The 57,671-nt window shown below is 36.1% G+C and carries 51 protein-coding genes (1 of these 51 running past the window's edge); 31 read left to right on the top strand and 20 right to left on the bottom strand.

Going from position 1 to position 57,671, the window contains the following annotated elements:
- The 4 genes in view from murC to M0Q20_RS03370 are tightly spaced (each overlapping or abutting the next) and all read left to right on the top strand, a layout consistent with a single transcriptional unit that may run on beyond the window.
- On the top strand, positions 1–994 hold the 3' portion of the coding sequence (gene murC, locus M0Q20_RS03385; RefSeq protein ID WP_295058754.1) for a UDP-N-acetylmuramate--L-alanine ligase. It extends 320 nt beyond the left edge of the window; 994 of the gene's 1,314 nt are visible here — the last part of the coding sequence; its start codon lies off the left edge, out of view; its stop codon occupies positions 992–994.
- Positions 994–1,323, top strand: a complete 330-nt coding sequence (locus tag M0Q20_RS03380) for a hypothetical protein (RefSeq protein ID WP_295058753.1) — start codon at positions 994–996, stop codon at positions 1,321–1,323. The genes murC and M0Q20_RS03380 overlap by 1 nt, the downstream gene beginning before the upstream one ends.
- Entirely contained in the window at positions 1,314–3,533 is a 2,220-nt protein-coding gene (locus M0Q20_RS03375; protein ID WP_295058752.1) for an endonuclease MutS2, read from the top strand. The genes M0Q20_RS03380 and M0Q20_RS03375 overlap by 10 nt, the downstream gene beginning before the upstream one ends.
- The gene (locus M0Q20_RS03370) at positions 3,533–4,723 is read left to right on the top strand and encodes an NAD(P)/FAD-dependent oxidoreductase (protein WP_295058751.1); all 1,191 of its coding nucleotides are present in this window, start codon (positions 3,533–3,535) and stop codon (positions 4,721–4,723) included. Before M0Q20_RS03375 ends, M0Q20_RS03370 begins: the two co-directional genes overlap by 1 nt.
- 4 nt (positions 4,724–4,727) lie before the next feature.
- Here the strand turns inward: M0Q20_RS03370 and M0Q20_RS03365 are convergent, their stop codons facing one another.
- Positions 4,728–6,065 (bottom strand): deoxyguanosinetriphosphate triphosphohydrolase, encoded by a 1,338-nt coding sequence (locus M0Q20_RS03365; RefSeq protein ID WP_295058750.1) that lies wholly within the window; start codon positions 6,063–6,065, stop codon positions 4,728–4,730.
- 128 nt (positions 6,066–6,193) lie between these two features.
- Here M0Q20_RS03365 and M0Q20_RS03360 point away from each other — a divergent pair, with 128 nt between their 5' ends.
- From M0Q20_RS03360 to M0Q20_RS03345, 4 genes are read left to right on the top strand one after another with little or no spacing between them, the layout of a single operon-like run.
- Entirely contained in the window at positions 6,194–6,748 is a 555-nt protein-coding gene (locus tag M0Q20_RS03360; RefSeq protein WP_295058749.1) for a LemA family protein, read from the top strand.
- 12 nt (positions 6,749–6,760) lie between these two features.
- Complete coding sequence (locus M0Q20_RS03355; RefSeq protein ID WP_295058748.1) at positions 6,761–7,702, top strand: DUF3137 domain-containing protein; 942 nt, start codon at positions 6,761–6,763, stop codon at positions 7,700–7,702.
- Entirely contained in the window at positions 7,699–8,223 is a 525-nt protein-coding gene (locus tag M0Q20_RS03350) for a YtfJ family protein (RefSeq protein WP_295058747.1), read from the top strand. Before M0Q20_RS03355 ends, M0Q20_RS03350 begins: the two co-directional genes overlap by 4 nt.
- A complete protein-coding gene (locus M0Q20_RS03345; protein ID WP_295058746.1) occupies positions 8,220–8,999 on the top strand; it encodes an EI24 domain-containing protein in 780 nt (259 codons plus the stop codon). The genes M0Q20_RS03350 and M0Q20_RS03345 overlap by 4 nt, the downstream gene beginning before the upstream one ends.
- Before the next feature lie 10 nt (positions 9,000–9,009).
- On the opposite strand, the gene M0Q20_RS03340 is transcribed toward M0Q20_RS03345, so the two are convergent.
- On the bottom strand, positions 9,010–9,477 hold the full coding sequence (locus M0Q20_RS03340) for a hypothetical protein (protein WP_295058745.1): 468 nt from the start codon (positions 9,475–9,477) through the stop codon (positions 9,010–9,012).
- Complete coding sequence (locus tag M0Q20_RS03335; protein WP_295058744.1) at positions 9,452–9,997, bottom strand: c-type cytochrome; 546 nt, start codon at positions 9,995–9,997, stop codon at positions 9,452–9,454. Before M0Q20_RS03335 ends, M0Q20_RS03340 begins: the two co-directional genes overlap by 26 nt.
- A 157-nt stretch (positions 9,998–10,154) precedes the next feature.
- On the opposite strand from M0Q20_RS03335, the gene M0Q20_RS03330 reads away from it, so the two are divergent.
- Positions 10,155–11,693 (top strand): GGDEF domain-containing protein, encoded by a 1,539-nt coding sequence (locus tag M0Q20_RS03330; RefSeq protein WP_295058743.1) that lies wholly within the window; start codon positions 10,155–10,157, stop codon positions 11,691–11,693.
- A gap of 2 nt (positions 11,694–11,695) precedes the next feature.
- Here the strand turns inward: M0Q20_RS03330 and M0Q20_RS03325 are convergent, their stop codons facing one another.
- Positions 11,696–13,774, bottom strand: a complete 2,079-nt coding sequence (locus M0Q20_RS03325; RefSeq protein ID WP_295058742.1) for an ATP-dependent helicase — start codon at positions 13,772–13,774, stop codon at positions 11,696–11,698.
- Between the two features lie 129 nt (positions 13,775–13,903).
- Between M0Q20_RS03325 and M0Q20_RS03320 the strand changes: the two genes are divergently transcribed.
- Complete coding sequence (locus M0Q20_RS03320; protein WP_295058741.1) at positions 13,904–16,579, top strand: valine--tRNA ligase; 2,676 nt, start codon at positions 13,904–13,906, stop codon at positions 16,577–16,579.
- Positions 16,580–16,584: 5 nt separating this feature from the next.
- Positions 16,585–18,249 carry a SulP family inorganic anion transporter gene (locus tag M0Q20_RS03315; protein WP_295058740.1) on the top strand — a complete coding sequence of 555 codons (1,665 nt, stop codon included), beginning with the start codon at positions 16,585–16,587 and terminating at the stop codon, positions 18,247–18,249.
- On the opposite strand, the gene M0Q20_RS03310 is transcribed toward M0Q20_RS03315, so the two are convergent.
- From M0Q20_RS03310 to flgH, 3 genes are read right to left on the bottom strand one after another with little or no spacing between them, the layout of a single operon-like run.
- On the bottom strand, positions 18,230–19,447 hold the full coding sequence (locus M0Q20_RS03310) for an EAL domain-containing protein (RefSeq protein ID WP_295058739.1): 1,218 nt from the start codon (positions 19,445–19,447) through the stop codon (positions 18,230–18,232). The two genes, M0Q20_RS03315 and M0Q20_RS03310, sit on opposite strands and share 20 nt — an antisense overlap.
- Before the next feature lies 1 nt (position 19,448).
- Complete coding sequence (locus tag M0Q20_RS03305; RefSeq protein ID WP_295058738.1) at positions 19,449–20,912, bottom strand: hypothetical protein; 1,464 nt, start codon at positions 20,910–20,912, stop codon at positions 19,449–19,451.
- Complete coding sequence (gene flgH, locus M0Q20_RS03300; RefSeq protein ID WP_295058763.1) at positions 20,848–21,543, bottom strand: flagellar basal body L-ring protein FlgH; 696 nt, start codon at positions 21,541–21,543, stop codon at positions 20,848–20,850. Before flgH ends, M0Q20_RS03305 begins: the two co-directional genes overlap by 65 nt.
- A 97-nt stretch (positions 21,544–21,640) precedes the next feature.
- On the opposite strand from flgH, the gene M0Q20_RS03295 reads away from it, so the two are divergent.
- A complete protein-coding gene (locus M0Q20_RS03295; protein WP_295058737.1) occupies positions 21,641–22,084 on the top strand; it encodes a GatB/YqeY domain-containing protein in 444 nt (147 codons plus the stop codon).
- A 27-nt stretch (positions 22,085–22,111) separates the two neighbouring features.
- On the opposite strand, the gene trpC is transcribed toward M0Q20_RS03295, so the two are convergent.
- The 4 genes from trpC to M0Q20_RS03275 are packed head-to-tail and all read right to left on the bottom strand — an operon-like array spanning position 22,112 to position 25,247.
- Positions 22,112–22,897, bottom strand: a complete 786-nt coding sequence (trpC, locus tag M0Q20_RS03290) for an indole-3-glycerol phosphate synthase TrpC (RefSeq protein ID WP_295058736.1) — start codon at positions 22,895–22,897, stop codon at positions 22,112–22,114.
- A 1-nt stretch (position 22,898) separates the two neighbouring features.
- Positions 22,899–24,188 (bottom strand): hypothetical protein, encoded by a 1,290-nt coding sequence (locus tag M0Q20_RS03285; protein ID WP_295058735.1) that lies wholly within the window; start codon positions 24,186–24,188, stop codon positions 22,899–22,901.
- Positions 24,181–24,564 (bottom strand): YkgJ family cysteine cluster protein, encoded by a 384-nt coding sequence (locus M0Q20_RS03280; RefSeq protein WP_295058734.1) that lies wholly within the window; start codon positions 24,562–24,564, stop codon positions 24,181–24,183. Before M0Q20_RS03280 ends, M0Q20_RS03285 begins: the two co-directional genes overlap by 8 nt.
- Positions 24,552–25,247, bottom strand: a complete 696-nt coding sequence (locus M0Q20_RS03275; RefSeq protein ID WP_295058733.1) for a methyltransferase — start codon at positions 25,245–25,247, stop codon at positions 24,552–24,554. The genes M0Q20_RS03280 and M0Q20_RS03275 overlap by 13 nt, the downstream gene beginning before the upstream one ends.
- A gap of 49 nt (positions 25,248–25,296) precedes the next feature.
- On the opposite strand from M0Q20_RS03275, the gene kdsB reads away from it, so the two are divergent.
- Entirely contained in the window at positions 25,297–26,013 is a 717-nt protein-coding gene (gene kdsB / locus M0Q20_RS03270) for a 3-deoxy-manno-octulosonate cytidylyltransferase (protein ID WP_295058732.1), read from the top strand.
- Between the two features lie 38 nt (positions 26,014–26,051).
- Here the strand turns inward: kdsB and rpsO are convergent, their stop codons facing one another.
- A complete protein-coding gene (rpsO, locus tag M0Q20_RS03265) occupies positions 26,052–26,327 on the bottom strand; it encodes a 30S ribosomal protein S15 (RefSeq protein WP_295058731.1) in 276 nt (91 codons plus the stop codon).
- A gap of 137 nt (positions 26,328–26,464) precedes the next feature.
- On the opposite strand from rpsO, the gene M0Q20_RS03260 reads away from it, so the two are divergent.
- From M0Q20_RS03260 to M0Q20_RS03250, 3 genes are read left to right on the top strand one after another with little or no spacing between them, the layout of a single operon-like run.
- On the top strand, positions 26,465–26,866 hold the full coding sequence (locus tag M0Q20_RS03260) for an Rrf2 family transcriptional regulator (protein WP_295058730.1): 402 nt from the start codon (positions 26,465–26,467) through the stop codon (positions 26,864–26,866).
- Between the two features lie 4 nt (positions 26,867–26,870).
- On the top strand, positions 26,871–29,045 hold the full coding sequence (flhA, locus tag M0Q20_RS03255) for a flagellar biosynthesis protein FlhA (RefSeq protein ID WP_295058729.1): 2,175 nt from the start codon (positions 26,871–26,873) through the stop codon (positions 29,043–29,045).
- 12 nt (positions 29,046–29,057) lie between these two features.
- A complete protein-coding gene (locus tag M0Q20_RS03250; protein WP_295058728.1) occupies positions 29,058–30,140 on the top strand; it encodes a phosphoesterase in 1,083 nt (360 codons plus the stop codon).
- Positions 30,141–30,144: 4 nt separating this feature from the next.
- On the opposite strand, the gene M0Q20_RS03245 is transcribed toward M0Q20_RS03250, so the two are convergent.
- From M0Q20_RS03245 to pyrH, 6 genes are read right to left on the bottom strand one after another with little or no spacing between them, the layout of a single operon-like run.
- Complete coding sequence (locus tag M0Q20_RS03245; protein WP_295058727.1) at positions 30,145–31,542, bottom strand: N-acetylmuramoyl-L-alanine amidase; 1,398 nt, start codon at positions 31,540–31,542, stop codon at positions 30,145–30,147.
- On the bottom strand, positions 31,535–32,626 hold the full coding sequence (locus tag M0Q20_RS03240) for a nitronate monooxygenase family protein (RefSeq protein ID WP_295058726.1): 1,092 nt from the start codon (positions 32,624–32,626) through the stop codon (positions 31,535–31,537). Before M0Q20_RS03240 ends, M0Q20_RS03245 begins: the two co-directional genes overlap by 8 nt.
- The gene (gene tyrS, locus M0Q20_RS03235; RefSeq protein ID WP_295058725.1) at positions 32,626–33,825 is read right to left on the bottom strand and encodes a tyrosine--tRNA ligase; all 1,200 of its coding nucleotides are present in this window, start codon (positions 33,823–33,825) and stop codon (positions 32,626–32,628) included. The genes M0Q20_RS03240 and tyrS overlap by 1 nt, the downstream gene beginning before the upstream one ends.
- Before the next feature lie 29 nt (positions 33,826–33,854).
- On the bottom strand, positions 33,855–35,993 hold the full coding sequence (locus M0Q20_RS03230) for a RelA/SpoT family protein (RefSeq protein ID WP_295058724.1): 2,139 nt from the start codon (positions 35,991–35,993) through the stop codon (positions 33,855–33,857).
- A 19-nt stretch (positions 35,994–36,012) separates the two neighbouring features.
- Complete coding sequence (locus M0Q20_RS03225) at positions 36,013–36,231, bottom strand: DNA-directed RNA polymerase subunit omega (RefSeq protein ID WP_295058723.1); 219 nt, start codon at positions 36,229–36,231, stop codon at positions 36,013–36,015.
- A gap of 21 nt (positions 36,232–36,252) precedes the next feature.
- Positions 36,253–36,966 (bottom strand): UMP kinase, encoded by a 714-nt coding sequence (gene pyrH, locus M0Q20_RS03220; RefSeq protein ID WP_295058722.1) that lies wholly within the window; start codon positions 36,964–36,966, stop codon positions 36,253–36,255.
- Between the two features lie 151 nt (positions 36,967–37,117).
- Between pyrH and M0Q20_RS03215 the strand changes: the two genes are divergently transcribed.
- From M0Q20_RS03215 to M0Q20_RS03165, 11 genes are all read left to right on the top strand, one after another.
- Entirely contained in the window at positions 37,118–39,337 is a 2,220-nt protein-coding gene (locus tag M0Q20_RS03215) for a TIGR03545 family protein (protein ID WP_295058721.1), read from the top strand.
- A 104-nt stretch (positions 39,338–39,441) separates the two neighbouring features.
- The gene (locus M0Q20_RS03210; RefSeq protein WP_295058720.1) at positions 39,442–40,233 is read left to right on the top strand and encodes a TOBE domain-containing protein; all 792 of its coding nucleotides are present in this window, start codon (positions 39,442–39,444) and stop codon (positions 40,231–40,233) included.
- A gap of 134 nt (positions 40,234–40,367) precedes the next feature.
- Positions 40,368–41,840 (top strand): hypothetical protein, encoded by a 1,473-nt coding sequence (locus M0Q20_RS03205; RefSeq protein WP_295058719.1) that lies wholly within the window; start codon positions 40,368–40,370, stop codon positions 41,838–41,840.
- A gap of 9 nt (positions 41,841–41,849) precedes the next feature.
- Positions 41,850–42,593, top strand: coding sequence for a molybdate ABC transporter substrate-binding protein (gene modA / locus M0Q20_RS03200; RefSeq protein ID WP_295058718.1), 744 nt, complete (start codon positions 41,850–41,852; stop codon positions 42,591–42,593).
- Positions 42,590–42,994, top strand: coding sequence for a TOBE domain-containing protein (locus M0Q20_RS03195; RefSeq protein ID WP_295058717.1), 405 nt, complete (start codon positions 42,590–42,592; stop codon positions 42,992–42,994). Before modA ends, M0Q20_RS03195 begins: the two co-directional genes overlap by 4 nt.
- Positions 42,988–43,680 (top strand): molybdate ABC transporter permease subunit, encoded by a 693-nt coding sequence (gene modB, locus M0Q20_RS03190; RefSeq protein WP_295058716.1) that lies wholly within the window; start codon positions 42,988–42,990, stop codon positions 43,678–43,680. Before M0Q20_RS03195 ends, modB begins: the two co-directional genes overlap by 7 nt.
- Positions 43,677–44,534 (top strand): ATP-binding cassette domain-containing protein, encoded by an 858-nt coding sequence (locus M0Q20_RS03185; RefSeq protein ID WP_295058715.1) that lies wholly within the window; start codon positions 43,677–43,679, stop codon positions 44,532–44,534. Before modB ends, M0Q20_RS03185 begins: the two co-directional genes overlap by 4 nt.
- A gap of 85 nt (positions 44,535–44,619) precedes the next feature.
- Positions 44,620–45,618, top strand: a complete 999-nt coding sequence (locus tag M0Q20_RS03180; protein ID WP_295058714.1) for an HD domain-containing phosphohydrolase — start codon at positions 44,620–44,622, stop codon at positions 45,616–45,618.
- Positions 45,611–46,951: an HD domain-containing phosphohydrolase gene (locus tag M0Q20_RS03175; RefSeq protein ID WP_295058713.1), complete on the top strand. Its 1,341-nt coding sequence runs from the start codon at positions 45,611–45,613 to the stop codon at positions 46,949–46,951. Before M0Q20_RS03180 ends, M0Q20_RS03175 begins: the two co-directional genes overlap by 8 nt.
- A gap of 88 nt (positions 46,952–47,039) precedes the next feature.
- Positions 47,040–48,584 carry a SagB/ThcOx family dehydrogenase gene (locus M0Q20_RS03170; RefSeq protein ID WP_295058712.1) on the top strand — a complete coding sequence of 515 codons (1,545 nt, stop codon included), beginning with the start codon at positions 47,040–47,042 and terminating at the stop codon, positions 48,582–48,584.
- A gap of 141 nt (positions 48,585–48,725) precedes the next feature.
- Positions 48,726–49,802, top strand: coding sequence for an alkene reductase (locus M0Q20_RS03165; RefSeq protein ID WP_295058711.1), 1,077 nt, complete (start codon positions 48,726–48,728; stop codon positions 49,800–49,802).
- Positions 49,803–49,810: 8 nt separating this feature from the next.
- Here M0Q20_RS03165 and M0Q20_RS03160 read toward each other — a convergent pair whose 3' ends face one another.
- Positions 49,811–50,512 carry a pirin family protein gene (locus M0Q20_RS03160; protein ID WP_295058710.1) on the bottom strand — a complete coding sequence of 234 codons (702 nt, stop codon included), beginning with the start codon at positions 50,510–50,512 and terminating at the stop codon, positions 49,811–49,813.
- A gap of 42 nt (positions 50,513–50,554) precedes the next feature.
- Positions 50,555–52,045, bottom strand: coding sequence for a GGDEF domain-containing protein (locus M0Q20_RS03155; protein WP_295058709.1), 1,491 nt, complete (start codon positions 52,043–52,045; stop codon positions 50,555–50,557).
- 139 nt (positions 52,046–52,184) lie between these two features.
- Between M0Q20_RS03155 and M0Q20_RS03150 the strand changes: the two genes are divergently transcribed.
- Genes M0Q20_RS03150 through M0Q20_RS03135 form a run of 4 tightly spaced genes read left to right on the top strand, consistent with a single transcriptional unit; the run spans position 52,185 to position 57,551 of the window.
- Positions 52,185–53,498 (top strand): hypothetical protein, encoded by a 1,314-nt coding sequence (locus M0Q20_RS03150; RefSeq protein WP_295058708.1) that lies wholly within the window; start codon positions 52,185–52,187, stop codon positions 53,496–53,498.
- A 2-nt stretch (positions 53,499–53,500) separates the two neighbouring features.
- Entirely contained in the window at positions 53,501–54,592 is a 1,092-nt protein-coding gene (locus tag M0Q20_RS03145) for a trypsin-like peptidase domain-containing protein (protein WP_295058707.1), read from the top strand.
- A gap of 5 nt (positions 54,593–54,597) precedes the next feature.
- Positions 54,598–56,547 carry a M3 family metallopeptidase gene (locus M0Q20_RS03140; RefSeq protein WP_295058706.1) on the top strand — a complete coding sequence of 650 codons (1,950 nt, stop codon included), beginning with the start codon at positions 54,598–54,600 and terminating at the stop codon, positions 56,545–56,547.
- Positions 56,547–57,551, top strand: coding sequence for an endonuclease/exonuclease/phosphatase family protein (locus M0Q20_RS03135; RefSeq protein WP_295058705.1), 1,005 nt, complete (start codon positions 56,547–56,549; stop codon positions 57,549–57,551). The genes M0Q20_RS03140 and M0Q20_RS03135 overlap by 1 nt, the downstream gene beginning before the upstream one ends.
- Positions 57,552–57,671 lie beyond the last annotated feature (120 nt).

The raw sequence follows: 57,671 nt of genomic DNA, 5'->3' as shown, positions 1-57,671 counted from the left end.
CGCACATGGCAAAAGTACTACAACTGCAATACTAACGGCTATCATGGAGGGCTCTGCAATCATAGGTGCAGAGTCAAAAGCATTTGGCTCAAATGTACGATATAACCCGCAAAGCGATGTAATGCTCTTTGAAGCAGATGAGAGTGATGGCAGTTTTATAAACTCAATCCCACACTGTGCAATTGTTATAAACGCCGAGCCTGAGCATATGGAGTATTATGACTATAATTACGAGCTTTTTTACGACTCTTACAAAACATTTATAAAATCTGCACCTTGCCGTGTCTTAAATGCAGAAGACCCATTTTTAAGCAAACTTATTGATGAAGTTGATGCTAAGTGGCTCTACCCAAGCAAAGATATCACAGATATAAAATTTGTACTGATTGATAATGAGCCTCATACGAGATTTACCCTTAAAGATTTGGGCAGTTTTGATGTTTGGGGATTTGGAAAACACATTGCACTTGATGCCTCTTTGGCTATTTTAGCAGCAAATGAGTCCATGGATATTGAGATAATTAGAGAGAAGATACTTACTTTTAAGGGTATTAAAAAACGCTTTGATATTGTCGGATCTGAAAAAGGAAGCGTAATAATAGACGATTACGGTCATCACCCTACAGAGATAAAAGCTACCTTTGAGTCGGTCAAAGAGTATGCTCTTTTAAAAGGATTTGATAAGATTACGGCAATCTGGCAACCGCATAAATACTCAAGGACTATAGACAATCTTGAAGAGTTTATAAAGTGTTTTGAAGGGGCAGAGGAGCTTATAATACTTCCTGTTTGGTCTGCAGGCGAGTCGATAAAAGAGATTGACTTCAAAGAGAAATTTAAAAGGTACAACTTAATTATGGCTGACAATATAACAAGAGCAAACAACACTATTACTATCATGAAAGATAAAGAAGTGTTAAAAATATTAGACAAAGGTCTTATCATCGGTTTTGGTGCCGGTGACTTAACTTACCAGATAAGAGGAACTGCATAATGGCATATATAGCTGGGCTAGTAGTTGTAGCTCTCTTCTTTTTAGCACTGCACTACTTTACTGAACTAACCCGTTCTCAAAAAACAGTAGTAACCGGAATAGTTTTATCTATCGTTTTATTTGCTATAGCATACAATAAATATAATGACAAAAGAACTCAAATGATGCTTGATGCTGTTTTAAGATATAACCAAAATAGTACAATCATTTGCCAAGGCGTAGAGGTAAACAAAGAGAACTTTACACTTAGTATAGGCACATACACTTTCATAGGTAAAGAGAACACTCCATACTATGGTCAGATGATTAGTGCATCTAAATGCGAGTAGAGAGTGATTCAAGGATTGATTTACTAATCAATCAGCTAGATTTAGGCGAGCATATTGCCCTATTTAGACAATTTTTCTCACGAGATGACTCTCTTTACATGGAGGGTGACCAAGAACTTCACTACCGCTTTATTATGGCACTTGATGCCATAGAGTTTAAAGCTCCCCCAAAAGTAGCTGACTTTACAAATATAAAACTTCATCTAAAAAAACATGGCGTACTACAATTTGAACAGATTTTTGAAATTATTAAAGTCGTACGCTATTTTAGATATTTTAAAAATAAAAATCTCCAAGGCATTATCGGCGAATGGATGGATAGATTTGTAGTTGAGCAAAAATTTTTAGATGTTGAGCAGTACTTTACTAATGAGGGCAAATTTGATGAGAATCTAGATGAGACTCTTTTTGCTTTAAGTGCCAGAATAAAAGAGCATAAAGCCAACATGAGCGGCTCTTTAAAAAGGCTTACCTCCACTCAAAAAATATCGCCCTACCTTATTGATACCCAAATTCATCTCATCAATGACGAGGAGTGTCTCCTTGTTCGCGGTGGATTTAATCATGTGCTAAAAGGCGCAGTAGTAGGCAGAAGTGCAAGCGGTGGTTTTTATGTCTCTCCCGATAGCATACTAAAGACAAAAGAGCAGATACGCTACATAAACCAAGAGAGAGAAGCTATCTTTTACACTTATGCAAAAGAGTTCTCATCAAAACTCTCGGAGCTCTTACCTTTTATAAACTTTGTCGATAAAGAGTTTACAAAGTTTGATAACTATCAAGCCAGAGTCCTGTTTGCAAAGAGTAAAAATCTCCAACTCATTAAGTCAAAAAAAGATTCAAAAATTATTTTAGATAGTTTCATTCACCCTGCACTTCACAATGCAAAGCCTATACATGTGGACTTTTCCAAAAATATACTTATGGTCACAGGTGTAAATGCCGGTGGTAAGACTATGCTCTTAAAATCAATTTTAAGTGCGGCTTTTATGGCAAAATATATCATACCCATGAAGCTAAATGAACATAAGTCTCACATAGGAAGCTTTAAAAATATATTGGCAGTCATTGATGATCCGCAAAATGTAAAAAACGATATCTCTACTTTTGCAGGACGAATGCAGCAGTTCTCAAAAATATTTGAGTACAGAGATGCACTTATCGGAGTCGATGAGATAGAGCTGGGAACGGATAGTGATGAGGCTGCCGCACTATTTAAAGTAATACTTGATGAGTTAATTTTACGCGGACAAAAAATCGTAGTAACAACCCATCACAAGCGACTAGCTGCTCTTATGGCAGATCGTGATGATGTTGAGCTTATGGCAGCTATTTATGATGAGCAAAATAGAGCTCCGACCTATGAGTTTATGCAAGGGATTATAGGTAAGAGTTACGCATTTGAGACCGCACAGAGATACGGCATCTCAAACAAAATCGTTCAAGAAGCAAAAGCTCTCTACGGTGACAACAGCGAAAAGCTAAACATGCTTATAGAGAGAGGCTCACAACTAGAGCGCGAGCTTAAACAAAAGCACAAAAAAGTTGATGAAAAAATAGAAGAGCTGCAGATAAAAGAGCGGACTCTAAAAGAGCAGGAAATCAAGCTTTTTGAGGAGCTCCAACGTGAGAAAAATTTGCTCAAAGAGAGTTATAAAACTGCTATAGATGAGGCAAAGCAAGCAGCTCGCGCTGGAGATATGAAGGCTATTCACAGAGCGATGAATGAAGCCAATAAAAAGCTCCCCCTTGAAAAAAAAGAGAAAATAACTCCACATATAGAGTTTAAAGTCGGCGATAATGTTAAATATCATAGCAAAAAAGGCGTTATAGTCGCCATGAAAGATAAAAAAGAGGCGATTGTAGAACTTGATGGAATGCGAGTACGCGTTAAGACATCGCAACTAAAACACACTCAGCTCATAAAACAGAAGCCAACTACCGATGTAAAATTAAATGTTGAAAAAAAAGCGGGCTTAAAGTGTGATCTTCACGGTATGAGAGCCGAAGAAGCAAATGAGGTTTTGGACAAATTTATCTCCGACGCACTCATAAACGGATGGGATGAAGTTGTAGTCTATCACGGCATAGGAACGGGAAAACTCTCCTACGCCGTCAAAGAGTTCCTAAAAGCTCATCCAAAAGTCAAGAAATTTGAAGATGCACCACAGTATCTGGGTGGATTCGGTGCAAAAGTAGTGACACTATAGTGAAAAAAGCAGCAATTATCGGCGGCGGTGCATCTGGACTTTTGTGTGCTATATTTTGTGCCAAAGAGAATATAGATGTAGATATTTTTGAACAAAATTCTAAATGTGCTAAGAAGATTCTGGTCTCCGGAAACGGGCGCTGCAACATTACAAATACAAACCTCACTTATCATGATTACTTCTCACAAAATCCTCTATTTGTAGAGTTTGCACTTAAAGAGTTTGGCTTTGTTAAGTTTGAGAAGTTCTGCCATAGCATTGGGCTTTTACTTGACATAAAAGATGACGGACGAGTCTATCCTCTTAGCAACGAAGCAAAAAGCGTTGCATCTCTGCTGATTAATTATGCCAAAAACCTAGGCGTTACTTTTCATACGGATACAAAAATAACGGACATTAAAAAGCTCTTATATGAGCATGACGCAGTTGTCGTAGCAACAGGTTCTGAGGCTGCTTCACATCTTGGTGGAAACAGTGACGGAGTTGAGTTTGCAAAAGCCTTTGGACACAATATAATCCCGACCTATCCTTCACTTGTGCAACTTCATCTTGATTCAAAAATTGTAAAAAAGATGAGCGGAGCCAAGGCTAGTGGGGAGGTTACACTTCTTATAAATAGTAAAAAAGAGCTTACATGTAAGGGAGATATTCTTTTTACAGACTACGGTGCCTCAGGATTTGCGATATTAGATATCTCTCAAGGAGCAAGTGTCGCTTTGATGGAGCATTCACATGTAAGCATCTCAGTAAATCTGCTTCCCGCCTTTACTGCGCAAAAGCTCTCATCTCATATAAGCACTCTTGCTCAAAATATGCCTCATTTTTCTATTTTAGATATCTTAGCAGGGCTTGTTCCGCTAAAAATTGCTCAAGCTATTTTAGAAGATTTAGATATTCTAGCTTCTACATGTAATAATGAAATCAATATGAAACTAGCCAAAAAAATAGCAAACCAGCTCTTAAACTGGCGCTTTGAGGTAAGTGACACACATGGTTTTCGTCACGCAGAAGTAGCAGGCGGTGGAGTCGATACCACAGAGATAAATCCAAAAACTTTTGAGTCATTAAAACAGAAAAATCTATACTTCTGCGGAGAGGTGTTGGATGTTGTAGGCAAAAGAGGCGGATATAACTTTGCCTTTGCTTGGGCAAGTGGATATTTGGCGGCAAAAGATATCACTAAAGTTTAAATATTTAAATCCCCATCCCATTTAGCTGATTTGCAACATACTTTGCATGATTATCCGTCATTCCAACTATATAGTCAACAACTCTTTGATACATGTTATATAGACTCTCTCCCTTTTGAGGTCTATCTTCTTGCATAAGTTCTAAAGCACGTTTATATCTAAAAGATAGCTTCTCCTCATCACCCTTTTTGTAAAAATCGTATGTTGCATGTATGAGGTTATCTAATAGCGTCTCAATGATATTGTACGCTCCAAGTTCAAGCTCTATCTTTCTTTTTTCGTTAAATATCTCTTTGCTAGCAAGACTTTTTGCCTCTTCTATGGCTCTTTTGTACTCTTTGTTTGTAAAAAGCTCTATCAAATTCTTTGGTTGCTTTTCACTCATAATTGCATCAAAATTATCTTCAAACACTTCCATTGTATGCACGGCCAAGTTATGAATCGAGATAGCAACAAGTCTTGAGATTTTTTTAATATCAGAGTATCTATCATCCTTATATATCTTACTAACCTCTTCTTTTGAGCATAGAAGAGTAAAGATAGTTTTTGTATCTTGAAGCGTTATGATTTTTAACTCAACTGCATCTTGCAGATCCAAAAGCCCGTAGCAGATGTCATCAGCTGCTTCCATAAGGTATGAGAGTGGATGCCTTTTATATGAGCCGTCTCTCTCAACAAGTCCTAACTCTAAAAATAGAGTCTTAAAGAACTCCGCTTCGCTTTGAAAAAAGTTGAACTTTGATTTGCCCAGATGTTCACATCTGCTTGAGTCGTGAGGATACTTTACCAAAGCACCCAGTGTTGCAAAAGTAAGCCTCATTCCACCGTTAAAAAGGTTGTTCTCTATCTGACTCACGACTCTAAAGCTTTGAGCATTTCCGTCAATATGGATAAAATCTTCAAGCTCATCTACTCGTAGTTCCTTTAAAAAACTCTTCTCTTTGTTGCTCTTAAACCACTCTTTTATAACCTCCTCTCCCGCATGTCCAAAAGGCGGATTTCCGATGTCATGAGCCAAACATGCCGTCTGGATAATATACGCCACATCATAAGGGTCTATCTCCATTTGTGGGTATCTTTTACTTAAAAATTCCCCTGCTCTAAGCCCGAGACTTCGCCCTACACTTGCGACTTCCAAGCTGTGTGTAAGTCTGTTGTGTACATGGTCGTTTTTTGAGAGCGGGTGAACCTGCGTCTTTTTTGAGAGTCTTCTAAAGGAGTTGCAAAATATTACTCTGTCGTAATCTTTATGAAAACTGCTTCTGTAATACTTCTGCTCATCATCCTCTCTAATATCATCTTTTGCATAATATCTTTTGCTTGAGAGTAGCTTTTTAAACATCGTTTATCTCCTAATACAAAAATCATATACCGTTATAGCATATTTTATGTAATATCGCCACATTAACAAAAACAAAATCTTAACTCTTTTTGGATAAACTACTTTTATATAAACAGAAGGATTCCTACATGTCAACACCGCTTATAATTCTTATAGTAATTGCTCTTATCCTAATTTTAATGTACAACTCACTCGTTGCAAAGAAGAATCAGGTTACAAATATATTTGCAAGTGTTGATACTGTTCTTAAAAAACGCTACGACCTCATCCCAAACCTTGTCGCATCGGTGAACAAATATATGGAGCATGAGAAGTCGCTTCTAGAGGAGGTCACAAAACTTCGCGCAGAAGCAAACAGGCCAAATATCAGCGATGAGCAAAAAATAACTCTAGATGCAAAAGTAAGCTCCGCTCTTGGCTCTATAATGGTAGCTGTTGAGAACTATCCTGAATTAAAAGCAAATGAAAACGTAATGCATCTTCAGCGTACTCTAAATGAAGTTGAAGAGCAGATTTCAGCCGCAAGACGTGCATATAATCAAGCCGTAACAGACTATAACAATGCAATTGAGATGATACCTACAAACTATATGGCTTCGCTTATGAGCTACAAGCAAAAAGAGGTATTTGAGATAGTTGAGAGCCAACGCAAAAACATAAATGTTAAAGAGCTTTTTAATTAAAGGCTTACTTAGATGAAAAGTGTAAGCGAGCTTACGGATTTTTATTATAAGAATCTATTTCCTACTCTGAAAAATCTTGAAGATAAGAGAAAAAAAGTAAAAGAGAGAATGATTCTTATCTCGATTATCTATACTCTTTTATTTGCTCTAATTGCTTATGCGATAGGAGATTTTTATGAATTTATCTTAGTTGCATATATAGTTCTAGGGACAATTATATATAAGTTTTTGATAAAAGATTATACCCATGAATTTAAACTAAACGTAATAAAACCGCTCATTCATGCAATCGACAACTCCTTGCTCTACTCATCTACAACGCACGTCTCAGACTACTTATTTGAGCACTCAAACCTTTTCTCAAAGCCCGACAGACTAAGTGGAAACGACTATGTAAAGGGAAAAATAGATAACATTAACATACAGTTTTCAGACATTCATGCCCAAAAAAGGCATAAAAACTCAAGAGGCAAAGAGAGTTGGAGCACTTTATTTCAGGGTCTTTTTTTAGTTGCAGATTTTAACAAACATTTTTACGGCGAGACGGTAGTTCTGCCCGATACTGCTCAAAACAGTTTTGGATCTCTTATAGGTCACTGGCTACAATCAAATAACATCTCAAGAGATGAGCTTGTAAAAATGGATGACACCGAGTTTGAAAAAGAGTTTGTAGTTTACTCTAGCGATCAAGTCGAAGCAAGGTACATACTATCTAATGCACTAATGAAAAAGCTTCTTTTCTTTAAAGAAAAATCAAAACATGATATCTATATCTCCTTTATCGGTGCAAATATATATATGGCAATAAGCTATGAAAAAGATCTCTTTGAGCCCTCTATTTTTAGCTCTTTATTGGAGTATAAGGTGGCCATGGAGTATATAAAGACTCTGCATCTAGCCATAAGCGTTGTAAAAGAGTTAAAACTAAATCAAAGATTGTGGAGCAAAACATGACAACAAAAACAGCAATTCTCTTCTTGGCTATATTTACCATAAACGTATGGGCAGTTACTATAAACGATACTCTAAAAAATGTAGTTATCGACGCAGAAAATGGAGGTCTTGCAAGTGACGGCACTGCTTGGAACTCATCAATAATTAAAGATAAAGTATATGTAATGTTCTACATAGACCCTGATGAGAAAGACACAAACGAGCATTTTTCAAAAAAGTTAAATGAGAAGAGCTATGATAAAACCAACTATGGGGAGATTGCAATCGTCAATCTTGCAGCAACTTGGAAACCAAATGTTGTAATAGAGTCCCTTTTAAAGAGTAAACAAGAAGAGTTTCCCGACACCATATATGTCAAAGACAAAAAGAGTGTTTTAGTAAAAGAGTGGGGATTAGAAGATGATGCATCAAACATACTTATCTTCTCTAAAGACTCAAAGCTTCTATTTTACAAATCCGGAAAAATCAGCCAAGATGAGATGCAAAAAGCGTTTAGTATCATAGAAGAGAATCTACAATGAACGAACAAAAGATATTTCTTCTTAGCATAAAAGATTTTTTAACCCCTAAAATGCTCAAATATGCTCTTTTGCCTTTTATTATTAGTTTAATTGTTATGTATATTCTCTTTTTTGTAATAGCCGGCATCGGGATTGAGCAACTTGGTTCATTAGATGTTCAAAGCTCACAAACAACTATACAAGACGGTATTCCTCACACAGAGACTATAGAGGCAAAGCTTGAAGGCTCGGCAATTATGAAATTTTTTATGAGCTATGCCGTGACCTCTTGGCTGGCAACATTTTTCATCTACGCCATTGGCGGATTTTTAACAATATACGCCTCCATATTTGTTGCAATAATTATCATCGGTTTTTTAACACCGTTAGTCTTAAAGGAGCTTCAAAAAAGACACTACATGGATATAGAGATGATAGGTTACTCAAACCCTATCTCTGCAATCTTTTTAGCTCTGAAGTGGACAGCGACCATGGTTTTGCTCTTTGTTTTGCTTATACCTTTTTACTTTATACCGCTTGTAAACATTGTGGCAATCAATATACCGCTATACTACTTTTTTCACAAGATGCTCACTTTTGATGTCTCATCAAACATCTGCACTAAAGAAGAGAGCAAGCAGATAAGCTACTTTAACGCAAATAGATTAAGAGTAAAGACGCTGCTTCTGTATCTTTTCTCCCTAGTTCCTTTTGCAATATTTTTTGGGGCTATATTTTTTGTGATTTATTTGGGACATACCTATTTTCTAGAGGTTAAAAAAATTAGAGAAAATTAGAACTAAACTGTTAATTGATTTTTTCTATTTTCATATCATCAAACATTTTTTGAATTAAAGAGGCAAAGAGTTTCTCGCTTTTCTCCCCTTTGTAGTCCATATATGCGGTGTAGATTTTTTTATCTTCATAAAAAAGCTCTGCTACAACCAGACCGTCATAACTATAATCTGAAGATGTTTTTGAGAGTGGATTTGTACATGCTTTTGTGTAATCTCTATGTTCGACTCTTAGTTTGTAACTCGATTTCTCGATGTTAAAACCTTTTTTTTGAATTATAGCCGTTGCACTATCTTTAGAAAACTTATCATTTGCAATAATTTCTAACTTTTTAAACGAGAGACCTATTTTATTTTTATCATGGATGTTTGTATAGATTTTAGAATCGCATCCGGTAAAGGCAAAAATTAAAAGAAGTAAAAAGAGCCTAGCATAAAAAGCTAGGCCAAATAGTTTATAGTTTTGAGATATACTCTGCAAGTGCTTCTATCTCATCTTCGCTGAGTTTAGATACCTGACCTACCATTATGCCTTTCATAGCACCACCATATGTTCCATCTTTATACCCGTGAAGTGAATCTGCTATTTTCTTAGCATCCCAACCTTTAATAATCTGAGATTTTCCAAGAGCCGGCTTTGAAGCATCTGGACCATGACATGCTGCACATACCTGATACATCTTCGCAGCATCTACCTTAGGTGCTGTAACTGCTTCTTCTATCTCCTTAGTTTTAGCTACAACAGCCTCTTTTACCTCTTGTGTCTTTTGGGAAACAGCCTCTTTTGCTTCTTGTGTCTTTTGGGAAACAGCCTCTTTTGCTTCTTGTGCTTTTTCAACTACTTCCTCTTTTGGCTCTTGTGCCTCTTGCTCTGCTTCACTCTTAAGCTCTTTAGCACTTTGAGTTATGCTTTGAGTTGATGTGTCTTGAGTCTCCTCTTTACTCTCACTGCTACAACCGACTAAAAATAACGCTAAGATCGCTGATATTAATATTTTCATTAATAATCTCCTTTTTTTCGCATTATACTCTAATTTTTAAACTCTAAAATAAAATTTTTATTAACATTTTATATCTAATTTTTTTAAAATTATTCTTTTTAGATAATTAGAGATAGAATAGTTAAAAATTGTTATACAACCAATGGAAAAAACGGATATGAATAAGATAAACTCTCTTAAAAGAAAAAATAACTTTAAATATTTTATTCTAATAACTATAATGCCTATATTAGGTGTTGTCGTAATATTTACATATGCCTTTTTACAGGTGCAAAAAGATTTAAAATTTATAACAGAAGAGATAACAGGCTTAGAGACAATAAAAGAGATTCAAAATAGTGTTTTTAATATTCAAAAACTAAGAGGTTTGGCATGTATTCAAACTCCAACAGCAGACTCAACAAAAGAGCTAGAGCTTATAAAAGAGAAAGTCTCAAAAAACTTTATGTTGCTACAGCAAAAAATTGGCGCTCAAAATGAAAAGACACCGCTTAAAGCCGAGCTACTTGGCTTTATTGATTCTATTGAGAAAGATTTTTTAAAGACTGCTGGCTTTAACTATTTATCTGAAATAATAGAGGAGCTGATGAACTACTCCAGTAAAATCTCTTATGAATGCAATCTTGTACTTGACTCAGAGTTAAACTCCTATGTTATGGTTGATAATGTACTCTACCTTTTACCACAACTTATAGAGTATAGTGGACAAATAAGAGCAATTGCTACAAGCACAAAAGATAGAAAATTAACAAAGCAACAAAAAGAGTACTTTGCTATACAACTAAACAAAATCAAAGAGAATTTAAAAAAATTGGAATTTAATCTCGCTATTTTATATAAAACAGAGCAAAACATTGACATGAGAGAGCCTCATTTAAAGATGAAAAAGGCGCAAAGTAATATTATAGAATTTACAGAAAAACATCTGCTTAATATTAAGAGTGTGCCTCCTGATCCAAATAAAATTTTTGAACTAACTACCAAAAACATTAATTCTATAATTGCTCTTTATGATATCAATATAGCGCTGTTAGAAAAAAGTCTTGACAACAGACTCAAAGAGGCAAATAAACTCTCAATTTATGTAATCTTAACAGGGCTTATCGCTATTTTATTTATTATATACATAAATGGAATTTTTTATCGCAAAAATAGAAGTTTTATAGAGGAGATACACAGGATGACCATTACTGACTCTATGACCTCTTTATATAATAGACGATACTTTGATGAAGTTTTTGGGAGTAATCTAAAGATACAAAGCAGAACAAAACAGCCGCTAGCATTTATTATTTTAGATATAGATTTTTTCAAACAGTATAACGATACGTATGGACATCATGAAGGAGATAATGTTATAAAAATAGTAGCAGAAAAACTAAAAGAGTCTCTTAAAAGAGCCGGTGATATGGCTTTTAGGCTTGGAGGTGAAGAGTTTGGGATTTTATGTATCGGTATCAATCATGCAGAAGCACTCTCTTTTTCTAACACTATAAAAGAAAATATTGAAGATGAAAAAATAGAACATGAAAAAAATAGAGCAAGCAGATACTTAACAGTCTCCATGGGGGTTATTATTATCGAACCTAATCTACTCTTTACTACTAATGAAATATATAAGTTTGCAGATGAAGCACTATATGAAGCTAAGCAAAAAGGGCGTAATCAAGTTGTAGTCTATAAGCACAAATCTTAAGCTTACTCCTCTTTCTCCTCCTCTTTTAATACCATTGCCCTATAGGCTTCATCTTTTGGAACTAGTCCGGCTTCATATAGAAACTGAGAGGGTAAAAAGTTGATTTTTTTTATCTTGTCATACTTTGCATAAGCGAGATAAAGTATATCTTTTGCGCGAGTGACTGCTACATAAAAAAGCCTTCTCTCCTCATCTAGTGAGCCGCCGCGCTGCATCAGTTTTCTATTTGGAAAACGACCGTCCATTAAGTCAACTATATAGACCTCTTTATACTCCAACCCTTTTGAAGCATGCACGCTAAGAAGATTGACACCCTCACCCTGTGTTAAATCTGATGAACCCAAAATCATTGCATTTAAAAATCTCTCATGCTCACTATATGGCTTTGATAGCTCCTCTAAAAGAACCATCTTTCTGGCTATTTTAGAGAGTGAGTCAGCTTTTTGTTTCTCATCGACAGTGCCGTCTTTTAACATGGCTCTTTTGCTTGAGAGTATCTCTCCTATATATTTATAAATAGCAGAAGATGTTATCTTAGTGACAATTATACGGGGCTGTTTAATACCTTTTAAATCACGAAACAGAAGATAAAAATCATGCAAAAATGTGGCACTATCTTTTGTTAGTTTTGGATGTTTTAAAATAGGGTTACGCATAAACTTATCTTCAAAACCAAGTTTTGCAAACTTACCCACGCTTCCAAGCTCTAAAAAATCATCAAATAACCCAAGCTGCTGGTTTAGTTTTCGTTTTTCAAATGGATTTTTAATAGATTCATCAGGTGCATAAAGCCCGTAAAATATACTTCCATGCCCCAAAGTTTTAAGTGCTATAAATATCTCTTTTGCCATGGCACTGCCTATACCTCTTACAAACTCAAAAAGGTGTATAAAAGACATCATATCCGACTCATTTACCAAAAGAGTATAAAAGTCAAGAACTGCTTTTACTTCACGCGAATCAAAAAAGCTAGTGCCTCCTTTTCGCTTACATGTTATTCCAAGCTCACGAAGCCCTACTTCTATGCCGTCAGCCGAGGAGTTGTTTCTAAAGATGACTGCTATCTCCTCTTTTGGAGTTTGCGTGTTGTTTATCTTGTACGCTATGTCATGATACTGATCAAAGAGCTCATCATAAGCGAGGAGTCTTGGAGGGTGTGCATCGTAAGTACGTGTGACTTCAAGTTTTTTAGGGTAAATTCTTTCATTATGCTCTATTACTTTTGTTGCAAGAGATAAAATCGGTACGGTTGAGCGATAATTTTTTGTCAGGGTATGAACTTTTGCATCAGGAAATTTTGTAGAAAATGTACCTATAATTGAGATATCTGCCCCGTTAAAAGCATAAATGCTCTGGTCATAATCGCCGACACAAAATAGTGAAGGAGGATTAATGGCATCAATTAGCGTGCCTTGAAGCGCGTTTGTATCTTGGTACTCATCTATAAGCACCTCCTTATATCCAAGCTCTCTTGTTTTGCACATGCTCCTAAAGTTTAAAAGCAAATCATTAAAGTTTACAAATCCATACTCTTTTTTAAGAGCCTCAAACTCATCTACAATATCAGCATAAATCATCGCAAAAAGTTCATGTTCGGGATACTTATTTTCAACCCACTCTTCAAAATTACTATTTAACTCTGTGTTTTGATAAAAAGAGTAAACATCATAAAGATAATTTCCGCCATATGGGGAAATTTCTGCTCCTATATGACCAAAGGAGCGCTTTTCATAAACACTTCTAAAGAGCGTCTTTAGTTCTCTTTGCTGCTTTAAGACAACCCTTTTATCATCTTTTTTAAGCCACCTATAACTTACCGCATGAAAAGTTCCGGCATCTATCTTAGAAGCCACCTCTTTACCAAAAAAATCTGCAACTCTTTGAACCATCTCTGCGGCTGATTTATTTGTAAAAGTAAGAAGTAAAATCTCTGCAGGTTTTATGCCTTTGTTTAATAAATATGCAATTCTTCCGACAATTGTCGAAGTCTTACCTGTTCCGGCAGAGGCTATAATAAGATTTTGCTCACTTGAGGATGTGGCTGCTAGATATTGTTCTTCATTTAAACGCGAAAGTGGCAAAAAAACTCCTATAAAACTAAAAGTGCAATTATACTATCATTAGCTTCAGTGTCCATTTCTTTTAAGTGACCCATCACATCTTTTTGGATATAATCGCAAAAATATTTTATATGATTTAAGGTCAACTACATGTCACAAAAGAGCTATGAACCAAACATAACAGAAGATGCATTTTATAAAATCTGTGAAGAGAGAGGCTACTTTGAAGTAGACTCTAACAAGGGTATTCAAGAGGAGGGGAAAAACTTCTCCATTATGATGCCTCCTCCTAATGTCACAGGTCGTCTTCATATAGGTCATGCACTTACATTTACACTTCAAGATATTATCACTCGCTATAAACGTATGGATGGTTATAAAACTCTATGGCAACCGGGAACCGATCATGCGGGAATTGCAACACAAAATGTAGTAGAGAAGCAACTCCTTGCTGAGGGTACTACAAAAGAAGAAATCGGAAGAGACGCATTTTTAGAGCGTGCTTGGGAGTGGAAAGCAGAATCTGCCACAATCATGACAAGCCAGCTTCGTAAAATGGGAGTAACTCCTGCATGGAAGCGTGAGCGCTTTACTATGGATGACGGACTTCAAAAATCTGTAAAAGAGGCTTTTGTTCATCTCTATAATCAAGGCTTAATTGTTCGCGGAAACTATATGGTAAACTGGTGTACGCATGACGGTGCACTTAGCGACATCGAAGTTGAACATGAAGACCATGATGGTAAGTTTTACCATATAAAGTATCCTTTTGCTGATGGAAGCGGCTTTGTTGAAGTTGCAACGACAAGACCTGAGACATACTTTGGCGACACTGCAGTTATGGTTCATCCAGAGGATGAGCGTTATAAACACTTAATCGGTAAAAAAATTAAACTTCCACTTCTTCAGAGAGAAGTCTCTATCATCGCTGATGAACATGTTGATATGGATTTTGGAACCGGCGTTGTTAAAGTTACACCGGCACATGACCAAAATGACTACGAAGTCGGTAAACGCCATGACTTGGAGTTTATTACAGTATTTGACGAAAAGGGTATTTTAAACGAGTACGCAGGCGAGTTTAAAGGTTTAGAGAGACTCCAAGCGCGTGATATTATTGTAAAAAGACTTGATGAGGAAGGCTTTGTAGTAAAAATCGAAGATCACAAACATCAAGTAGGTCACTGCTACAGATGTAAAAATATAGTAGAGCCTTATATCTCAAAACAGTGGTTTGTAAGAAGTGAAGTTGCAAAGAAGTCTATAGAAAAAACAAACAACGGCGAAGCAAAATTTTTCCCTCCTCATTGGATAAACTCATACAACGCATGGATGGGCGATCTAAGAGATTGGTGTATCTCACGTCAGCTTTGGTGGGGACATCAGATTCCTGTATTTTACTGCGGGGATTGTGAGCATGAGTGGGCAAGTCTAAAAGATGAAGAGCATACATGTCCAAAGTGCGCTTCAAAAAACATCTCTCAAGACCCAGATGTGCTAGATACTTGGTTTAGCTCCGCTCTTTGGCCATTTTCTACTCTTGGCTGGGGTCAAGGTGAATGGTGCGAAGCGCCAGAGAGGGACAACCTGGATTGCAATGGCGATGTTGATATGGACAAACTATTTAGTTCACAAGATATGAAAGATTTTTACCCGAACTCTCTTCTCATAACTGGCTTTGACATTCTCTTTTTCTGGGTAGCTAGAATGATGATGATGGGGGAGAGTTTTATAGGCGAGTTGCCATTTAATCATATATATCTTCATGCTCTTGTTCGTGACGAGCATGGGCAAAAAATGTCTAAATCAAAAGGCAATGTAATCGACCCTCTTGACATGGTAGAGAAATATAGTGCCGACATCTTGCGTTTTACTCTGGCAATCAGTGCCGCACAAGGGCGTGATATAAGAATGAGCACGGATAAGCTCGAACAAAACCGCAACTTTACAAATAAGCTCTACAATGCGGCAAAGTTTCTACAAATGAACGTAGATACATTTCCTGATTTAAAAGGTTTTTGCGTTGAGTCTCCTCTTGGACGCTACATGCTCTCAAGATTAAACGTAGCAACAGCGGAAGTTCGCTCATGCTTGGATGATTACAGATTTAATGATGCGGCAACTGCACTTTACCGTTTTATATGGAATGAGTTTTGCGACTGGGGAATCGAGCTAAGCAAAGCAGATAAAGGCGCTATTGTAGAGCTTGGAGCGATTTTCAAGGAGGCTATGAAACTGCTTCACCCTTTTATGCCTTTTATTACAGAGTATCTCTACCATGAGCTAAGCGGCACTTCACTTGAATCCTCAGAGTCGATTATGATTAAGAAGTACCCATATAAAACAAAAAAACGTCTAAAAGATGAAGCAAGATTTGAGATAATCATGGATACCATAGTCTCTATCAGGCGTGCTAAAGTTTTAGTAGATTTGGCAAACCAAAAGATAGAGAAGGCATATGTTAAGATAGATAATATAAATGAAAAAGAGCAAGAGCTCATGAAACCTTTTATACTAAGACTTGCTAAAGTCGATACTGTAGAGTTTACTAACTCTAAAGTAGAAAATGCAATAAGTGATATCTCCCAAAAGTGTGAGACATTTATACCGACACAAAGTATTGATCTCTCACCGATTATCAACCGCTTAACAAAGCAAGATGAAAAACTGCAACGCGAGATAGATAAGTTTTCCGGTATGTTAAACAATGAGCGTTTTGTTGCAAATGCACCCGAAGATGTTCTAGCTAAAAATCGTGAAGCGCTGGCTGATGCGATAGATAAGCAAAAAAAAGTAATGCAACAGCTTGATTTACTTAAAAACTAAGATAAATGAGCAAGCTTTTTGAACCTAAACTTTTTACTCTAATAAAATCAGGGATAAGCAAAGAACAACTTCTCTCAGACATCTTTGCCGGCATTGTTGTAGGCATTGTTGCTCTTCCTCTATCAATTGCATTTGCAGTAGCCTCGGGTGTATCCCCTGAAAAAGGTCTCATTACCGCAATAGTAGCAGGCTTTATAATCTCTCTTCTTGGCGGAAGCAGAGTCCAAGTCGGCGGTCCTACCGGAGCATTTATCGTAATAATCTACGCAATTGTACAAGAGTATGGGGTTGACGGGCTGATTATCTCTACCATGATGGCAGGATTTTTTCTGATAGTTTTTGGGCTTTTACGATTAGGAAATCTCTTAAAATATTTTCCTCATCCGCTTATTGTCGGTTTTACAAGTGGAATCGCCGTTATTATCTTCTCCTCGCAGATTAAAGATGCACTTGGGTTAAATGTTGAACAACTACCCTCTGAGTTTTTTCAAAAATGGGTATATTATTTCTCTCACGTAAATGAAGCCAATCTCTACGCAGTAATGCTTACTATCGCAACAATTTTAATAACAATATACTCAAAAAAGATAACAACTAAAATTCCCGGCTCTTTTGTTGCGATAATTTTTATCACGATTATTGTCCAAACTCTAAATATTCCCGTCTCTACAATTGAGTCGTTTTTTGGCGAAATCCCAAACAGTTTTAGTTTTTCTATTCCTGATATTGATTTTACTACTCTTCATATTTATATTGCTCCGGCTCTGACTATTGCACTTCTTGGCGGATTAGAGTCTCTTCTCTCTGCTGTTGTAGCCGATGGTATGATAAGTAGTAGCCACCGCTCAAATACGGAGCTTATAGCACAAGGCGTGGCAAATATACTCACTCCTCTCTTTGGCGGCATTGCAGCAACCGGAGCAATAGCTAGAACTGCAACAAATATAAAAAACGGTGGACGAACTCCAATAGCAGGCATCGTGCATGCTTTAACTCTGCTTTTGATTATGCTTATATTTGCAAACTATGCAAAACTTATCCCCATGGCATCTCTTGCCGGTATTTTAATTGTTGTAGCTTACAACATGAGCGAATGGCGCTCTTTTGTCTCAATCTTAAAAGGCTCTCCTTTTGACATTATAGTTCTCTTAAATACCTTTTTGCTTACAATATTTGTTGATTTAACTATAGCAATACAGATTGGTGTTGTTTTATCCTCACTTCTATTTATGAAAAGAATGGCAGATATCGGCATAGAAACGCCGACTATGGTTGATAGCGATTTAATTGAGGATTACTCTGATTTGCCTAAAGAGGTCTCTATATATGAGATTAGCGGTCCACTCTTTTTTGCCTCTGCTAAACAGTACTCCGGAATGATAAAGGAGCTAGGGCTTAAGAGCAAAATATTGATTATTCGTATGCGTCATGTTCCTTTTGCGGACTCTACGGCCCTAAATGATCTTGAGCAGATGATAAAAATACTTCAAAAATCAGATGTTAAACTACTTCTATCAGGCGTAAACAGCTCCGTGCTTAAAGATTTAAAAAGACATGGAATAATCTCTTTAATAGGGAGCAAAAATATACTTGACTCATTTGATGAAGCAGTACAATATGCAAAAGATACCCTTACTCAGATACAAAAACCTAAAGCAGATCAGCTTTAGGCTCTCCGAAATAGTATCCTTGTGAGTAGTCAATTCCCAACTCCTCTATTTTTTCTTGAACCTCTTTGCTATGGACAAACTCTGCTATTATTTTAATATTGCTCTTTTTACAAAGCAGAACTACAGCCTCTACAATAATCAAACTCTTTTTATCATTCAAAATATTCTTCACAAAAGAGCCGTCAATCTTGAGATAATCAGGTGAAAATTCCAAAAGTCTTGAGAAGTTTGAGCTTTGAGCACCAAAATCATCAATAGAGATTTTAAACCCGTGATATCTAAGGGAGTTTAACTGCTCTAAAATTTCAGGTGTGTTAATTGTACTAATATCCTCAAGCATCTCTAGCGATACTTTTGAGGGTCTAATAGAATATTTTTTAACACATTTTAAAAGGTGCTCCTCTAGGTAATCTAGATACAAATCCGTACTAGTAATGTTAATTGAAAACTCATACTCGCTATCGCTAAATTTTTTAAAACTCTGCTCAATTACAGTTTTTGTAACTAAAGAGAGAGTGCCTGTTAATCTGGATGCTTCCATAAATCTTATCGGCGGTGTTAAAATTCCATTTTCACATATTCTGATTAAGCACTCATACTTTGTAATTTTCTTTGTTTTGTTATCAACAATAGGCTGATAATATGTTATGAGCCTCTCCTCCTCAAACGCCTCTTTTATCTTTTGAATCCAATATACATTCTCATGCTGTTTTTTTATAAAACTTGAGTTGGGGTCATAAATTTTATATGAAGATCTTTTGTGTTCTCGCAGCTCTTTTACTGCAGTTCTTGCGTGATTTAGTATATCGCTCCCTTTGCCTATAGATATACCTATGCTAACAGATACTCTAATCTCCAGCTCATCTGAGACTACTATCTCTGTTTGATCAAAAAAAGAGATAATAGAACTTGCAAGTTCAGAGAGTTTTTTTGAACTCATAACCTCTGTACATACAACTATAAACTCATCTGAATTGAGTCTAAAGAGTTTAGATGAAAACGGTTTGCAAATATCTATCAATCTTGCCATCTCAACTAGTACTGTATCGCCGACTTCAAATCCGTAGGCGCTATTTATATTGCTGAAATTATCCACATCTATTAAGCAGATATTTGCATGTTGTAAATCTTGCAGATACTCAATTAAAGCAAATCTACTAGGAAGCTTAGTAAGTGAGTCATAATATATATCCTGCATGCTAGTTACCCTTTATAGTTATAAAACTTTGCGGTAACTTGTTTCTATATTTAGGCATTCCCGTGCCTATTGTTGCATTTATATATGTTGGGTCAGCAATAACAAACTCTTTTGAGCCGCTTTTTACTTTCTCCCCATCAAGTGGAATATAGAGTGCGGTTGCCATATGATCTTCATATTTTACACCAAGCACACTTACTCCAAAGAGCTCTTTTATGAGGTATGAAAATAGTATGGCTCTATCTTCACAATCTGATTTCTCAAAGTAGAGAGTCTCTTGTGCAAACATAACTTTTTCTCTGCCAAACTGTTTGCTATCAAGCTCATATTTAAATGCTTTTTGAACAAAACTAAGTACAAAATTCATAGCCTCGCTTGCTTTTTTTCCATCAATATGTTTTTTGATAGCTGCTGCTAAATCTTTGTAAGTTTGCCTCTGAATAGGCGCATTAAAAAATGTCTCATAATCTGCTTGAGGATAAGAAGCCATGAAGTCTATAAGGTTTTTATTGTAGGTTATAGGAATTTCATACTTTTTCTCAAAGTTATAAAAAGTCAATACTTTGCTCTGCAGATTATCCTCTAGCAGAGGAAGTGCCTCCAAGGATAAATCAAGAGGTTTTGTAGAACCCGGATAGTCATGATTAAATGAAAAAACTCTCTCAGGTTCTCTCTTTGCATAATCTGAAATAAGGTAGTACCTCTTCTTGCCAAAACTATAGCTTGGCGTAGAGTATATTGTTTTATCAGAGTAGTGCATAAGCACTACATGCCTCTTTCTTAAACCGATTCTAACAGCATAATCGAGCTTGTTTAACAAAAACCAACTAAGAAGTTTTGAGTTGTCAATATTTTCATATACATTATCTGAAATTTTTGAAACTAAAAGATAGATACCCCAATCATTTAAATTCATCGCTTTGGATACTTTATTGATCTCTAAAAGAAGCTGCTCATAATCACTCAAAGCTGCAGAGTCAAAAAAGTTTGCTATTCCGCTCTGGTTTGTCGGATAAAAATTTGCTTCTTTAATCCCCTTTGGAATGCTAAATCCAACATGTGAGCCGAAAAAGTCAAATGAAATATCACCCACTTTGCCTTCCGGCACGACTAAAGGCTCCTCTTTAGTCGGCTCATCATCTTTAATCTTTATATTTATTTTTGGACCTACGGGAGTTACTACTTTAGGTGTAGCCGGTTCAATCTCCACCGGTTTTTGTTTTTTGTAAAATTGTTGCGGTTCTTTTGGATAGTACGCTTCCCACTCGCTCTTTAGATAGTTGCTAAACTCTCTATCTCTTTTATCTTTATACTCTTTAAAAGAGTCTATCTGGGATTTTTTAAAATCTTTAAAACTTTGTTGGGCATTAAGCGTTGAGATGCTCAATAAAACAAGTAGGCTAAAATGGCCAAGCAGCCTGAATAATTTTTGTACCCCAACCCTGTTTTGTTGCACGATCAACATCTCCCTCTGTTTTATAAAGAATTTTTGCATCACTAATTTGAGAAGACTCTATCCTATTATACTGATCAATATCGTAAGGACGTATTACGCCGCCAATTTGTATAATCTGTTTTTGATCATCAACTAAAATCTCTCTTTTGCCCGATATAAAATAGTTTCCATTTTCAAGCACTTTAACAATTCTAGCTGAAATAGTCGTATTAAAAGAAGCATCTCTAGATGCGCTTCCCTGCCCCGCATATGCACTACTTGAGCTTGTTCCAAAGCCTATATTTCCTATATCATTTAACTTTTTAGTTGCGGAACTTATAGCAGAACTTGTACCGCCATAAGTAAAAGCACTCCCTCCAAGACCCATAGTATCATCTTCACTAAGCTGTTTTGATCCACTGTTTGAACTTTGAGCATTTTCAGATATTATGACTGTTACGACATCATTTACATGCATCGCTTTATGATCCGTAAAGAGAGGATTCTCCCCCTGACCAAATATGCTGCCAATAGATGTAAAATCTTTTTTATCTTCACGTGATGGCATCTGCTCTACATACTTAGGCGGTTCAAAATCAATCTCTGGATCAGTCAAATTAGCCGTACACCCTGAAAGAAATAGTATAGCATAAATTGGCATTAGTAGTATTAAAATAGTTTTTTTCAATATCTTCTCTTTCGATTCTTATTTATTAGTTATAATTCTAGCAAGAATAGTTCCATATAAAAGGAAAAAAGTGAATTTAAGAGACAAAATAAATCAAGATGTAAAAGATGCTATGAAAACAAAGGATAGCAAAAAAAGAGATGCACTCAGACTTCTAACAAGTGCCTTTAAGCAGATAGAGGTAGATGAGCGCAAGGAGCTTAATGATGATGATGTCATAAAGATAATACAGTCTCAAGTAAAAAGAAGAGATGATTCAGCGTCTCAGTATAGAGATGCAGGACGTGATGATTTGATGCAAAAGGAGCTTGATGAGATTGAGTATTATAAAGAGTACTTGCCTGCACAGCTTAGTGATAAAGAGCTCTCTTTAGCACTAAAAGAGATAATCTCAAAGGTCGGGGCAACAACTCCTAAAGATATGGGAAAAGTAATGGGAGCAGCAAGCAAAGAGCTCTCCGGCAAAGCTGACGGAAAAAGAATTAGCGAGTGCGTAAAGGCGTTATTGTCATAAGAGAAGATGCTCTTCTCTTATCTCTATTTAACCAAACTTCAATTTTCTAAGCGCAGCCTCTTCATCATCTTGTCGCATTAAAGACTCCCCGACTAAAAAGGCATCAACACCGGCTTTACTTAAATCCTCTAGTTGTCCATGTTCATAAATTCCACTCTCAGCAACAATAATTTTACCGTTAGGTATCATAGGAATTAGTTCATAAGAGAGATTCATATCCATCTCAAATGTTTGAAGATTTCTATGGTTGATTCCGATAATATCACTTCCCGCATAGATAGCTTTTATCAAATCACTCTTATCGTGTACCTCAACAAGCGCCTCCATACCAAGATGTCTTGTATATCCTAGAAGCTCTTTTAACTCTCCCTTACTAAGTGCTGCTGCAATAAGCAAAATAAAGTCAGCCCCATGAACCATAGCTTCGAGTATCTGGTACTTTGTAACTATAAAATCTTTTCTAAGCAAAGGAATCCCCACATACCTTCTAATTTGACCCAGATAGTCTAGATTACCCTGAAAGAAGTGAGGCTCTGTCAAGATTGAAATTGCACTTGCCCCTCCCCTCTCGTAACTTTGAGCAATTGCTACAGGGTCAAAGTCTTCACGAATTACACCCTTAGATGGAGAAGCCTTTTTAACCTCGGCAATAACTCTATATGGGTCTTGCTCTGTAGCTTGCAGATAAGGGAATACATCTCTTGGAGCCCTAGCATTGAAGGCGAGTGAGCGTCCAAGCCAATCCAGCGAAAACTCCCTCTCCCTTTTTACAACATCTTCTCTTGTTTTTTTTATTATCTCGTCTAATATCATTCTACTTCTTGCCCTTTTTATTTTTTATGCACTCTCTTATCATCTCAATATGTTTGACAACCTCTTCATTGCTACTGCCGTCCATTTTTTCTACTTTTTTCATTATTTTGGCAGCTCTTTGACAGTCGCCGAGTTTATAGTATCCCCATGCAAGTGAATCAAGGTAGTAGATAGAGTTTGGTTCACCTTTGAGTGCTTCTTTTATGTACTCTATACCCTTTTTAACATCTATATCATGGTCAATGAGAAGGTACCCAAGGTAGTTTAAGTACATACCGTCTCTGTTTGTTTTTATTACCTCTTGAAGTTTTGCTATGACACTCTTATGCATAGCTTTATCACTCTTATCAACACTGCTTTCATATTCAAAAATTGCACTTTGCCCAAGATAGGTAACATCTCCGCTATCATTGTATAGCTCTGTTGCAATAGATACTGCTTTTTTATATCTTTTTGTCTGAATATATAGCTGTAGAAGAATCTCATTGTTAATTTTGTTCTCTTCTAAAAACTCAATCATTTTTTCATAATTCTTTTTATATCCATATATCTGAACTATTTTTTCACCGATATCTTTACTGGAGTCTATCTTATAGAGCCTTAGGTAAGTTGATAAAAGACCATCTACGTTGTTGTCGTTACTATAAAACCCGATGAGCTTAGAGCATATAATTTTAGAGCAGCCATGTATTCTTGAGTGTGTTTCAAGCTGTGCTATTGCTTCTTTTTTTCTCTCTAAATTCACATATAAAACAACAGCCATCTTCTCCAATATCTTCTCATTGTAGTCCTTAATATAAGCACCTTCGAGATATTTTAGAGCCGTTTCATACTGCTTGAGTTTTACATATATATCGCTTAGTAGAAGATAGTCATCTACGCTGTTTGAGGATGCAACCAATTTAATTGCAAGCTCTTTTGCCTCAATTAACTTCTCTGCTCTAACAAGTGCTATTATTTTTATTCTTACAAGCTCAAACTCTTCTATTTTATCCAAGATAATTTCATCTATCCTATTAATAGCCCGCTCATTTTGATTTGCTGCCAAATCATTTCTTAAAGAGCGGTAGAGGTACTCTTTTTTGCCTGTTTTTATATAAAGAGTGTTAAATATTTTTGATGAAGAGTTGTGATCTCTGTTCTCTTCTAGCGTAAGAGCACTCAATATATAGAAATCTTCATCCTCAAAAACCTTCTGACTACCTTTTATCTTTGGAGGCTCGACGGAGGAGCAGCCGCTGATAAGTAGTAACAATGCAATAAAGAGGGATGATTTTAAAAAATTATACATCAAAGAGAACTCCGGGACACTCTAGCTTCAACTCATCGACTCTTGTCTTAAAATAGTCCCAAAAAGGGAAAGTTCTGCACTGCTGTGGTCGTACTTCATAAATTGTACATCCGTTTGACTCCCTATCATAAAAAGCACACTCATAACTATCTGCAAACTTTCTCTCTTTTATTGAATATCTATACCCATGTTTAAAAAGATAATCTTTCATAAACTCTGCACTCTCTAAACCCAAAAAGTTGGCAATATCTTCTATCTCTATAGCACTTACATGAATATAACCACTCTCTCCGGTGCAGCACCTAGCCTGACATGCTGCACATGCAGAGGTATCAAAAGCGTAATTATATCCATCTTGTTTAATTATATTTGACATTTTATACTTTGTGTCCGTGCTTTTTTATATATATCTTGAGCCTCTTTTGAAAATTTGTCTCCATCAAAACTGATAAATGGCGGCCAAATTTTCATTAAGGACTTTGAACCGTTTCTGGCGTGTACCATAACTAAGGAGGCTACTCTATCAATTTTAGGATGTATAAAACGCGCATCCACTACTCTCATATTTACGCGCTCTAGCTCTGCGCATACCAACCCAAACTGAGAGGCATCATAACAAAAGATAAAGTGAGACCTCGGCTTTAAAAGCCTTGATACCTTTTTAAAAAACTTATTCAGTGGTAAGTTGACATTATAGCGTGCATTAAATAACATCTCATTTTCACTCTTACTCACGCCATCATGATAAAACGGAGGATTTGAGATAATGTAGTCATATTTCATCTCCTCTTCAAGCTCCAAAAAATCAGTTTTATGAATTTTATAATCTATTTTATTTACTCTTGCATTAATTGAGGCATACTCTACAAATACCTCTTGCTTCTCTACCGCTTCAAGCTCTATGTTTTTATTGTCACGCGCTACTAACAACCCTACAATACCGCATCCTGCTCCAACATCCAAAACCTTACCCGATGGTGCCAATGAACTTATAAAATCATATAAAAAAATAGAGTCACTATTGTAACAGTAGCCGCTTTGCGGCTGATAAAGAAGCATCAAAAACCTTTTAGAGTATAATTGCGTAATTATATCTTAAAGGCATTAAATGATAATTATTCCGGCTAGACTTGCTTCGAGCAGATTTCCGCAAAAAGTTTTAGCAGAGATTGGCGGAGTTCCTATGGTAGTTAGAACTGCGCAAAAAGTTGCGCACTTAGATAGAGTAGTCGTTGCGGCTGATGATGAGCTAATAATCTCTACATGTAAAGCTTACGGCGTTGAAGCAATGTTAACATCTACTACTCATAAAAGCGGAACAGATCGTATAAATGAGTGCGCAAATATATTAAACGTGGATGATAATGAGCTGATTATAAACATTCAAGCGGATGAGCCGTTTATAGAAGCAGAGGTCGTTGAAAAGCTTATTAAAAGGTTGCAGTTGTTAAAACAAAGCGGTGAGGAGTTTGTCATGGCAAGCTGCTACAACTCTATAAACAGCGAATCAGCACAAGATTCTAACTTGGTAAAGGTTGTACTAGACAACAAAGATAACGCTATCTACTTCTCACGCTCCCCTATACCTTTTAACAGAAGTGGAGATGCACAATATTTTGGTCATATAGGAATTTACGGCTTTAGCAAAAAGAGCCTAAAAGAGTTTTGTAATTTAAATGATGCCCCGATAGAAGATATTGAAAAGCTAGAGCAGCTTCGCGCAATTTATCATCAAAAAAAGATAAGTATGGTAAAAGTAGCAAGTACAGGATTTGGAATAGATACAGAGGAAGATTTAAAAAGAGCCATAGAGATATTTCTATAACTTAAGTAACGCAATAAATGCGTTACTTTTTAGACAAACTAGATATTGTCTCTAATGCCTAAATCTGACACAAGCTTAAGATAAGCATCTTTATCTTTTCTTTTAAAGTATTTCATAAGACGACGACGTTGTCCTACTAGCTTTAAAAGCCCAAGTCTTGATGAGTGATCTTGTTTAAACAGCTTTAAGTGCTCAGTTAGTTCACTGATTCTCTCTGTTAATAACGCAATTTGAACTTCACTTGAACCGGTGTCATTCTCTTTGCGACCGTATTTTGTAACAATTTCTTGTTTTTTAGCCGAATCTAAAGCCATAATAGCCTCCAAAAGGTATATTAATCTAACAGTTATACAGATCAGTGTATAAAGTTGAAGTGAAATAATATCTAATTTACTCTTTTATTTCAACTTCTTTTGATATAATTTAGAAAAATCTAATTAAAGTATATAATATGTTAATAACTCGTGCAAGTGAGTATGCAATACTCTCCCTTATAGTCTTGTCAAAAGCATCTTCTCCGGTAGATAGCGATACACTATCAAGGCAACTATCAATTCCAAAAAGTTTTTTAGCTAAAATCCTACAATCAATGGCAAAACAGGGGATTTTAAAGTCATATAAAGGTGTAAATGGAGGTTTTGCACTTCTTTTAGAACCAAAAGATATAAGCATGTTGCAGATAATGTCTTCTGTTGAAGGTAAGGCTCCGACTGTTTTTGATTGTGCGCCCTCTCTTGAGAGTTGCCCTTTAGACAAAGGCTCTTTATGCTCAATATGGCCATTTTTAAATAAACTACAAGGTAAGATTGACTCTTTTTTAGCAGAATTAACTTTAGCAGATGTTTTAGAGTAAAGATTTGGCAAAGAAACTAACCACAAGAGAGCAAATCGGCACTACCTTAAACTTTTTACTTGGTCAAAAAGATTTAAGCGTAGTCGTTTTTGTAATGGCTATACTAGCTATTATTATAGTTCCTCTGCCTTCAAGCATTCTTGATGTTTTACTTACAATCTCTATGGCACTTGCGGTACTCATACTCTTAATATCACTCTATGTTCCAAAACCTACCGATTTAACTACATTTCCTACACTTATTCTTATCTTGACTCTTTTTAGACTAGCTCTAAATATTGCAACGACTAGAATGATTTTGAGTCATGGGCATGAGGGACCTGAAGAAGTAAGTAATATCATAACAAGCTTCGGAAATTTTGTTGTAGGCGGAAACTATGTTATCGGTATAGTTGTTTTCTCTATACTAGTTCTTATAAATTTTATGGTTATTACAAAAGGTTCAACAAGGGTTGCAGAGGTTGCTGCTCGTTTTACGCTTGACTCTATGCCCGGAAAACAGATGGCGGTTGATGCCGACCTTAATGCAGGTCTTATTGATGATGCCGAGGCAAAAAAAAGAAGAGCAGATATTCTTCAAGATGCTAACTTTTACGGAGCAATGGATGGATCTAGTAAGTTTGTAAAAGGAGATGCCGTTGCCGGTATTATCATTACTCTTATAAATATTATCGGCGGATTTTTAATAGGTGTCTTTCAACATGAAATGAGTGTAAGCGATAGTGCTACGACATTTACTCTTCTTACAATCGGGGATGGTCTTGTCGGACAAATTCCTGCACTTATTGTCTCGACTGCAACAGGTATTATGATAACTCGCTCCTCCGGAGAGGGAGATAACTTTGCAGATGGAGCAATTAATCAAATAATGGGCAATGCTAAAATCATGATGATTGTAGGCTTTATTATGATTTTATTTGCTCTTGTTCCCGGTCTTCCAACTGCATCTATGGGATTTGTCGGGATTATGTTTGCACTTCTTGGCTGGTCCGTTTATAAATATGAAAAAGGCGAACTAAATATATTAGACGTTAACAACATATTAGCAAAGACAAAAGAGCAAGAGGCTAAAGATAAGATTCTGCGCCCTGCAAAAAGCAATGAAGAGATAGCAAAAGAGGAGGAGAGCGCATTAGAAGATATATTAAAAGTCGAAATGCTCGAACTCACTCTTGGCTACCAACTAATTCGCCTTGCAGATAGCGCTCAAGGCGGAGATCTTTTAGAGAGAATACGCTCAATGAGAAGAAAGATAGCTTCTGACTTTGGCTTTTTAATGCCTCAAGTTCGCATAAGAGACAACCTTCATCTGCAGCCACAGCAGTATCAGATTCTTTTAAAAGGGATTCCTGTCGGTGAAGGCACTATTATGCCCGATAAATTTTTGGCAATGGATAGCGGCATGGCAACCGGCGATATAAAAGGCGAGAAAACAAAAGAGCCTGCTTTTGGTCTTGATGCTATATGGATTGCGCCTGAATTAAAAGAGGATGCAATTATCAACGGCTATACGGTTGTAGATCCTGCTACGGTAATCTCTACTCACATGAGCGAACTTATAAAACAAAATGCAGAAGATCTCTTGACTCGCCAAGAGGTTCAGACGCTTATAAATAAAATTAAAAATGACTTTCCCGTTATTGTGGATGATGTCACAAAGGTTGCTTCTATTGGACTTATACAGAGGGTTCTTAAATCTCTTTTACATGAAAAAATCCCTCTTAAAGATATGCTTACAATACTAGAGACTATTGCCGATGTGGCTGAATTTACCAAAAATGTGGACATCATTACCGAGCAAGTTCGTGCAAAACTCTCACGAATTATTACAAAACTCTACTCCGGAGAAGATGGAACCGTAAGACTTCTTACATTTGATACGGCATCTGAGCAGTTAATGCTAGAGAAGTCACAAGAGCGTGACGGAACAAGAACTCTAATGTTAAATGTAGGGGAGATAAATGCTCTCATTCAAGCAACAAGCACTAAAGCTGCCGAGCTACTCCAAAAAGGTATATCTCCTGTTATTGTTATCGTAGACCCTCAACTACGCCGCGGAGTTGCCGAGATATTTGAGAGATTTTCTCTTGACGTTGTAACTCTATCACATGCAGAGATTGATTCAAGTGCTACATTTGAAGTTATGGGCTCAATCTCAATTAAAGAACAAGATAAATAAGAAAGAGAAAAAATGAACAATAAAATAGTCCACCACATGTCACACACAGACTTAGACGGATATAGCTGTCAACTAATTATGAAATATACACCCTATACGCTATTTAACTACAACGCAAATTATGGAGCGGAAGTGAAGCAGACGCTCGATTTAGTTTTGCAAAATATTAAAAAAAGTGACGACAAAAGTGCCACCATATTAATTACAGACCTAAATTTAAATGCTGATGAAGCAAAATGGTTAAACAGTGAAGTCACAAAGCTAAATGAGAATAAAAAAGATATAACGCTTCTTCTGCTTGATCATCACTCAACCGGTGAGGAGAGCGCAAAAAAATATGATTGGTACTTCTTAGACACCTCTAGATGCGCTACAAAAATTACTTATGATTACGTAAAAGAGCATTTTGAGTTTGATGAGCCAAAGTGGATGGAGAAGTTTGTAAATATCGTAAATGCAGTAGATTTGTGGAAAATGGAGCAGAGAGAAAATTTTGAGTACGGCAAAGTCTGCATGCGCCTTATCTCTGAGACAAGAGAGCTTAATAAAATTATGTTTGCCCAAGCCGACAACAACTATAAACTCTCTTTGCTTCTTAAGGCTGTAAAGTATATCGACGAGGAGAACGCTCATATAATCCTAGATGAGAATATCCACAAAATAAAAAAAGGTTTTTTCAAAAAAGATCAAGACGATACACTTGATAATCTTGCAACGAAGTATGTAGTTGAACTCTTAGGTCAAGCTAGAGAGGAGAAGACTATTTACTACAAAGGCTATAGAGGATATTTAAGTTACGGTGTCGGAAATACTTCTATAGTCGGAAACGGCTTTTTACTCGCATATCCTGAATATGACTTTATTGTTGATGTAAGCTATAGAGGAACACTAAGTATAAGAGCAAACAACACGGTAAATGTGGCTCTTATCTCAAAAGAGTGGACTGGCGGCGGTGGACATCCCAATGCTGCGGGAGGTCGTATTTTAGGCTTTAAAGAGCAGTACAGATATGACAAAGTAAAGACTCAGATTGAAAAAATTATAAACGAAAAAGAGTCTGTAGCCGGCGACTTAGAGTATAAAAAAGAGTGCTAATTTATTAATTGTTGGCGAAATATCTCTCGATACCGTCAGCCAGACCAAGGGCCATTGTTTTTAAATAGTTCTTGTCAACTAGACGTCTAGCCTCTGTTGGGTGGGTTATAAATCCGACCTCAACCAAAACCGATGGCATCTGCGCTCCGACTAATACCCAAAAAGGACCCTCTCTTACCCCGCCGTCTTTTACTCCACTATACTTTTTTCCAAGAGCTCCCAGCATCCCTCTTTGTAGGTCAATTGCAAGTTTATTTGATGCTACCGTATTGCGATGATTTAAAAAATTTAGATAACTATCTTTTCCATATATATTCATATCACTTATATCTGCAGAGTTCTCAAGAGCTGCAACTCGTTTTGCCTTCTCAGATCTTGAAGGAGATAAAAAATAGCACTCTACTCCATGTACTTTTTTTGCGTTTTTACCATCAATTGCATTAGCATGAATACTTATAAAAATATTGGCATTTTTTTTATTTGCAAACTTTGTTCTTTCTCTTAGCTTTATGAATTTATCTCTATCTCTTGTCATATACACTTTATAGCCGCGAGACTCTAAAATTTTCTGTAACTCTTTTGATACGTCCATAACTACTATTTTTTCTCTATACTTTCTGTAGCCAACAGCGCCTGGATCCTTGCCTCCATGCCCTGGATCTATAACGATAATCTTATCTCTATCTCTAACTTTTTTCTCAGGGATTAAAGTAGTACCTACTCTCTCTAGCTTTAGTGCTATATCTAAGATATTAGAGTCAACTCTATGTTCTACTTCTATCTCTGAAGTATGATCTACGACTAGCCTCAATGTTTGAGGATTAAACTGTGCTATTTTTATTCTATCTATATCATTGCTTTTAATGCTTTGTGCAGCAGTTAGCATGGATGTTTTTATATCAAAAACATACCTGTACCTACCTTTGCTTTTGTTGTGCAGGGTAAAGTACTCAATCTGATTTGAGCTAAGCTCTTTATTAAACTCAAGAAGCAGTCTATTATCTTTCCAGTTTATTGATTTTAGCTTATGTAAGGGTTGAACATGCATATCCTCAATGTTCTGGGTTTTTTTCATATCTTTTGATTCAGGTTTGTTGTAGCTGCTTTTTTGAGATTGTAGTTTTTGAAGTTCCTTTGAGTATTTTGAGACATCTATATGAAGCCTCTCGCCACTAGCTACTATTCCCTTTAAAGATTCGAGCTTTAATGAACTGTCGTTATCTACAAGTGAACGAAGATATAAGCTTTTATAATCATCATATGCGCGAAAAGTGTCACTCTGCGTATTACTCTTCATCATACTGTTTGCTCTCTCTAAAAGCTTAGTGCTACTTGAAGCTTCCAAAGAGACAAATAGAAAAAGAGTCAATAAAAAAAGTCTAAACATAGCACTCTTATTCACCGTTGACTAATTTTTCCATCAACTCTTTTACTGATATGATTTTGTCTAATCTATATCCGTTTGTACCTGAGAAAAAGAGCCCCGTCTCAAGATTTCCGTTGTAGGCATCGCTTAATCTGTCTGCGATGCAGTAACCGACCTCTTTTGCCTCTTCGCCGCGATTACATGGTGCAACACAGTTTGAGATACATTTAATTGCAGGTCCTTCTCTCTTCTCTACAAGCTCAGTAAGGTTTGTTCTAACACCTTGAGCAGGGTAACCTACCGGAGATGAGAATAGTTGAATATCCTCTTTTTTTGCATTTAGCAGAACCTTTTTAAAGTTTTCATGCGCATCGCACTCATGCGTTCCGATAAAGCGCGTTCCCATCTGAACACCTCTTGCGCCAAGGAGCAACATCTCTTCTATATCATTTTTATCCCAAATACCGCCTGCAGCAATTACCGGAATGTCACCCCATAAAGCAGCCTCCTCAACAACGGGTTTAATCAAATTTTCAAGCTGATTCTCCTCCATTGAGCACTGCTCATATGTAAAGCCTTGATGCCCACCGCTCTTTGGACCCTCAAGTACTACAGCATCAGGAAGTCTGTTGTATCTCTTCTGCCATCTTTTACAGATAATTTTCAGAGCTTTTGCGGATGAGACAATAGGGACAAGCGCAACATCGGGATAACCCTCCGTAAACTCAGGCATATTCGTAGGCAGACCCGCTCCCGTAATAATAATATCTATGCCGCTTTCACAAGCATCCTTTACCACTCGTCCATAATCATTAATAGCATATAAAATATTTGCCGCTAGGGGTCTATCTTTGCATATCTTTCTAGCATTTTTTATTATTGCATCAAAACCCTCTTTTGAGTAAAAACCAAGGGTGTCAAGTGGTCTGTCTGCAATCAGTTTTGAAGCATATTTTTTATTCTCATAGTAACCTGTTCCAACCGCACTGATTACACCAAGACCTCCCTCTTTTGAGACGGTTCCCGCAAGCTGATCCCAGCTTATACCAACACCCATTCCACCCTGAACTATAGGCTTTTCTATTATATACTTACCGATTTTTAATGAATTGTAGCTCATTAGATCACCTTTAATTTTGCAAATTTTCTTTTTCCGACTTGAAGCACATACTCCCCACTCTCTAATTGTAGCTGTTCGTCATTAACTTTCTCTTGATTTATTTTAACAGCACCTTGCTTAATATCTCTTCTTGCTTGAGAAGTTGAAGGTGCTAGCTTGCAATCAACAAGTGCCTTTGCTATCCATATCTTCCCATCGCAACTATACTCATCAATCTCTGATGGCAACTGGTTGTTTGAGTGTATTTTATCAAACTCATCTTTTGCTGCCCTAGCCGACTCTTTAGAGTGAAATCTGGCAGTTATCTCTAACGCCAAATCCTCTTTTACGCTTTTTGGATGCATGGAACCGTCTGCTACGCCATTTTTTAAAACTGCAATCTCATCTAATGTTTTAGTACTTAGTAGCTCATAATATCTCCACATCAACTCATCAGAGATGCTTAGTAGCTTTGCAAACATATCATTTGGCTCATCTACAACACCGATATAGTTATTTAAAGATTTACTCATCTTCTGCACGCCGTCAAGTCCCTCTAAAATAGGCATCATTAAAACCGACTGCTCTTTTCCTATCTCATAAGCACGTTGAAGATGTCTTCCCATTAAAAGGTTGAACTTTTGATCAGTTCCGCCAATCTCTATGTCGCTTTTGAGGTGTACGCTATCATAACCTTGAAGCAGAGGATATATAAATTCACTAATTGAGATAGAGACTCCACTTTTGTATCTTTTGTCAAAATCATCACGCTCAAGCATTCTTGCAACATTAAATGTTGTTGTAAGCGAGAGCATTCCAGAAGCACCGAGAAGGTTTATCCACTCGGAGTTAAAAACAACTTCAGTTTTCAAAGGATCTAATATCTTAAAAATCTGCTCTTTATAACTTCTAGCATTCTCCTCAATCTCAATAGCACTCAAAGTTTTTCTTGTAGCGCTTTTTCCACTAGGGTCACCTATCTGTGCGGTAAAATCACCGATAAGAAACTGAACTTTAGCACCATATTTTTGAAATAGCGCAAGTTTTTGCAAAAGCACCGTATGCCCAAGATGTAAATCCGGCGCAGTCGGATCAAAACCCGCTTTTACTGTATATGTTTTTCCCTCATCAAAGTACGCTTTTAATAGTTTTTCAATTCTCTCATTGTCTATTATCTCAGCAGTGCCTCTTTGTATCTCTCTTAAAGCTTCTTGTAGCATTACTCTTTTTCCCTATCTAAATTTATAAATTATTTGTAAGCATCATCTGTACGAATAAGATGTATAATTTTTATTTTTTGATCAATTTTAGCACGAAGCAAGTTAATATCAGCTTCTTTACTCTCAAAGCCTATTTCACAATACTTGGTCGTTTCACTTCTATTTTTGCCAAGCTCTATCTGGTTTATATCAATTTTTAATTTTGCCAAATGTTTTAAAAATTCTGCCAATGTTCCTACCCCGCTGTGAAGCGAAACTATCATGTTGTAGTTATATCTATTTAGCTTTTTCCATTTGACAAATAGCATAGGCTCTCTGTTTTCAAGTTTTTTTGAAGCACTTGAACACATCTTGTGGTGCACATGCGCTTTGCCTTTTTCAAAAAATGCCATTATCTCATCGCCGTTTTTTGGATGACAACAGTAGTCAAACACAATATCGCTTACATGAGAGGTGCTATACACTTCAATATCTCCAAAAGTGTAACGTTTTATCTTAAATCTATGCCTTGACAAAAATCTTTTAAAACGGCTATTTCTATTTATATCAGCAGTATATTTATTTATCACTTCGCGAAAATGCTCTATGTCTGTAGCAATTGAGTAGATTTTTTCACAACCACTATTATCAAGCCACTCTTTAACTCTAGATGCATTTAAGTTCATGGCTGTTGCGACAATGCTAACACTTGATTTAGAGTTTATATCTCTAATCCTTGCATTACACTTATATTTCATATTTGTTTTTGCTTTTGAAGTCTTAACCGCGTCTATCCAGCTACACCTAGTAACACTACTCTCTCCAACCTCTATCTTAACAATATCTCCGTTATGAAGTTCATTTATTAGAGAGGCTTTTGTCTTATTTATAAGAGCAGACTTGGCGTTATTTCCCACATGAGTATGTACTGCATATGCAAAGTCAAGTACAACTGCACCGCGAGGAAGCGTAAAAGCTTCGCCGGTAGGAGAAAATACTGAAATATCCTCACTATAGAGGTCATTTTTTATCAAATCGTAAAACTCTTCAACAGACTCATTTTGATGCTCTAGATTGTGAAGCCAGTCAAGTTTTATACTGTTGTTTCCACCACTTTTATACTTCCAGTGTGCAGCAACGCCTAGTTCTGCAGTTTTATGCATGTCGTATGTTCTAATCTGTACTTCAAAAATAGCGGTATTATAAAATACAGTCGTATGGATAGTTCTGTAGCCGTTATCTTTGGGAACTGCAATATAATCTTTAAATCTTGAACTAAGCGGCTGAAAATTGAGATGAATAAGTCCCAGAATCTTGTAACATTTAACGGCATCTTCTGTTAATATTCTAATTGCCAAGAGGTCTAGGACCTCCTCTATCCCGACTCCCTTTCTCTGCATTTTAAGGTAGATGGAGTATTTGTGTTTAACACGTGAGAGTATCTCAAAATCATCTTCGCAAAAACCGTTTTGAACTAAAACTTTGTTTATCGACTCTTTAAACTCATCAAGCTTCATCTCTATTGCATGATAGTTAGTCTCAAGGTAGCTGTCAATATGGCGCCTCTCTTCTTTAAAAAGGTACAAAAAGCTTAAATCTTCTAATAAATTTTTCAAAAAAGAGATACCAAGACGGTGTGCAATAGGTGAATAAACGACTAATGTCTCCTCTGCTATCCTCTTTTGCTTTTGAGCAGGAAGTGCATCTAGGGTAAGCATATTGTGAAATCTATCACAAAGCTTTACAACTAACACCCTTACATCTTTTATGCTTGCTAAGAGCATTTTTCTAAAAGAGAGAGCTGATACGACAAGGCGTTCATTGGAGCTAGAGGAGATAAGTTCAGAATCTCTGATGCTATCTATCTTTGTAAGACCCTCGACTAGATGTGCAACATCTTTGCCAAAGAGTCTCTCTATCTCATCACTACTAATATGGGTATCTTCGACAACATCATGAAGAAGTGCAGAAATCGCCATCGCTTCGTCATTTGTTATGGATGAGACTATTGCCGCTACTAAAATAGGATGAACGATATATGGTTCACCGCTTTTTCTAAACTGCCCAACATGGGCTTCTTTTGAGTACTCAAGAGCTTTGTTTAGGGCATCACTCTGAGGTATCTGAGTAAAAAGATACTCTATTGCCGAGTCAACACTATCTATCTTTTTTATTTTTTCGATATTCATTTGACTCAAGCTCAATTTGCTATTTTTTATTGTCCGTAAAACCCTTAATTACTATAAGGCCCTCAGCTATCTCCATCATAGCCAAATCTGCTACTTTTACATTTTTTGAAACGCTAAGCTTGCTTGCTGCTCCATTTAAAAGTTCGTCTGTTCTTTTTGATACCGCTATTGCTAGTTGGTAGCGATCCATGTTTGGATTATTATCTAAAATCTTTGCTGTTAACTCTTCTACTCTCATTTTATCTCCTTAAAATCATAACTATTTTACTATTGAACAGTTTTGCATATTTCCGTTTTGCAAAATATCCAAAAGATTGCCTTTTTTAAACATATCGCATACCAAAATAGGAAGCGAATTATCCTTTGCCAATGCGATAGAGGTATCGTCCATTACTTTGATGTTATCTGAAAGTGCTTGCTCATAAGAGAGTTCAGGCAGCTTGAGTGCATCACTGAACTTATTTGGGTCTTTATCATAAACACCGTCAACCTTTGTAGCTTTTATAATAACTTCTGCACCTATCTCAACGGCTCTTAGTGTTGCTGCCGTATCTGTCGTAAAAAATGGATTTCCCGTTCCGGCTGCAAATATTACGACACGACCCTTCGTCAAATGACGAACTGCACGGCGATTTATATACGCCTCTGCAATCTGCTCCATCTTAATAGCAGTCTGCATGCGGACTTCCAAGCCTGCATGTTCACAAGCTTCTTGCATTGCTATTCCGTTAATTACAGTAGCTAACATTCCCATATAGTCACCCGAGGTTCTTTTAATGATTCCGTCTTGAGCAGCGGTAACACCACGAATGATATTGCCGCCACCGATAACGATACCAACCTCGATACCAGCATCTACAAGTGACTTTATCTCTTGTGATATATAGTTTAGAATCTTCGTGTCAATTCCATGACCCGCTTCTCCAGCAAGAGCTTCACCTGAAAACTTAACCAATACCCGTTTGTTAGCCATGCACTTCCTTTAGTCTATAATTGCGCGAATTGTACTTAAAATTGGCTTTTGTTTTGCTTTGTTTTATAAATTATTCTCATTATAAATCATTATCCAGAAAAAAATATGTTAAACTAACAAAATAAATTATCTACTTAGCTAAGGTAAGAACATGAACTTCATTATAAAGCTCTTTAAGGCGTTAAATTCCGGACAGACTCCATGGCAGATAACAGCAGCAATTGTCATGGGTATGATTATGGGGCTTACTCCCATAAGCGGTGTTCAAACTGTTCTGCTTCTATTTCTAGCACTCATAATAAATATTCATTTTGGGCTCTTTTTAGTCTCTAGTGCATTTTTTGCAGCTATAGGCTATATCTTTGACCCGCTTTTTGAGTCATTTGGATATATGATTCTTACTGCAGAGGCTCTGCAAGGAGTGTTTACATCAATGTATAACAGCGGTATTATGCGCCTTACATATTTCAACAATACTATTGTTCTAGGCTCATTTATAGTCGCTGTTCTTCTTGCTCTTCCTCTATATTTTATCTTAAACAGAGTTATAGAGACTTCACGCGGCAAGATTCTTCTTTTTATAGATAAGTACCCGCTTTTGGCAAAATTTGGCATTCTTAAAAAAAGCGATAAGAGAGATAGCACTTTTCGTATCATAGGTGTAGGCGTATTTATAGGAGCTACTGCTTTAGTTTTTGTTTTTGCCGTTGTTGTGGTAGATCCTGTCATAAAATTTACACTACAAAAAGGGGTATCAACCATAACAGGCAAAGAGGTTCTAATTAAAGATGTAGAGACAAGTTTTAGTGATGCTTCCTTACGCATTGCCGGTCTTGAAGTACAAGACGATAACGGCAAAACAAACAGCGTAAGCATTGAAAATATCTTGGCCGATTTAGATTTCAATGCACTTCTTTTGAGAAAAAAACATATGGAGCTTGTTCAAGTAACGGGCATCGGCTTTGACACGCCAAGCTCAAACCCAAAACCATCAGCAGCAAAAAAACCGTCAACGTCAGCAGCTTTGGGCTCATCTACATTTACTATGCCTGAAATAAAACTACCTACTCCAAAAGAGCTTCTAGCAAATGCAGATTTAAAATCTATACAAGTTTACAATCAAGCTCAAAAAGAGATAGATGAGATAAAAGCAAAATGGGAAAAAGTATATAAAGGGCAGCTTAGCTCAGATGTGATAAAAGAGTACAAAGAGGACCTTGAGGCCATAAAGTCGGCTTCAAAATCAAAAAACCCTACACAACTTTTAAAACTAAAAGATGATATTGCGGCATTTAAGAAGAAGATAGATACCCATAAAACAAAACTTGCATCTATAAAAAAAGATTTTGCGAAAGATAAAGCGCGCATATCAAAACTTATAAGTGAATTAAAAAGCGCTCCTAAGAGCGATTACAACAATTTAAAAAGTGCTTACTCATTCGATAGCAGCGGTGCAATAAATGTCGTAGGAGCAATCTTTGGCCAGAAGACAAAAGAGTATATAGCAGTAGCAAAAAAATATTATACGCTTGCCCAGCCATATATGAAAAGCGATACAAAAGTCGAGCCTCCAAAACCTCCGCGCGGAGAGGGAAGATGGATAAAGTTCAAAGAAGAGGTGCCATCTCCGGATATCTATGTAGCAAAAGTTGATATGAGCGGAAAGTTTAAGACTCAAGACTTTACGGGAGTTATCAACAACATAGCCGATGACCAAAAGCTTCTAGGCAGAGCCACTACCTTTAAAGTAACAAGCGATGGGGATGTAGTAGAGAAGTTTGTGCTTGAGGGAAAAGATGACAGGCTAGGTAAAATAGCTCATGAATCTGCAATCTTTAGTGCAAAAAAGATACCGCTTAGTAGTTTTGCACTCTCATCATTGAGGCTTGAAAAAAGCGATATTGCGCTTCAAGGAAGCGCTAATATCTACGGCTTGTCTAAACTGGAGCTAAAGAGTAGTTTTGATTTTAAAAATGCCGCTATCTCGATTAGCGGACTTGATGAAAAATATGCAGATATCGTCAACTCTACACTCTCGGAAGTAAAGGGTTTTTACGTTAAAACAGATGCAACAGGCTCACTTGAGTCTCCTTCTGTAGATATAAAAACGGATCTGGACAAAAAAATATCAGCAGCTCTTAGCAATGTTTTTGCAAAAGAGGCTAAAAAATATGAGGCCGAGCTTCAGACGATGCTAAATGAGAAGATGCAAGAGCAGCTAAACGGTCTAAACAGTTCTGTATCCGGCATACCTGATATAAACTCTTTGGTAGGCTCACAAAGCGGCGCGTTAGACAAACTCTTGTCCGACTCATCCTCACTTGGTACAAAACCCGCTATAGATTCAATTAAAAACCTGCTCCCTTTTTAAACAACCATAGATGCAAGTCACATTTCTTGCATCTATTTTTTCCTAACTTGATTGACAGGCGTTATATATTTTAATATACTACGCTTTTATATTTGGAGATGATTATGAAAAACAGCGTAAACGGTCGCTTTTGGATAAACAAATCAGAACATAACTTTCTGGGAGAAGGTAGAATTGAGCTTTTGATGCACATTGATAAAGATGGGTCAATAACAAAAGCGGCAAAATCTATGAAGATGAGCTACAGAGCCGCTTGGGATGCAGTTGATGCTATGAACAACCTCTCTGAATTTCCGCTTGTAACAAGTGCAAAAGGCGGCAAAGGCGGCGGCGGAACTCATCTTACAGAGTATGCAAAAGAGTTGATAAATACTTATAAAATTCTACAAGAAGAGCATCAGAGATTTCTTGATAATCTCTCAAAACGAGTAAGTGAAAAAAATGGTCACATCCACCTTTTGGGCAGTTTGGATATCCGCATAAGTGCAAGAAACCAGCTAAGGACAAAAGTTATTAAAATCCAAAAAGGAGCTCTTGAGAGCACCCTTTTTCTAGAACTAAACAACAAAGATGTAATAACCGCAATAATAACAAATGATTCACTAACTACTCTTGAAATCACTATAGGAACAGAGCTATATGCCCTATTTAAAGCCAACGCCTTGACTTTAAGTGATGACTCCTCATCGGCAAAAAATGATACAAACCGTTTTACGGGAAAAATTGTCCGAATAGAGCGTAATGATTTAAATGCAGAAATAATCATTGAATTAAAAGGCGGTAATACTGTCTGTTCAGTTCTTTCTATAGAGCTACTCGATAAATTAAATCTAAAAAACAGTATGCAATTAACTGCTTTTTGCAAACCGCAAAATATAATTTTAGGAAGATGGTAAAACTAAATAAATTAAAAATTGGAGGTCAAATGAGAGATGGAATATAAAAGTCTTGCAGCGCGAACTGCAAGAGAAATGTTTTGCAATAAAACAGTGAAAGTATAACAAATTAAAATAACATTAAAGGAAGATTGATGAAAATTAACCCAAAATTAAGCACTATTGCAATGTTTACACTACTTACAACATCCACAATGTGTGCAGATGAAGTTCTACCAAAGCAGACATTAAAGGCAAATTATCAAATTAAGCACAATGAACTTCCAAAATCAGTCAATAGTTTAACTGATATGTTTCAAGAGGGAGTTTTTTACGGGCGTCTTCGCTCAAATACCTTTCTTTATGATTGGGAGAGGGAGACTGCTTCACAAAATTCACATATCGTAAGCGGTATTGGTGGCTCTTTAGTATATAAAAGTGCAACATTTAATAACTTTGATTTTAGTGTGGGATTGTACTACTCAAAAGCTTTTTTTGATAATGAAGATGATCCGGTAGATAAATTAAAACCCGCAAAAGATCTTTTAAGCCGCTACGATTACTCTTCTAGCGGTGATAAATCAATGGCTGTCTTAGGAGAAGCTTTCATAAGCTACAAAGGTTTGCCAAAAACCGAAGTTCATCTAGGTCGTCAGCTTGTAGAGACCTTTTATACAAAATCAAACGACACAAAGATGATTCCCAACACTTTTGACGGTGCTGTAGTTGAAAATAAACTTCTGCCAAAAACTAGTGTAAAAATCGCTTACTTAGCAGAACAGAAGCTAAGAGACCACACCTCATCACACTCTGTCTTGGCTTATGATGATTCAGATACAGCCAATTATTCGACTTGGAATGGAAATGACGACTCTGCCATGCATAAAGGGCTCTCATATACAAACCTAAGTGCTGCAGGAGTAAGTACTGATGCGCCGCTTATTACCGGAGATATTAAAAATAGAGGTATAAAAAATCTCAATCTTGATACATCATTTTACTGGGTGCCTGAGCTATTATCAGAAGTTATGGTTGAAGCCAACTACAAAACTAAAATAGATGATTTTACTATTACGCCTGGTATAAGATATATAAAACAGTTTGATAACGGTGGTGGAAAAATTGGCGGGGCAAACCTTGATGGAAGCTTGGCAGGTGTAAGCGGATCAAGTGGTGGCTACAAAGATGCATCTTCTCTTGATTCTCAGATGATAGCAGCTCGCTTAGTTGGAACTTATGATATTTATAAACTTAATCTAGCCTATTCTGAAATATTTGATGAAGCAGATCTTGTAACACCTTGGAGAGGCTTTCCAACCGCAGGATATACTCGTTCAATGGCTCGTTATAACTGGAAAGCTAATACAAAAAGCTATCGTGCAGAACTACAAGTAAATGCAAATAACACGGGAGTCTATAGAGATCTATTAATCCAAGCTTCTGTCTTGCATACCGATGCAGATGAGAACAAAGGTCAATATGATGAAAACTACTACTACATAGGATTTATTCAAAACATTCCCTCTTTTGTTGACTTACAGTGGCGCTTGAGACTAGGTTATACAGATACAAAAAAAGCAGATGCAGACTCGTTGGATGCTCGTTTAGAGTTTAACTATCTATTTTAAGGATTAAAGATGAAAAAATTAATTTTAGTGTTTATGCTCTTTGGCTCTACTCTTTTTGCACAGACAATCAATATAGCCGTAGCTGCAAATGTGAGCTATGCTATGGAAGTTCTTTTAGATGAGTTCAGCAAAACAAATCCGGACACAGACGTAAAAGTTACGCTAGGAAGCAGCGGAAAATTAACGGCGCAGATAAAGCATGGAGCACCTTATGAACTTTTTATGTCGGCTAATATGATGTTTCCTGAATCTCTTTATAGTGATGAAATTGCTATAACAAAACCGATTGTATATGCGCAGGGAAGTTTGGCATATCTAAGCAGTAGTCAAAAAGATTTTTCAAAATCTATGGAGCTGCTAAAAGATAAAGCAATCGGAAAAATAGCTATTGCCAATCCAAAAACAGCTCCATACGGAAAAGCGGCAGTTGAAGCTATGAAAAACAGCGGTGTTTATGAAGATATAAAATCAAAACTTATCTACGCAGAGTCTATCTCTCAAACAGTCTCCTTTGCTATAACGGCAGCCGATATAGGTTTTATAGCTAAGTCATCTCTATACAGTCCAAAGATGTTACACTTCAAAGAGGGTATAAACTGGGTAGATGTAGATTCAGAACTCTACACTCCTATAAATCAAGGTATAGTCATTCTAAAGGGTGGCGAAAATGAAGAGGTCAGAGCTTTTTATGATTTTATGCTAAGTGATAGAGCAAAAAAGATTTTAAAAGATTTTGGATATTTAGTGCCATGAGTGGATTAACAGCAATAGTAAAAGATGTGCAAAAGCATGATAGCTTGCATATAGTAAAGTTTGATTGTGAGGGTCAAGTTTTGAGCATGATGAGTTTAGAGCTTGAAAAAACGATACAAAAAGGTCTCAAAGTAAAACTCTCTATGAAACCTACACATGTAGCTATTGCTAAAAATCTGCAAGGGGAACTTAGCTATAGCAATCAACTGCAAGCCACTATTGTCAAGCTTGAAAACGGCGTACTTTTAAGCAGTTTAAGCTTAAAGTTAGATAGTGGCAGCGTCATAGAGTCTATTATCACAAAAGAGTCATCAAATAGAATGAATTTACAAGTAGGTGAGCAGGTGTTAGTGCTTATAAAAGCAAATGAAATTTTTATAAAAGAGGTTTTGTCATGTTAGAGATTCTTAGTCAAATAGAGTTTGAACCCTTTTTGCTCTCTTTTAAATTAGCAGGGGTAACGACACTTATCCTTTTTATCCTAAGTGTACCTTCTGCATGGTATCTTTCACAAACAAAATCAAGGTCTAAGCCTATTTGGGAGGCTATTACAGCCCTTCCTTTAGTGCTTCCTCCCTCTGTAATTGGGTTTTATCTCCTAATAACTCTTTCACATAACTCACCGATTGGACTCTTTTTTGATGAGTATTTTGGAATAAAGCTGATTTTTAACTTTACCGGACTTGTAATAGCTAGCTGTTTTTACTCTCTTCCATTCATGATGCAACCTCTACAAGGTGGCTTTGAGAGTTTAAATAAAAATATTTTAGAGGCTAGTTACTTAGCGGGAAAAAGCAAATTTGAAACTGTTATAAAAGTAGCCTTACCTAACATGAAACCTGCTTTGATGACTGCTATTATCGTAACATTTGCTCATACTGTCGGAGAGTTTGGAGTAATTTTAATGGTAGGGGGGAGTATCCCAGGGGAGACCAAGGTAGCTTCGGTAGCTATTTATGAGATGGTAGAAGTTATGGATTATGAAGCGGCACATGTTTATAGTGTTATTATGCTCATAATCAGTTTTTTGGTGCTAATTAGTGTCTATATCTTTAACGGCAAGATGAAAAGGATTGGGCAAGCGTGATAAATATTAACATACAAAAAACTCTTCATGGAAGCAGTGGGGAGATGGATTTAAAGGTAGATTTAAGTATAGTGCAAAACGATTTTGTAGCACTTACGGGACAAAGCGGAAGCGGAAAAACAACACTTCTTAGAATCCTAGCCGGTCTTGAAGAGTCAAGAGGAGTTATAGAAGTAGGAGATGAGATTTGGCAAGATAGCAATAAGAGAATTTATTTAGCTCCGCAAAAAAGAAAAATAGGTTTCGTATTTCAAGATTATGCACTCTTTTCAAACATGAGCGTTGAAGATAATCTTTTATTTGTTAAAAAAGATAGAGAGTTGGCATCACATCTTTTAGAGATTACGGGCTTAGCTCTACTTAAAAATCGCCATACAAGCACTCTAAGCGGCGGGCAAAAACAGAGAGTGAGTTTATGCAGAGCTATGATGAACTCTCCAAAACTTCTACTGATGGATGAGCCTCTCTCTGCCCTTGATCCAAGCATGAGAACAAAACTACAAAATGAGATACTCTCTTTACACAAAGAGTTTGCTACTACCACTATTATGGTAAGCCATGATCCCAGCGAAATATATCGCTTAGCAAATCGCGCGGTAGTTCTTAATCTCGGGCAAGTCATAAATGAGGGTACCCCAAAAGAGATACTGCTTCAGACTAGCGGTTCTGCAAAGTTCTCTTTTGAAGGGGAGCTTCTTGATATCATCAAAGTTGATGTTATTCATGTAGCCGTTATCGCTATTGCTCAACAGATAGTAGAAGTTGTTGTAAGCCAAGAGGAGATTAAGAGACTCTCTATTGGGCAGATTGTTCGTGTGAGTACAAAGGCTTTTAGTCCAACAATTAGTGAGTGACGCAAGGCTTTTACACTCTATATGTAACTTAAGCATAATTAATATAGAATTTATCCTTCTATATATAAAATAAACTGGTAAGGCCATGAAGTATAAAAAAATAATTCAGACTACTTTAAAATCAAACTATGTTAATGTGCAAAACGACATGCGCACCTCCTACATGACAATAGATAAAAGCCTTATAGATATAGGAGACAAACTACAGTTTAATCTCTATGTTAATGACTTTCTAGCACATATGTCACTCTACCTTCAAAGCAATAGCGTTATTGATGAGGAGCATAAAAAGAGCCTAATGGAGATTGAGAGGCTATATATTGACAAAAAGCAAAAGAGCGAGTATGAATGTTTTATAGAAAAAAAGCTTCAAGATACAGTTGAGAACGAACAACTCTCTCTAAAAGAAAAAGCAGATATTATCTACACCTCCGCTTCAGAACTTACAAGCTCTCTCTATGAAAATCCAAATGCTCTGGAGAATGTACAACGCTCAAAGAATATTGTCGAGCCTATTTTACAAACTATTATCTATGATGAGAGCGCTATAAAATCATTTATAAAAATAATCGAGCATGACTACTACACTCATACTCACTCACTTAATGTCAGTATATACGCTCTTTGCCTCGGCTCTGAGCTTGGCATGAATGAGACAAAACTAAGTGCTCTTGGACGTTCCGCACTGCTTCATGATCTTGGCAAAAGTAGTGTAGATCTCAGTATACTAAACAAAATTGGGCTCCTTAACCATTCTGAGTTTGACCGCATGAAAAAACACCCCTCGCTTGGCTATGAAACCGCAATTAATATCGGTATTAAAGATAAAAATATATTAGACGGTATTCGCCATCACCATGAAAAACTTGACGGCATGGGTTATCCCGATGGGCTTAAGGGTAAAGAGATAACACTTTTTCCACGTATTATAGGAGTATGCGACATATTTGACGCACTAACCACACAACGCTCTTATAAAAAAGCTCTATGCTCTTATGATGCAATCTACCTAATGAAGACACATATGCATAAACATTTAGATATGAAAATCGTTGATACTTTTATAAAGATGCTTCATGAGTAACTCTCAAAAAAAATCTATAATTTATACAACAATAAAAAAGCTAAAATCTATTATGGATATAAATAGCAATAATATTGTCAGCTCCTTTTTTAAAAGGGCTCTCTTCTCCATCATATTTATCAGCATAATAAGTACTATATTTATAGTAAATTTTCAGCAATATAGCTTTTATAAATCGCTAGCAGACGAGATTAAAACAAATGTGGATTCTAAACTAGACAAATATAACCAAAATCTAAAACTCTCAGATATGAATATACTTAGAGAAGATGTAAAATCTTTGATGAAGGAGCTTGGATTTATCACAATAGAGATATATGATAGCAGTAAAGAGGGTGTTTTTGCTTTTAGCTCTCCGGGAGAGAGATTTGCCGATAAGCTAAAACTCATACAGGAGTATTACAACTTTATTAAGCATGAGTTCCCAACATCCAAGAAAATGAGCTATGATTTTTTTGAAGTCTCAAACGAGCATATTTTTATACAGATTTTTTACCCTATATACAAATCAGAAAAACTTCTTGGATATTTTGAAGGTATATCATATGTTGAGCCTATAGTTGTTAATAGATTTAAACGGGGTGTCTTTGCTACTGTAACTACTGTGATTTTAACTATTATAATCTTTTCTCTTTTGATCTTTCCTCTAATATACTTTGCATATAAAAAGCTAAATGCCCATAGACTAGAGCTATTGTCTAGTAATATTATGATGATTACAACACTTGGAGATGCAATTGCACTTAGAGATAGTGATACAAATGAGCATAACTACAGAGTAACCCTCTATGCGATTAAATTTGCACAGAGCCTAAATTTAGAGCATGAGAGCATTAAAGTATTGATAAAAGGAGCTTTTTTACATGATGTTGGAAAGATAGGGATATCGGACAACATTCTTCTTAAAAATGGAAGCTTAAATGAGAAAGAGTTTGAAATTATGAGAAGTCATGTAATTAAAGGAGTTGAGCTTGTCAACCATAACAGCTGGCTAGAAGATGCCAAAGATGTGATTTTGTATCATCATGAAAGATATGACGGAAGCGGTTACCCAAACAAGGTAATAGGCAAGGAGATACCGATAACTGCGAGAATATTTGCTATTGTAGATGTATTTGATGCACTAACTTCAAAAAGACCCTATAAAGAGCCATTTAGTTATGAAAAAAGTATCGAGATTTTAAAAGATGGTTATGATAAACATTTTGATGGGGAGTTGCTAAATCATTTCATTAAAATTTCCAATAAATTATATTTGGATACCGGATTAAAACAAAAAGAGGAGCTAAAAAAAGAGCTCGACAATCTAATAAAAAAGTACTTCTTAGAGTAACATATCTTACACAATTAAAAAAACCTATGTAAAAAATATAACCTTTTTTTTCTAGTACGATTTAAGGATAATTTACTACACTACTCGCATGAATAAATCACTGCGGATAGTTTATAATTACCACGAGAGAACAAAACACTCCAAACTTAGATATGCCCGTTCACTTGGCTTTATGGATTGGGCTACTCAACCGGATCCTTTTAGAACATACAGTGGTGCAAGAGTTTTAAAGCTTCCTTTAGCATTACAAAACTCTACTCCACCCTACCATCTACTTGACTGTGACCTGCCATCAGCTCCACTTCTAAAAGAGTCGATATCTCAGCTTCTGCAGTTTTCTATGGCAATTGCTGCTTACAAGGAATCAGGTGGCAGTTCGTGGGCTGTCAGATGCAACGCTTCTAGTGGAAATCTGCATCCAACTGAAGCTTATCTAATGCTTCCTCCTCTTATGAGTGAGCAAGACAATAAAAGCACTGTCTTTCACTACAACCCAAAAGAGCATGCACTAGAGATGCTTGCAAGTTTTGATACAAACTTTTGGAAAGAACTGCCTGCTTGGAGTTTTATAGTAGGACTATCTAGCATCTCATGGCGTGAAGTCTGGAAATACGGTGAACGCGCATTTCGTTACACTCAACTAGATGTGGGGCATGCGTGGCAGGCTTTTGTAATTTCTGCAAAGATGCTTGGGTGGAGAGTTACAAGGCTAGATAACGTAAGCGATGCTGATATTTCTACTCTTTTAGGGCTCTTGCAAAAGAGTAGATTTTTTGAAGATGAGACTCCGGATATGCTTTTTGTTATCTCTCCCGAAGATGTGGACTCAAATCTATCAGTAGATACGCTAGTAGAGAGTATTCCTCTAAAATTTGAAGGCATTGCAAATAGACTAAGCCCTTCTATGCAAAAGTGGGATATAATCCCAGCCATAGAAGAAGCAACATCAGAGCCTCAAATACCCCAACCCAAAACTCTAAAGAGCCAAGTCACAAGAGCTCCAAGTAAAGAGTCAAAGGATGTAGTACTAAATAGAAGAAGTGTACATGTAATGGACAAATCTAGCATTACAAAAGAGCAGTTTCACACTTTACTAAACTCTGTACTTAACTCACAAGATGCAAAAGAAAACTCAGCTCATTTGGCTATTTTTGTGCATAGAGTTGAGAATTATAAGAGCGGTTTATATATACTTATAAGAAATCCTAAAGCTAAAGAGGATTTAGAAAAAGAGTTGGATGTGAAGTTTAGCTGGGGTGCTCTAGAGTTTGAGCATCTATATCTGCTTGAATCGGGAGATTTTACCGCTATCTCAAAAGCAATCAGTTGCTCTCAAAATATTGCAAGTGATGGTGCTTTTAGCCTCTCAATGTTATGTAACTTTACAAACGAACTTCAAACTTACGGGGCACATAGATATAAAGAGCTCTACTGGGAGTGTGGAGCTATAGGTCAACAGCTATATCTAGAAGCTACTTCAATGGGATTGTCAGGGACTGGGATTGGATGTTTTTTAGATGATGAGATGCATGAGCTGCTAGGTCTAAAGAGTAGTCGTTATCAGGTTTTATACAACTTTACCGTAGGGCGTGGATATGTAGATAGTCGCATTTTAACGCGACGGCCTTACTAAATTTTAGATACTAATTTGTGATACTTTTCTCTTGGTTAAATTTAGATACAAAAGCTCTTTTTAAAATAATATATTGTTATATAATATAAAAACAATTACTTTTATGAGATAATAGGTTAAATTACTTCTAAGGAGTTAGTTATGGATCTTTTCTCACCTATTAAAATCGGAGCCTACTCTTTAAAAAACAGAATATTTATGGCTCCTATGACACGATGTAGAAGCGTTAAAGACGGTGTGCCAAATGAGATGATGGCTGCCTACTATTCTCAAAGAGCCTCGGCAGGATTGATTATATCTGAAGCAACACAAATCTCAACTCAGGCTATAGGCTACCCCTTTACTCCCGGAATTCACACCAATGAACAGATTAAGGGGTGGAAAAAAGTGACTAAAGCTGTGCATGACAGGGGCGGCAGAATCTTTATGCAACTTTGGCATGTAGGTAGAATCTCTCACTCCTCTTTTAATGAAGGAAAACTGCCGGTAGCTCCTTCTGCCATCAAACCAGCCGGAGAGATTTACACTTATGATGGAATGAAAGAGTTTGAAACACCAAAAGCTCTTAGTGCTAGGGAGATACAAGAGATTGTCAAAGAGTTTGCCCAAGGCGCAAAAAATGCTATAGAAGCTGGTTTTGACGGTGTTGAAATACATAGCGCAAACGGTTATCTGCTTGATCAGTTTTTACGTGATGGAACAAACATTAGAGAAGATGAGTATGGTTCAAACATTAAAAACAGAAGCCGTTTTCTTTTTGATGTCATAAAAGCGATGAGTAGTGAAATCGGCTCAGATAAAATAGGAGTCAGACTCTCTCCAAGCGGCACTTTTAATGGTATGACAGACTCTAACCCAAAAGAGCACTTTACCTATGTTTGTGAAAAGTTAAATAATTTTAATCTTGCTTATCTTCACATCATAGATGCCCTTGAAGGCGATATAAAGCATGGAGCAAAGGTAGTCGAACTCTCTATATTAAGAGACGCATATAAAGGAGTTTTGATTGCAAATGGAGCGTATGATAAAAAGAGGGGAAATACAGCTATACAAAGCGGTTTGGCTGATGCCGTAGCATTTGGAGCGCTTTTTCTTGCAAATCCTGACTTGCCTGAACGTTTTAAAGCAGACGCAGCTCTTAATAGAGCCGATAGCTCAACATTCTATACAAATGATGAGAAAGGCTATACTGATTATCCCTGCATTGTAAAAAATTAGTTGGGCTTTTAGCCCTCTTTTGCCATCTCTACAAGAAGAAGATGAAGACTCTCTATCGCTTTGACATGTAAGGTTTCATCTTCAACCTTAGCAGCATCTCCCTGCGAAAAAGTTGTGCCGTTAATGTCCGCACTTCCCTCCATTACTTTTACATATAGTGCTCTGCCCTTTTGAAGCTCAAAATCCAGTTTTTTTCCAGCATCTATTTCAGAAGCATACATTGAAGCATCTTGATAGATATCTATTTTTGCACCGCTACCACGGGGACCGGCAATATGCAGCCATCTGTTGTGCCTGTCTTCAAGCTCAAACTCTCTAGAGCCATACTTAGGCACAAGCCCCTTCTCTTTTGGAACAATCCATGTTTGGATAAGATGTAGCTCTTGCTCCCCTGCGTTTATCTCAGAATGAGTAATGCCTGTTCCAGCACTCATATACTGAACACAACCGCGGCTCAAGCTCTCCATATGCCCCATTGAGTCCTGATGCGTCAACTCTCCTCTTAAGACATAAGTTATTATCTCCATATCATTGTGAGGATGTTCTCCAAAGCCCTTAAAAGGCTCTATAAGGTCATCATTCATCACGCGAAGCACTCCGTAATGCATATTATTAATATCCCTATACTCTGCAAATGAGAAGTGAAAACGGCTTTTAAGCCACCCATGGTCTGCTAAATACAAGGAATCAAACGCTATATGTTTTATCATTTTTTCTCTCCATAACTATTTTTTTATTAACTAGTAACAATCTTAAAAAATAAAGACTCTGTTTCGACCGTTGTTCTTGGCTTTATAGAGAGCTTCATCCGCATATCTATAGATATCGCTAGTGCTCTTCATAGAGTCAGGCTTTACTACAATCAATCCCATTGAAACGGTTACATAACTACTTACTTGGCTCTCCTTATGCTCAATTTTTTCGTTTTCAATACTCTCTCTTATCCTATTTGCAAAATCAAAAGCTTCTGTTTCGCTCATTCCCACGCATATGATACCAAACTCTTCTCCACCAAGCCTAAATGCCATATCTCCTGCTCTTTTTAAAGAGTTTTTTAATTTTTTTGCCACCATTTTTATTGCTCTATCACCGGCTTGATGCCCGTAAGTATCATTATACATTTTAAAAAAATCAATATCCAAAATAATAAATATAAATGTCTGCTCTGTTCTTTTTTGGACGTTTAAACAGTTTTCAAACACCTGATCAAAATATCTTCTATTGTATAAATTAGTCATACTGTCTGTTATAGTAAGCTCCTCTATTTTGTCAATAAACTTTCTGTTTTTATAATAAAAAAGTATATTTATATAGATGACAAACAGCATGGACATAAGTCCGCCAAAGAGGATATAAGTAGAGAGTCGTCTCTTTTCTATTAGGGATTTATTTAAAGAATCTAAGTTAGAGTTATAGAGCTCTATTATCACTTCAATATTTTTTGTTATCAGCTCATAAGCTTCATATGACTCAATAAAGGCACTCTTCTCTAGCAGCTCATCTTTGGTATAGTCGATTATATTTTTTTGTGCCTGAGTCATTTTTTTATAATCTTCTCTGATTTTATCATGCTTTGAACTCTTGTAAAATTGAAGCAAATTCTGCTCTAACTTATTTAATTTCTCTTCTATTTTATCCATTTGTGTTGTAACTATTTTTTTTTGATTTTCAGTAAATTCCATATCATTTACGCTAGATGCTATTGCCCTTATTTGTCCATTGTGTTCAATAATTTCAGGAAGCAGATAAACAATGTTGTTAGTTAAAATATAGTCATTTAGTTTTGATTCTAAGGGGAGTTCAAAAGAGTAAGATATACGATGTGAGAAGATCATAAGCTTATATATTATCTCGGTAAGCTTTTCAAAACTCACATTTTCAAAAAAATTATCTTCTATAACATATAAAAACTCAGAGAACTCCTTTTTTAAAGATCTATCTTTAATTAAAATGAGTTTTTCTCTTAGTGATATTATGTTTTTTGAGACATTCTCTCTAAAGAGTTGTAGATTTTTTGTAGATTTTTCGCTTGGTTCTTCCAAACAGCTCAAACCTCTTACTTTTTGAATATCAAAAATAGTTCTCTCAACCTCTTTTATTATAGTAAGAGCTTCTATCTTAGAAGATAATATATCAATATCTTTTTGTACATGAATAAAAGCATAAGAGAATATTACAACGATACTTAGTGCGGGCATTATTGTCACTAAAACAAAATACTTAAGTTTTTTAACTTCCATCATTGAGATACCCTCTTTTATACTTTAGTTAATATTTATTAAAAATAAGCTTTACTCAAATAAAAACCTTTGCCAAATATAAGTCATATTCGACTATAATAGCAGCAACAAGCATAATATTATCTACTGAAAGAATTAATAATTGAACTGGCTAAACTTTTTTAAACCTAAAACCGAGAATAAGCACTCATTTGGAAGAGGCATAAACGCAAACCTCTCTAAAGATGAAGAAGATTTGTTTAATAAATCAAACGAAGCATTTGAAGCAAAAGATATACTGAGTGCTTATGAGTATTTTTTAAAATCTCTTGAAAATTTTTCAAAAGGCAAATCAAATCAAAATATTATAATTACAAAAGATGAAGCGAAACTAAGCTTTGAAATATTTCAAGGAACGGCAAGAGTAACAGGCGTAATCACAAAAGAGAGCCTCTATGCACAAGCCATACTCATAAAAAAAGCATCGGCAAACGTTGCCCTTAAACGACTTATCTTAGAGAGAAACTACCAGCTGACATACGCTTACTACTTTAGTAATGATGAGTATATAAAATTAAAACTTTTTCTTGATAATATAACCATGACTCCTCAAAAAGTCTTCTTTCCTCTACGTGAAATAGCGCTTAATGCAGATTTTGACAAAGAGTATATTAGAAGTGAGTTTTCGGATGTAGCTATTGAAGATATTGATCATCTAATGCCCGTTAATGAGGATGAACTTCTTCTAAAATATGATTTTATGCACAGATGGATTGAGGAGGTAAAGAGAAAAATAACCACACTTCCATCAAATGACAATGCGGCGATGCAGTCGTTTATACTCCTTTACCTAATATTTAAAATTGATTATCTTTTAGTTGCAAAATATAGCATATTTCAAAAATCAAGCAGAAAAATAACAGAGTATTTTAGTAGTGAAAATCTAAGTGTAGAGTCAAAGAATGAAGAGATAAGAGAGTATATAAATGAGCTTCATGAGATGAGCTTTGAAGAGTTCAAAACTAATTTTTATGATGCAAAATATACTTTTAATCCAAGTGATCGTTCATCTCATGAGGAGATAGAAATTTTTATAACTGAATCTTTAGCAAAGATAAGATGGTACAAAAACAATAGGTACAATCAGGTAATTCCAACCATGTACAAATATGTAGCACTCTATCTACTTTACAATTATGGGCTTCATCCGGCAACAAAGGCGCTTCTTCATACATATATAGAAATTCAAAATCCAGATTTTTTCAAAGCGCTTGGATACGCTCCGCTTTATGATATAGAGAGTTCTACTTTCTCAAAAAAAGCTATTATCAATAAAATCAAAGATATTATTCTCTCACATCAAAGTCGTTACAAAATGCTAAAACCTTTTGGAGATAAACTTAACTTTACTTCACTCAATGAATTTAGCAACAGTTTTTATCTACAGCTAAAAAATCTTGACTTTGAAGAGATATAATTATGATGAATACACAATCCATACTAGAGACTTACGCCGAGAACATTATACAAATTATGACGCCATACGGTAGCGGTACGGGCTTTATAGTTGATGACTTGATTGTCACAAACTCCCATGTAGTCGCAGGTCTCAAAGAGGTTGTCATAAGTGCGAAAAAAATTAAAAGGAGCATAGCTAAAGTTGTATATGACGATGCATATTTTGATCTTGCATTTATTAGCTTTGACTTTGTAAAACCAAAAAATCCGCTTCTTTTATCTACTAAAATAGTACAAAACGGTGACACGACAATTGCCATAGGTCACCCTTATGGGCTTAACTATAGTGCTACGGAGGGGATAGTCTCAAAGGCCTCAAGAATCTACGGCGAACTTGAATATATTCAAGTTGATGCTGCAATAAATCCGGGAAATAGCGGAGGACCTCTTCTAAATACCGATGGAGAAGTTATAGGTGTAAACACATTTATAATACAAGACTCAAATAATCTAGGATTTGCACTTCCATACTTCTATGTTGATGAAGCAATAAAGAGCTATAAGAGTCTAAATAGTCAAAATATTTTAAAATGCCCCTCATGCAAGAATTTAATCAAAGAAGAAGATATTGAAAATGATTACTGCCCACGGTGCGGAATTAAGCTAGAGATTGCAAAACTTCGCACAAAAGGCTATAAACCAACAGGCAGCATAAAACTTTTAGAAAAGATTTTAGAGGCTTTGGAGGTAAATGTAACACTCTCAAGAAGATCTCAAGCATCATGGAGAGTCGATTACGGCTCTGCACGTATTGAGATAAACTACTATGACAACGGAATTATCATTGGCGATTCAAAGCTTTGTGTTATACCTAAAGAGAATATAGCGCAAATTTATGACTTCTTGCTAAGCGAAAATAACAAGCTATCATATCTGCGCTTCTCTATTAATGAAAACTTTATATATCTATCTTATATTATAATTGATTCATCACTGACATTAGAAGAGGGAAAAACTGCAATAGAGAGACTTTTTAAAAAAGCAGATGAGTATGATGATATTTTAATTAATAAGTTTGGTGCTATAAAACAAAAACGAGATGAAGAGGATTAAAAAATATGAGTAAATTTTTAGAGTTTAGAGTAGATTTGAAGAGTTTTATTAAAGAACTAAATGAGAGAGTTGAGAAAAATAACAAAAAAGTTGAAAAACTTTTAAAGATAAAAGAGAAGTGCTTTGCAAATTTTGTAAAGCCTCTAGAGCTTATGGATGAGACTTTAGAGCAGTTTTTCACTCCTATGTCGCATCTAAATTCAGTCAAAAATACAAAAAAAACCCAAGAAGTCTATGCCGCATCACTCCCTATTATTACCGAGTATTCAACAAAACTCTCCCAAAATTTAGAGATTTACAAAGCTTACAAAGAGATAGAAAAAAAAGAGCAAAAAAGCCTAAATCAAGAACAAAAAAGAGTTTTAGAGTTAAATATACAAGGCTTTGAGTTAAGCGGTGCACACCTAGATGAAAAAACAAAAAAGAGGCTTCAAGAGATAAATATAAGAAAAAGTGAGCTCTCAAATAACTTCTCGCAAAATCTTCTTGATGCCACTAACGAATATGAGTATATTATTAACAATGAAGATGATGTCAAAGGAATGCCAAAGAGCGATTTGCTAAATGCAAAGATTAAAAAAGACGGTGTTACAAAATATAGATTTACGCTTCAAATGCCGTCATACATAGCCTACATGACATATGGAAGAAATGAAAAAATAAGAGAAGAGCTCTACCGTGCCTATGTTACAAGAGCACCTCAAAATGCACAAATAATCGATGAACTTTTATCTCTAAAATATGAGATGAGCAGGCTTCTGGGCTTTAATAGCTACGCTGAATACTCACTTGCTAGCAAGATGGCAAAAGATAACAAAAGCGTTATCTCATTTTTAGAAAAACTGATTAAGAACTCCAAAAAACAAGCTAAAAAAGAGTTGCAAGAGATTGAAAAAATAGCTAAAAAATCTCTAAAGAGCTTTGATAGTGCCTACTACAGCGAACTTCTTAAAAAAGAGAAATATGAGATTGATGAGGAGTTGTACCGACCATATTTTGAGCAGATGAATGTTTTAGAGGGGATGTTTGGTTTTCTAAATAAGCTTTTTAAAATTACATTCAAAAAAACATCTGAGGAGCTATGGCATAAAAAGGCGCTCTCTTATGATTTATATGAGGGCAGTAAGCTAAAAGCAAGGCTCTATCTTGATTTAGAGGCTAGAAAAGGCAAACAAGGCGGTGCATGGATGAACAACTTCCAAACTCATTGCCAAGATGAAAAGGGCAATGAACAGCTTGCATCTGCCGTAATAGTTTGTAATTTCCCTCCATCTTCTAGTAAAAATCCATCTCTTCTAAGACACGATGATGTCGTGACACTATTTCATGAGATGGGACATGCTCTACATCATATGCTAAGTAGTGTAAATGAGAACGGAGTAAGCGGCGTAAATGGCGTAGAGTGGGATGCGGTTGAGTTTCCATCACAATTCTTAGAAAACTTCGCATATGAACCTACCGTTCTTAAGTTATTTGCATCTCACTATAAGACAGATGAGATTATACCTGATGAGATGATAGAGAAGTTAGTGCAAAGTAAAAACTTTCTCTCAGCTCTTGGGATGCTAAGACAACTAGAGTTCTCTCTGTTTGATTTTAAACTTCACACAAAACTCTACCAAAAAGAAGAAGTGCAAAACTTGCTAGACTCTATTAGAGAAGAGACAGCACTTATAAAACCACCCTCATACAATAAGTTTCAAAATGGCTTCTCACATATATTTGCGGGTGGTTATGCTGCTGGATACTACAGCTATAAATGGGCTGAAGTATTAAGCGCTGATGCCTTCTTTAGCGTTGCTCAGGAGGGGATATTTGATTCTAAAATTGCTAAGAAGTACCTAGATATAGTTCTAAAAGGCGGGGGAGCAAAAAGTATGGGCGAACTATTTAAAGAGCTGATGGGGCGTGAACCAAATCCTGATAATCTGCTTAGGCTAAATGGAATTTTATAGTGAAATTTCTGCTTTTTACAATAATATTTTGTGCAACGCTTTTTGGAGAAACTGTTTTGAAAATAGCAACATATAATGTTGAAAATCTCTTTGATCTACAAAAGAGCGGCCATGAATACAGTGAGTATATACCCAACACTGCATCGGGGTGGAATCAAAAAAATTATAAAATAAAACTAAAAAATATTGCACAAGTCATAAGAGATATTAATGCAGATATTATTGCGCTTCAAGAGGTAGAGTCTCTTCAAGCACTTTTAGATCTTAGATTTACACTAAAGCAAAATGGCTTGTATTACCAATACTACTCTATTGCAGATAAAAAAAACACTACCGTAAAAGTAGCACTCCTTAGCAAGCTACCTTTTATATACTCTAAAGAGCTAAGTGTAACACAAAGCAGTGAGTATAGAAATATTTTAGAGACAAAATTCAAAATTAATAACAAAGAGCTATATATTTTTACAAACCACTGGAAGTCAAAAAGCGGTCCTGAGAGCATGAGAGTACTCTCTGCAAAAACTTTAAAAAAGAGAGTTATGGAGATAGGCTTTGAAAAAAACATAATTCTTCTTGGAGATTTCAATTCTGACTATGAAGAGTATATAAAATTTAAAAGAAAAAGAAAGCACAACAATACAGACGGTATAACAGGGATTAATCATATTTTAGGAACAATAAATCAAAGAGATAGCACTAAGAGAATAAAATATACAAAAGAGAGCTTTTACAACCTTTGGTATGACACAAACAAAGAGAAAAGATATACATACATATATAGAGGCAAAAAAGAGGTCTTAGATAATATACTTATATCTCAATCTCTACTAGTCAATAAAGATATCTCCTATGTAAGCGGAACAATCTCAAACTTTGACGAAGAGTATCTCTTTAAGAAGAAGAGTATAAAAAGATGGGAAATTTCACGTGCTAAAGTCAGAAAACATAGAGGCAAAGGTTATTCAGACCACCTGCCCTTAACTGCAAAGTTTAAAATTAATTAATAAAATAAAATTTTTGAAAAGAAATTGTAAGAAGTAAAGATTAAATTAGAAGTAAAAATGATCAACTAGGCAGCGACCTACATTTCCACACCTGAAAGGTGCAGTATTATCAGCGATGAG

It is taken from the genome of Sulfurimonas sp. (genome assembly GCF_023229025.1).
Lineage (GTDB): Bacteria > Campylobacterota > Campylobacteria > Campylobacterales > Sulfurimonadaceae > Sulfurimonas.
This window is presented reverse-complemented; position numbering and strand designations above follow the sequence as displayed.

What these genes read in the sequence shown, in the direction of transcription:
- M0Q20_RS03380 (WP_295058753.1), top strand. Translation starts at nt 994, where the DNA reads ATGGCATATATAGCTGGGCTAGTAGTTGTAGCTCTCTTCTTTTTAGCA.
- M0Q20_RS03375 (WP_295058752.1), top strand. Translation starts at nt 1,314, where the DNA reads ATGCGAGTAGAGAGTGATTCAAGGATTGATTTACTAATCAATCAGCTA.
- M0Q20_RS03365 (WP_295058750.1), bottom strand. Translation starts at nt 6,065, where the DNA reads ATGTTTAAAAAGCTACTCTCAAGCAAAAGATATTATGCAAAAGATGAT.
- M0Q20_RS03360 (WP_295058749.1), top strand. Translation starts at nt 6,194, where the DNA reads ATGTCAACACCGCTTATAATTCTTATAGTAATTGCTCTTATCCTAATT.
- M0Q20_RS03355 (WP_295058748.1), top strand. Translation starts at nt 6,761, where the DNA reads ATGAAAAGTGTAAGCGAGCTTACGGATTTTTATTATAAGAATCTATTT.
- M0Q20_RS03350 (WP_295058747.1), top strand. Translation starts at nt 7,699, where the DNA reads ATGACAACAAAAACAGCAATTCTCTTCTTGGCTATATTTACCATAAAC.
- M0Q20_RS03345 (WP_295058746.1), top strand. Translation starts at nt 8,220, where the DNA reads ATGAACGAACAAAAGATATTTCTTCTTAGCATAAAAGATTTTTTAACC.
- M0Q20_RS03335 (WP_295058744.1), bottom strand. Translation starts at nt 9,997, where the DNA reads ATGAAAATATTAATATCAGCGATCTTAGCGTTATTTTTAGTCGGTTGT.
- M0Q20_RS03330 (WP_295058743.1), top strand. Translation starts at nt 10,155, where the DNA reads ATGAATAAGATAAACTCTCTTAAAAGAAAAAATAACTTTAAATATTTT.
- M0Q20_RS03320 (WP_295058741.1), top strand. Translation starts at nt 13,904, where the DNA reads ATGTCACAAAAGAGCTATGAACCAAACATAACAGAAGATGCATTTTAT.
- M0Q20_RS03315 (WP_295058740.1), top strand. Translation starts at nt 16,585, where the DNA reads ATGAGCAAGCTTTTTGAACCTAAACTTTTTACTCTAATAAAATCAGGG.
- M0Q20_RS03310 (WP_295058739.1), bottom strand. Translation starts at nt 19,447, where the DNA reads ATGCAGGATATATATTATGACTCACTTACTAAGCTTCCTAGTAGATTT.
- M0Q20_RS03305 (WP_295058738.1), bottom strand. Translation starts at nt 20,912, where the DNA reads ATGTTGATCGTGCAACAAAACAGGGTTGGGGTACAAAAATTATTCAGG.
- flgH (WP_295058763.1), bottom strand. Translation starts at nt 21,543, where the DNA reads ATGCCAATTTATGCTATACTATTTCTTTCAGGGTGTACGGCTAATTTG.
- trpC (WP_295058736.1), bottom strand. Translation starts at nt 22,897, where the DNA reads ATGATATTAGACGAGATAATAAAAAAAACAAGAGAAGATGTTGTAAAA.
- M0Q20_RS03285 (WP_295058735.1), bottom strand. Translation starts at nt 24,188, where the DNA reads ATGTATAATTTTTTAAAATCATCCCTCTTTATTGCATTGTTACTACTT.
- M0Q20_RS03280 (WP_295058734.1), bottom strand. Translation starts at nt 24,564, where the DNA reads ATGTCAAATATAATTAAACAAGATGGATATAATTACGCTTTTGATACC.
- M0Q20_RS03275 (WP_295058733.1), bottom strand. Translation starts at nt 25,247, where the DNA reads ATGCTTCTTTATCAGCCGCAAAGCGGCTACTGTTACAATAGTGACTCT.
- kdsB (WP_295058732.1), top strand. Translation starts at nt 25,297, where the DNA reads ATGATAATTATTCCGGCTAGACTTGCTTCGAGCAGATTTCCGCAAAAA.
- rpsO (WP_295058731.1), bottom strand. Translation starts at nt 26,327, where the DNA reads ATGGCTTTAGATTCGGCTAAAAAACAAGAAATTGTTACAAAATACGGT.
- M0Q20_RS03260 (WP_295058730.1), top strand. Translation starts at nt 26,465, where the DNA reads ATGTTAATAACTCGTGCAAGTGAGTATGCAATACTCTCCCTTATAGTC.
- M0Q20_RS03250 (WP_295058728.1), top strand. Translation starts at nt 29,058, where the DNA reads ATGAACAATAAAATAGTCCACCACATGTCACACACAGACTTAGACGGA.
- M0Q20_RS03240 (WP_295058726.1), bottom strand. Translation starts at nt 32,626, where the DNA reads ATGAGCTACAATTCATTAAAAATCGGTAAGTATATAATAGAAAAGCCT.
- tyrS (WP_295058725.1), bottom strand. Translation starts at nt 33,825, where the DNA reads ATGCTACAAGAAGCTTTAAGAGAGATACAAAGAGGCACTGCTGAGATA.
- M0Q20_RS03230 (WP_295058724.1), bottom strand. Translation starts at nt 35,993, where the DNA reads ATGAATATCGAAAAAATAAAAAAGATAGATAGTGTTGACTCGGCAATA.
- M0Q20_RS03225 (WP_295058723.1), bottom strand. Translation starts at nt 36,231, where the DNA reads ATGAGAGTAGAAGAGTTAACAGCAAAGATTTTAGATAATAATCCAAAC.
- pyrH (WP_295058722.1), bottom strand. Translation starts at nt 36,966, where the DNA reads ATGGCTAACAAACGGGTATTGGTTAAGTTTTCAGGTGAAGCTCTTGCT.
- M0Q20_RS03215 (WP_295058721.1), top strand. Translation starts at nt 37,118, where the DNA reads ATGAACTTCATTATAAAGCTCTTTAAGGCGTTAAATTCCGGACAGACT.
- M0Q20_RS03210 (WP_295058720.1), top strand. Translation starts at nt 39,442, where the DNA reads ATGAAAAACAGCGTAAACGGTCGCTTTTGGATAAACAAATCAGAACAT.
- M0Q20_RS03205 (WP_295058719.1), top strand. Translation starts at nt 40,368, where the DNA reads ATGAAAATTAACCCAAAATTAAGCACTATTGCAATGTTTACACTACTT.
- modA (WP_295058718.1), top strand. Translation starts at nt 41,850, where the DNA reads ATGAAAAAATTAATTTTAGTGTTTATGCTCTTTGGCTCTACTCTTTTT.
- M0Q20_RS03195 (WP_295058717.1), top strand. Translation starts at nt 42,590, where the DNA reads ATGAGTGGATTAACAGCAATAGTAAAAGATGTGCAAAAGCATGATAGC.
- modB (WP_295058716.1), top strand. Translation starts at nt 42,988, where the DNA reads ATGTTAGAGATTCTTAGTCAAATAGAGTTTGAACCCTTTTTGCTCTCT.
- M0Q20_RS03180 (WP_295058714.1), top strand. Translation starts at nt 44,620, where the DNA reads ATGAAGTATAAAAAAATAATTCAGACTACTTTAAAATCAAACTATGTT.
- M0Q20_RS03175 (WP_295058713.1), top strand. Translation starts at nt 45,611, where the DNA reads ATGAGTAACTCTCAAAAAAAATCTATAATTTATACAACAATAAAAAAG.
- M0Q20_RS03170 (WP_295058712.1), top strand. Translation starts at nt 47,040, where the DNA reads ATGAATAAATCACTGCGGATAGTTTATAATTACCACGAGAGAACAAAA.
- M0Q20_RS03165 (WP_295058711.1), top strand. Translation starts at nt 48,726, where the DNA reads ATGGATCTTTTCTCACCTATTAAAATCGGAGCCTACTCTTTAAAAAAC.
- M0Q20_RS03160 (WP_295058710.1), bottom strand. Translation starts at nt 50,512, where the DNA reads ATGATAAAACATATAGCGTTTGATTCCTTGTATTTAGCAGACCATGGG.
- M0Q20_RS03155 (WP_295058709.1), bottom strand. Translation starts at nt 52,045, where the DNA reads ATGATGGAAGTTAAAAAACTTAAGTATTTTGTTTTAGTGACAATAATG.
- M0Q20_RS03145 (WP_295058707.1), top strand. Translation starts at nt 53,501, where the DNA reads ATGATGAATACACAATCCATACTAGAGACTTACGCCGAGAACATTATA.
- M0Q20_RS03140 (WP_295058706.1), top strand. Translation starts at nt 54,598, where the DNA reads ATGAGTAAATTTTTAGAGTTTAGAGTAGATTTGAAGAGTTTTATTAAA.